The sequence below is a fragment of the Pseudomonas sp. G5(2012) genome, assembly GCF_000408945.1.
Classification (GTDB): Bacteria; Pseudomonadota; Gammaproteobacteria; order Pseudomonadales; family Pseudomonadaceae; genus Aquipseudomonas; species Aquipseudomonas umsongensis.
The window spans coordinates 1-55,168 of record NZ_APIO01000042.1 but is presented as its reverse complement, the minus strand read 5'-3'; the positions used below and the strand labels follow the sequence as shown (position 1 = coordinate 55,168).

The window sequence follows — 55,168 nt, the reverse complement described above, 5'->3', positions numbered from 1 at the left end:
CGTTGGGTCGAACTCGGCCTGACACTCTTCACCGCGCTGATCGGCGTAGTGGTGATGTTCGGCAGCGTCGAACAAGGTATCGGCTGGGGTGATGCCGGCCCCGAGCCGGGTTACTTCCCCTTCTACATCGGTTTGATGCTGAGCGCCGCGAGCGTGGCCAACGGCGTGTTGACCGTGGTGCGCTGGCAAGCGCTGAGCATCGCATTTGTCAGTCGCAGTGCATTCAGGCAAGTGCTGTCGGTATTCATCCCGATTGCGTTGTTCGTCGCTGCCATGCCACTGACCGGCATCTACGTCGCCTCGGCATGCTTCATCGCCTGGTTCATGTGGCGTGACAGGGTCCGCGCCAAGCCTTACGGAAAATGGATGATCGCCACGGTATCCCTCGGCGCGGTCCTGGCCAGCTACCTGATTTTCGCGCTGTGGTTCAAGGTCCCGCTGGATGCAGGCCCATTGGGCGACTGGATTGCCCTGGCCGGGAGAAACTTCAAATGAGCGAATTCGATTCCCTGTTGCAAGGCATGAACCTGATCCTGACCCCGGGCCACATCGGCCTGATGGTGATCGGCGTGCTGCTGGGCATCCTGGTCGGTGTGTTGCCCGGCCTCGGCGCCCCCAACGGCGTGGCACTGTTGCTGCCGCTGACGTTCACCATGTCGCCGGTGTCGGCAATCATCCTGCTGTCGTGCATGTATTGGGGCGCGCTGTTTGGCGGCTCGATCACCTCGATCCTGTTCAACATCCCCGGTGAACCCTCATCGGTGGCGACGACGTTCGACGGCTACCCGATGGCCCGCGAAGGCCGCGCCGCCGAAGCCCTGACCGCCGCGTTCAGCTCGGCGCTGATTGGTGCGCTGGCCGGGGTGTTGTTGCTGACGTTCCTGTCGACCAAAATCGCCGCCTTCGCCATGTCGTTCAGTTCGCCGGAGTTCTTTGCGGTGTACCTGTTGGCGTTCTGCACTTTCATCGGCATGAGCAAGAACCCGCCGCTGAAAACCGTGGTGGCGATGATGATCGGTTTCGCCATGGCGGCGGTCGGCATGGATACTGTGTCCGGCAACCTGCGGTTGACCTTTGACCAACCGATCCTGATGACCGGCATCAGCTTCGAAGTGGCGGTGATCGGCCTGTTCGGCATCGGCGAAATCCTCTGCACAGTGGAAGAAGGCCTGGTGTTCCGCGGCGAACATGCGCGCATTACCCCGATGGTGATCCTGCGCACCTGGGCCAAGCTGCCGCGCTACTGGTGGACCATTGTGCGCAGCACCCTGGTCGGTTGCTGGATGGGCATTACGCCGGGCGGCCCGACCGCCGCATCGTTCATGAGCTATAGCCTGGCGCGTCGCTTTTCGAAAAACCGCGACAACTTTGGCAAGGGTGAACTCGAAGGCGTGATCGCCCCGGAAACCGCCGACCACGCGGCCGGCACCAGTGCCTTGCTGCCGATGCTGACCCTGGGTATTCCCGGTTCAGCCACCGCTGCGGTGATGCTCGGCGGTTTGATGATCTGGGGCCTGCACCCTGGGCCAACGCTATTTGTCGAGCAGCATGACTTCGTCTGGGGCCTGATCGCCAGCATGTACCTGGGCAACGTGGTGAGCCTGATCGTGGTGTTGGCCACCGTGCCGCTGTTCGCCTCGATCCTGCGCATTCCGTTCTCGATCATCGCGCCGATCATCATCATGGTCTGCGCCATCGGTGCCTACTCGGTGCACAACTCGTTCTTCGACGTGGTGCTGATGCTCGGGTTCGGCGCGCTGGGATATCTGTTCAAGAAACTTGGCTACCCGATCGCGCCGCTGGTATTGGCGGCCGTGCTGGGCGACAAGGCTGAAGATGCTTTCCGTCAGTCGATGCTGTTCTCTGACGGGCACCTGGGGATTTTCTGGTCCAACCCATTGGTGGGTAGCCTGACCACGGCGGCGTTGTTGATGCTGTTCTGGCCGTTGATTTCCAAGGCGCTGCAAACCCTGATGGGCCTGCGCAAACCCCAGGTCGCCAAGGCAAAATCGGTGCTGTGACACTGCAATGCTGGCAACGCCTGACATTTGTTGTCAGGCTTGCCACAGTTTTGTTCGCGAGTACGGCCCATGTCCCGAATTCCTGATGCCAATGTAATCCACAGTCGACTGCGTCTGCGCCAGCTGCGGCTGATGCTGGCGCTGGAGGAATTCGGCTCTTTGCGCCGTGCCGCCGACCACATCGGCATGACTCAGCCAGCGGCGACCAAGATGCTGCACGAGGCTGAGGATCTGCTCGGCGTCGAACTCTTTGAACGCCTGCCTCGGGGCATGCGCTCGACCCCGTTCGGGGAAACTGTCATCTACTACGCGCGCATGGTCTTCGCCGAACTCAGCGGCATGCGCGAAGAACTGGTTGCCCTGCAATCTGGCAACCTGGGGCGAGTCGCCGTTGGCGCGATTCCGGCGCTGGCCTCGGGGCTGTTGACCCGCACCATCGCGACCTTGAAGCAAAGCCATCCACGCTTGTCCATGAGCATCCAGGTCGATACCAGCGACGTGCTGGTGCAGGCGCTGCTGCAGGATCAACTGGACATTGTCCTGGGAAGAATTCCGCCCGGAGCACGGGCCGAAGAACTGCTGTTCGACAGCCTGGGTGAAGAAGCCCTGTGTGTGATTGCCGGTGCGCAGAATCCGCTGGCGAAGGAGAAGCAACTGGGTTGGGCAGAACTGCAGAACATGACCTGGGTGCTGCAACAGCAACCCAGCCCGATGCGCGCGATCATCAACCAGGTGTTCCATAATGCGCGGGTCGATATCCCCAGCAGCATCGTCGAAACCACCTCGATCATGACCTTGCTCTCATTGATTCAGCAAACCGATATGCTCGGCGTCACGCCGGTGTCGGTGGTCGAGGATTATCCTGGTCGTAACCTGCTGGCGGTATTGCCGATCAAGTTCGAAGCACGCTTGCCACCGTACGGGCTGATTACCCGTCGCCATCGTATTCAGTCGTCGGCGATGCAGGCGTTCATGAACTCGGTGCGCGCCGAGCATGCGCTGAGCAAATGAAAAGGCCCCTACAGGGAAATGGTTTACGCGGCTTTACGGAATACAAACACCAGTCCGACGATAATCAGCACCATGCCGAGGATGCTCAACATCGCCAGTCGATTGCCGAAAATCAGGTAATCCATCACGGCCGTCACGGCGGGTACCAGATAGAACAGGCTGGTGACATTCACCAGATTGCCCCGGGCGATCAAGCGGTACAGCAACAAGGTCGCCAGCACCGACACCACCAGGCCCATCCACAACACGGGCACGATGAAACCGCTACCGTGTTCGAAATGAAAGGGCTGGAACGGCACGAAAATCCCGCAAAGCAACAGCCCCGCCAGGTACTGCACCGGCAGCGTGCCGAGCGGATTGTCGGTGATGCGTTTCTGCATGATCGAACCGAAGGTCATGCTCACCAGCGCCAGCAAGCCAAAGAGCATCCCGGCCAGCGACATGCCGGCCAGGCCGATGCCCTGATAGACCACCATGATCAAGCCGGTCAAGCCCAGCGACAGGCCGAACATTCGGCTGGCTGAGCGCTGACGCTCCATGAGCACCACCGTGAGAATCGGTTGCACGCCCATGATGGTCGCCATCACTCCGGGCGTGACCTTGAGGTCGAGCGCCAGCAGATAAAAAATCTGGTACGCCCCCAGCAACACCAAACCGGTGGCCATCGCATACCGCATCGCCTTGCCGCCCTTGGGCAACTTCAATTTGAGCAACGGCATCAACAACACCAGGCCGCACAAGGCGATGACGAAGCGAATCAACAGAAAGGCAAAGGGTGACGCATGGGCCAACCCCCACTTGGAGAAGATCGCCCCGCTGCTCCACAGCAGAACGAACAGGCTCGTGGAAGCCGCCGCGAGCGCGGACTTTTTTGAAAGGACAAACATGAAATACCACCTGTAGTCAGGCAAGAAGCCAACTCAGCCGAAGCTGAAATCCAGTAGTTTTTTTACGGGCGTATTTGCAGGCGGGCAGGGAAACAGCAGAAAACGCTGATCAGCCCGAAATGCCAACACCCGGCGGCGCTACGACTGCGCACACCGACGTGCTACTGACAGGTGGAGGGTAATGACTGATCTGCACAGGCTGCTGGTTCCCGCACGGCACGACGCCAGCGTTGACCGCTGAATCGACTACCGCGTTGATTTGGGATGCAGGCATTGGGCTGATCTTTTTCGAGGGATTAAGAAAGCAGGTCATGAGGACCTGCTTGTGTTGACTATACCCAGAGCTCGACACCCTTGGCAATGCATTGGAAGGCGTGACAGGCATCAACCCGCTTGCAAAAGACGGTTGAGGTACTGGCCGTAACCATTTTTCGCCAAGGGGGCCGCCAGTCTTTGCAACTGATCGGCATCGATCCATTTCTGCCGGAAAGCAATTTCTTCAGGGCACGCGACTTTCAGGCCCTGGCGACGTTCGAGCGTGGCAATGAACAGACTGGCATCGAGCAGTGAGTCGTGAGTCCCGGTATCCAGCCAGGCATAACCGCGCCCCATGATTTCTACCGACAGGTTGCCCTGGTCCAGGTAAAGACTGTTGATATCGGTGATTTCCAGCTCGCCACGCGCCGATGGCTTGATGCTCTTTGCCATCTCGACCACGTCCTGGTCATAGAAATACAAGCCGGTGACCGCAAAGTTCGACTTGGGCTTGAGTGGCTTTTCTTCCAGGCTGATCGCCTTGCCCTGGCCGTCGAACTCGACCACGCCGTAACGCTCCGGGTCATTGACGTGATAGGCAAAGACACTCGCCCCGGACTGGCGCGCCATGGCACTTTGCAGGATGTTGATGAAGTCGTGGCCGTGATAGATGTTGTCACCCAGGACCAGGGCGCTGGGGTCGTTGCCGATAAAGTCTTCGCCGATGATGAATGCCTGCGCCAGGCCATCGGGCGAAGGCTGCACGGCATAGGTAATGTTCAGGCCCCAACGGGCGCCATCCCCCAGCAGCTGCTCGAAACGCGGCGTGTCCTGGGGTGTGGAAATGATCAGGATATCGCGGATACCCGCCAGCATCAGGGTGCTCAGTGGGTAGTAGATCATCGGCTTGTCGTAAACCGGCAGCAGCTGCTTGGAGATGGACAGTGTCGCCGGATGCAGACGTGTACCGGAGCCGCCGGCAAGGATGATGCCTTTACGATTGAGCATATTCATTTCTCCAGTATTTCTGCGAGCATCCGTGTCACGCCGACTTTCCAGTCAGGCAAGCTCAGCGCAAAGGCCTTTTGCAATTTTCGCGTATCGAGTCGGGAGTTGCCTGGGCGTCGTGCCGGCGTCGGGTACGCCTCGGTGCCGATCGCCTCGACCATTGCCGGGGTTACCTTGAGATTCATGCCTGCGCGCTCGGCTTGTTCTAGTACAAATCGAGCATAGCGACACCAGGTGGTTTCGCCAGTGGCGGCAAGGTGATAGATCCCGCCCAATTGCGGGTCGGCCAGTACGCTGCGGATGACATGGGCGGTCACATCCGCCAGCAATTCGGCACCGGTTGGTGCGCCGAACTGGTCATCGATCACGGCCAGGCTTTCACGTTCACGGGCCAGGCGCAGCATGGTCGTGGCAAAGTTGTTGCCCCGCGCGGAATACACCCAGCTGGTTCGCAAGATCAGATGCGCACAGCCGCTGGCGGCAATCGCCTGTTCGCCGGCCAGCTTGCTGGCGCCATAGACACTCAATGGCGCTACCGGATCAGTTTCCTGCCAGGGTTGGTCGCCAAGCCCTGCGAACACATAATCGGTGGAGTAATGCACCAGCAGAGCCTTGAGCCGTAGCGCCTCTTGCGCCAGCACTGCCGGCGCATCGGCATTGATCCGATAGGCCAGCTGCGATTCGCTTTCGGCCTTGTCGACCGCAGTGTAGGCCGCGGCGTTAACGATAACGTCTGGCGCGAAGCGTTGCACGGTAGTGGCCAGCCCCGGCAAATCATTCAGGTCACCGCAGTACGCCTGGCTTGAGGAGTCCAGAGCCAACACTTCTCCAAGGGGCGCAAGGCTGCGTTGCAGCTCCCACCCCACCTGGCCGTTCTTGCCGAGCAAGAGCAGCTTCATGCGCGGCGCCCGGCATAATTTTTCTCGACCCATTCGCGGTAGGCACCGGACTGGATATTGCGCACCCAATCCTGGTTGTCCAGGTACCACTGGACGGTTTTGCGAATGCCGGTCTCAAAGGTTTCTGCCGGCTTCCAGCCCAGTTCACGTTCGAGTTTGCGGGCATCGATGGCATAACGACGGTCGTGCCCTGGCCGATCGGTCACGTAGCTGATTTGTGCATGGTAGGGTTGCCCGTCCGCGCGCGGACGTAGCTCATCAAGCAACGCGCAGACGGTGTGCACGATTTCCAGGTTGGTTTTTTCGTTCCAGCCACCGACGTTGTAGACCTCACCCACGCTGCCGGCCTCCAACACGCGGCGGATGGCGCTGCAGTGGTCCTTGACGTACAACCAGTCGCGGATTTGCTGGCCATCGCCATAGACCGGCAATGCCTCACCGGCCAGCGCGTTGACGATCATCAGCGGAATCAACTTTTCCGGGAAATGATATGGCCCATAGTTGTTCGAGCAGTTGGTGGTCAGTACGGGCAGGCCATAGGTGTGATGATAGGCGCGCACCAGGTGATCGCTGGCGGCTTTGCTCGCCGAGTAGGGACTGTTGGGTTCATACGCGTGACGTTCGGTGAACGCCGCCTCGTCCTTGGCCAGCGAACCATAGACTTCATCGGTAGACACGTGCAGGAAGCGAAAGGCCTGCAACGAATCGCTCGCCAGCCCTTTTACGTAGGCGCGTACGGCTTCCAGCAAACGAAATGTGCCAACGATGTTGGTGTCGATGAATGCCTGTGGCCCGTGGATGGAGCGGTCGACATGCGACTCGGCGGCAAAATTGAGAATGGCACGGGGCCGGTGCTCTTCGAGCAAGCGTTCGACCAAGGCGCTGTCGCCGATATCGCCTTGCACGAATACATGCTGCGTATTGCCCGTCAGGCTGCTGAGGTTATCCAGGTTGCCGGCATAGGTCAGCTTGTCCAGATTGACTACGGTTTCGTCGGAGTGAGCCAGCCAGTCCAATACGAAGTTTGCCCCAATGAAGCCTGCACCGCCAGTTACCAGGATGGTCATTGATTCAGACCTTTTTCAGTAAGGTTGCGAGGATCGGGCCCAGGTTCTCAAAGACGCATTGCCCCTTCAAAACCGGCAGGCTTGAAAACCGTGCAGCCCGGTTAAAACCCAATGGCGTTACGGCCAAGGCAATTCTGCTGTCGCAAGGGTTGAATTAGGTTTTGAACATTCAGCGCACGCCAGTTCTGCGACCGGCTCCATATACTCTCTGGGCGCCCTGACGGCATTTACGGGCGACATTTGTAATATAGCAAAGCTTCCAAAAATAAAAAAAAGATCGCCTGGTGGCGATCTTTTTTCCTGTCGTTGTGGCCAGCAGTTGTTCAGCCCAGCAGCCAATGAGCCAGCAAAGCCAGCACACCGATCGCCAATACCGGCCGCATTACCCGGTACGCCTTGGGATAACGACGTTTCCACTGCTTGATCGCCCCACTGAACCTTTCGCTGAATCGCTTGCTCCAGGCATAGGCCTGGTTAATCCCGCCTACGCGTTCATCCGCAAGGTTCTGCGGCGCGGTGGCGCGCCCCAGCAGGCCACTGATCCAGCGGTTGATTCCCGTGATCAAGCGATTGCTGAGCGGGCGCTCGATGTCGCAGAACAGGATGACCCGGGGCTTGTCGGTTTCGTTCTTGACCCAGTGCACATAGGTTTCGTCGAACATCACGTCTTCACCGTCACGCCAGGCGTAGGCCTGACCGTCGACGTAGATGCGGCAAGCGTCGCTATTGGGCGTCGCCAACCCCAGGTGATAGCGCAGGGAGCCGGCGAATGGATCGCGGTGCGGATTAAGATGGCTGCCCCCCGGCAGCAGGGCGAACATGGCCCCCTTGACGTTGGGAATCGCACTGACCAGCGCCACGGTTTTCGGGCACAGCAGTTCGGCCGAAGGCAAGGGTTTGTCGTACCACTTCAGGTAAAAACGCTTCCAGCCCTTCTTGAAAAACGAACCGAATCCGGCGTCGTTGTTTTTTTCCGCGGCGCGAATGTAACCCTCATCAAACAGGTGCATCGCTTCGTCGCGGATAATTTCCCAGTTGTCCTTTAGCACATCCAGTTCGGGAAACTTGCTGCGGTCCAGGTAGGGTTTTGAAGGCACGCCGGAGAACAGGTACATCATGGCGTTGTAGGGGGCAAACAGGGCCGAGTGGTTGACAAATTGACGCAAGACCGGCAACCGCGCCTTGCCGCGCAAATGCACATAGTAGGTACTGCCCAGAAACAGCAGCAACAACGACGCTTTTGCGGCAATCGAAACGCTCATCAACAACTCCTTGATCGATAGACATCTGCGCAACGCCATTCCTCGACGCGGCCATAGGCATGATAACCACTACCAATCACGGGGAAAACCCGCGGAACCCGAGATACAGTGTCAAGCAATGCGTAACAAATCACTTCTTAACACAGCGTGCCTGAACGCTTGCTGATCGACGTCATTCACACTCGATGAAGAAGGGATGCCCCCTCTCCACCGTTTGAAGCTTCGCTGCCCGTTACTGCTGATTCTCCTGCTCGGTGAACAGATCGCTGAACAGCATGCTCGACAAGTAACGTTCACCGGAATCCGGAAGGATCACGACAATGGTCTTGCCCTGCATTTCCGGGGTCTCCGCCAGGCGCACCGCCACTGCCATCGCGGCGCCGCAGGAAATGCCGCACAGAATGCCTTCTTCCTGCATCAAGCGCAGGGCCATGGCCTTGGACTCCTCGTCGGTGACCAGCTCCACCCGGTCGACGATCGACAGGTCGAGGTTTTTCGGCACAAAACCGGCACCGATGCCCTGGATCTTGTGCGGGCTGGGTTTGATTTCTTCACCGGCCAACGCTTGTGAAATCACCGGTGATACAGCGGGCTCCACCGCCACCGAGACGATAGGTTTGCCCTGGGTATTCTTGATATACCGCGAAACGCCGGTAATGGTTCCGCCTGTTCCGACACCCGCCACCAATACATCCACCGCACCGTCGGTATCGTTCCAGATCTCGGGCCCGGTGGTCTTTTCGTGGATGGCGGGGTTGGCCGGGTTGTCGAACTGCGCCGGCATGAAGTATTGGGCCGGATCACTGGCGACTATTTCCCCGGCCTTTTCGATCGCACCTTTCATGCCCTTGGCCGGCTCGGTCAGCACCAGTTCCGCCCCCAGCGCCTTGAGTACCTTACGGCGCTCGATGCTCATGGAGGCCGGCATGGTCAGCATCAATTTATAGCCTCGCGCGGCGGCCACGAAGGCCAGGCCGATGCCGGTGTTGCCGGAAGTCGGCTCGACAATGGTCATGCCCGGCTTGAGCCTGCCTGTGCTTTCGGCATCCCAGATCATGTTGGCACCGATCCGGCACTTGACCGAGTAACCGGGGTTGCGTCCCTCTATCTTGGCCAGGATGGTGACGCCGCGCGGCGCGATACGGTTGATCTGCACCAACGGCGTATTACCGATGGAATGGGCATTGTCAGCGTAGATACGGCTCATGGCTGGGTCCTTAACGACAGCATTGAAATAGGGCACCAAGGTAAGCCTCTTGCCCGTAGGCGTCCAGTCAGGTCGAACGTCCGGAGGTGACTGTAGTCAATGCTTTAGAACGCCAGAGAATTACCACCATGAAACGTCGATACCGCTGGCCCTTGTGGAGCTTCACCGGCCTCGTTGTGCTGCTGGTTGCCCTGCATCTCGCCCTGCCCTACCTGGTGCGCGACTACCTCAATGACAGGTTGGCGAACATGGGCGCCTACCGCGGCGAGATCGCCGACGTGGACCTGGCCCTGTGGCGCGGAGCCTACAAGATCAACGGTTTGAAAATCGTCAAGGTCGAGGGCAAGGTACCGGTGCCCTTCGTCAACGCGCCATTGATCGACCTTTCGGTCAGCTGGCATTCCCTGTGGTACGACCACGCGGTGGTCGCCGAAGTGAAGTTCGTCAAGCCTGAGGTCAACTTCGTCGATGGCGGGGCCAACAAGAAAAACTCGCAAACGGGTGAAGGCACCGACTGGCGCGCCCAACTGGGTAAATTGCTGCCAATAACCCTCAACGAAGTAAAAATCGACGATGGCAAGATCACCTTTCGCAACTTCAACTCCAAACCACCGGTGAACCTGAATGCCACCAAGGTCGACCTGAACATCTACAACCTCACCAACGTGGTCGACTCCAAAGGCAAGCGCGATGCCCGATTCGATGGCAAGGCGCTGCTGCTGGGGCATGCCCCCCTGGAAACCACCGCCACTTTCGATCCACTGAGTAACTTCGAAGACTTCGAGTTTCGCATGCGAGCCCGGGACATTCAGCTCAAACGCATGAACGACTTCGCTTCAGCCTATGGCAAGTTCGATTTCAATGCCGGCCATGGCGACGTCGTGATCGAAGCCCAAGCCAAAAAAGCCAAATTGACGGGCTATATCAAGCCGCTGCTCAGGGATGTCGACGTGTTCAACTGGCAACAGGACGTGGAAAACAAGGACAAGGGGATTTTTCGTTCCATCTGGGAGGCGCTCGTCGGCGGCACCGAAACCGTACTGAAAAACCAGGGCAAGAACCAGTTTGCGACCCGTGTCGAGCTAAGCGGAAACGTCCATCAAAAAGATATCAGCGCGTTCCAGGCGTTTTTGCAGATTTTACGCAATGGTTTCATCCAGGCATTCAATGCTCGCTACGAACAACCCAAGCCGGACGCCGGTTAACGTTGCCGCCAATACTGAGTCAAGATGTGACGCTCCATTCAGAGACTGAATAGGCCGTCTGCGTTCACAGTCGACCGGGCGTCGCGTTATAGTCGAGGCTGACCATTTATATTCCCGCCCTGCCTCGCTCAGGCCGGCGTTACCGTTCGAGGATTAGCAGATGAAGTTCGAAGGCACCCAGGCCTACGTCGCCACCGATGACCTTAAGCTGGCGGTCAACGCCGCCATCACCCTGGAGCGGCCACTGCTGGTCAAGGGCGAACCAGGCACCGGCAAGACCATGCTCGCCGAGCAACTGGCCGACTCCTTTGGCGCCAAGCTGATCACCTGGCACATCAAATCGACCACCAAGGCGCACCAGGGCCTGTACGAGTACGACGCGGTCAGCCGCCTGCGCGACTCGCAGCTGGGCACGGAAAAGGTCCACGACGTTCGCAACTACCTGAAGAAAGGCAAGCTCTGGGAAGCTTTCGAGTCCGAAGAGCGCGTGATCCTGCTGATCGACGAAATCGACAAAGCCGACATCGAGTTCCCCAACGACCTGTTGCAAGAACTCGACAAGATGGAGTTCTACGTCTACGAGATCGACGAGACCATCAAGGCCAAGAAGCGCCCGATCATCATCATCACCTCCAACAACGAGAAAGAGCTGCCGGACGCCTTCCTGCGCCGCTGCTTCTTCCACTACATCGCGTTCCCTGATCGCACCACGATGCAGCGGATCGTCGACGTGCACTACCCGGACATCAAGAAAGACCTGGTCAGCGAAGCACTGGACGTGTTCTTCGACGTGCGCAAGGTGCCGGGCCTGAAGAAGAAGCCTTCGACCTCCGAGTTGGTGGATTGGCTGAAGCTGCTGATGGCCGACAACATCGGCGAAGCGGTGCTGCGCGAACGCGACCCAACCAAGGCCATCCCCCCGCTGGCAGGTGCACTGGTGAAGAACGAACAGGACGTGCAATTGCTTGAGCGCTTGGCGTTCATGAGTCGTCGCGGTAGTCGTTGATCATCTGGGGCAAATGCCATGCTGCTCAATCTGTTCAATGAAATGCGCGCAGCCAAGGTACCGGTCTCGGTGCGCGAGCTGCTGGACCTGATCAACGCGCTGAAGCAGCGCGTTACCTTCGCTGACATGGACGAGTTCTATTACCTGTCCCGGGCGATCCTGGTGAAGGACGAAAAGCATTTCGACAAGTTCGACCGGGCCTTCGGGGCCTACTTCAATGGTCTGGAAAAGCTCGATGATCATCTTCAGGCGTTGATCCCGGAAGACTGGCTACGCAAGGAATTCGAACGCTCCCTGACCGACGAGGAACGGGCGGCGATCCAGTCCCTCGGTGGCCTCGACAAGCTGATCGAAGAATTCAAGAAACGCCTGGAAGAACAGAAGGAACGCCATGCCGGTGGCAACAAGTGGATCGGCACCGGTGGTACCAGCCCGTTCGGTTCCGGCGGTTTCAACCCGGAAGGCATTCGGGTCGGCGATGCCGGCAAGCGCCAGGGCAAGGCCGTGAAAGTCTGGGATCAGCGCGAGTACAAGAACCTCGACGATTCAGTCGAGCTGGGCACGCGCAACATCAAGGTCGCCCTGCGTCGCTTGCGCAAGTTTGCCCGCCAGGGTGCAGCCGAAGAACTCGATATCGATGGCACCATCGACCACACCGCGAAAGATGCCGGGTTGCTGAACATCCAGATGCGTCCGGAACGGCGCAACACCGTCAAGCTCTTGCTGCTGTTCGATATCGGCGGTTCGATGGACGCCCACGTGAAGATCTGCGAAGAGCTGTTCTCGGCGTGCAAGACCGAGTTCAAGCACCTGGAGTACTTCTACTTCCACAACTTCATTTATGAATCGGTGTGGAAGAACAACATGCGTCGCACCTCCGAACGCACCTCCACCATGGACTTGCTGCATAAATACGGCGCCGATTACAAAGTGATCTTCATCGGTGACGCCGCCATGGCGCCCTACGAAATCACCCAGGCCGGTGGCAGCGTCGAGCACTGGAACGAAGAAGCCGGCTACGTGTGGATGCAGCGGTTCAAGGAGAAGTACAAGAAGCTCATCTGGATCAACCCTTACCCGAAAGATACCTGGGGCTATACCTCGTCGACCAATATCGTCAGGGATTTGATTGAGGACCAGATGTATCCGTTGACGTTGCGGGGGCTTGAGGAAGGGATGCGGTTTCTTTCCAAATAATCTCGGTTGTCTGGACTGGCGTCATCGCGGGCAAGCCTTGCTCCTACAGGATTCAAGTCGTGCACAAAATTTCCGGCACACTCGAATCCTGTAGGAGCAAGGCTTGCCCGCGATGCTTTTAGCGGTTCATGAATTTCTGCAAATATTCAATCTGCTCGCGATGCGCGATATCCTGCACCACCGGCCGCAACCGCACCTGCGCCCCCGGCAAACACTGCGCCAATCGCGCCAGCGCCAACGGCGTCAATGCCCCCAACCGCGGATAACCGCCAATGGTCTGCCGATCATTGAGCAGCACGATCGGCTGGCCGTCCGGCGGCACTTGCACAGCCCCCAATGGAATGCCCTCGGAAATCATCGGTTTGCCTTGGTATTGCAACGCCGGTCCCAACAGCCGAATACCCATCCGGTCGGCACGGCTGTCGACGTTCCACACGCTGTTGAATGCATCGAACAGGCTCTGCCCGCTGAACTCACCGATCTGCGCACCGAGCACCAGATCCAACGGCGTATCAAGCTTCAGGTCCGGCCGCTGATCGGCGGTCAATTCGCGCAGCAACATCACCGAATTGCCCGAATAGCTCAAGCTCGCGCCCTTGCTCAGCGCATGGCCCATGCCATCCAGTCCGCCAAGCTCCTCACGCACCACCGTCGAGCTGCTGCCCAACACCTTCGGCGCATCAAAACCACCTGGCGCGGCCAGATAGGCCCGGGCGCCGAGCAAGGGCTGGCTGAACTGCAAACGCTGACCTTTGTTCAGCCGGAAACTGCGCCAGGGTGCCAGCGGCTCGTCGTCCACCCGCGCGCCAAGATCCGCCCCGGCCAGCGCGAGCACGCAATCGTCCTCGGCCACTACGGTGAACCCGCCCAGGGTGATTTCGATCACCGGCGCCTCCAGCCCGTTACCCAGCAACCCATTGGCCCACGACATCGAACGCCAATCAGCCGCGCCGCCCTGGGTCACGCCCAGTTGGCGCACGCCGAAACGGCCTGCGTCCTGCAACAGGCACAGCGGTGTACTCGCTTCAATCGTCAGACGGCTCATGCCTGGGCCTCCAGTGGCGTGTCGTCACCGCCCAGGTTGATGAATTCGGCATGGTCGACCGCTTCGAAACGCACGGTGTCACCCGGCTGCATCAAGCTGTAGCCGTCACGGTTGCGATCGAACAATTTGGCCGGTGTGCGGCCGATCAGGTTCCAGCCGCCGGGCGATACCACTGGATAGGCGGCCGTCTGCCTTTCGGCGATACCAACACTGCCGGCGGCGACCTTCTTGCGTGGCGTGCTCAGGCGCGGTGCGGCGAGTGCCTCGTCCACCAGGCCCATGAACGCGAACCCCGGTGCGAATCCCAGCGCGAACACCTGATACTCACGTTCGCTATGACGACGGATCACCTCCTCCATCGCCAACCCACTGCGTTGCGACAACAAGCTCAGCTCTGGACCGACGCTCAAGTCGTACCACACCGGCAGCACGTGACATTTGCCACGAGTGCGCGCATTGGGCGACAGGTCGATAAGCGCTTCGGCAATCAATTCCCGAGCCTGGGTCGGGCTCAACGCGGTCAGGTCGTAATGCACCATCAAGGTCGTGTAGGACGGCACCAGGTCGATCAGATCCTTGCCGAACGCCGCCCGCAGGCTTTCACTGGCCGCCAGCATCCATGGCATGTTGGCTTCAGCGATTTCATCGAACAGACGCACCATCAGGCAATCGAGCGCGACCACTTCTACCCGCAGTTTCATGACGCGCCCTGCTGGTTCAAGGCTTCACGAATGCGCCGCACGGCCGCCACCGAACTGGCATTGTCGCCGTGCACGCACAGGGTGTTGGCCTGCAAGTGCAAGGCGCTGCCGTCGCTGGCGGTGAGGTGATCGCCACGGGCGATGATCAACGCCTGCTCGATGATTTTCTCCGGTTCGTGATGCACCGCTCCCGGCAGTTGCCGCGAAACCAGCCTGCCGGCGCTGTCGTAGGCGCGGTCGGCGAAAGCTTCGAACCACAGGGTCAAGCCATATTCTTCGCCCAATTGCTGCGCGGCGCTGTTGTCGCGGGTGGCCATCAGCATCAACGGCAGGCTGCGATCGTAGGACGCCACCGCTTGCAGCACGGCGCGCAATTGCGCGGGGTTGGCCATCATGTCGTTGTACATCGCACCGTGGGGTTTGACGTAGCTGACCCGACCGCCCTGGGCGCGGCAGATGCCGTCGAGGGCGCCGATTTGGTAATGCAGGATGTCCTGCAGTTCCTGGGCACCATAGGCCATGGAACGACGGCCAAAACCGACCAGATCCTGGTAAGCCGGATGCGCGCCGATCTGTACACCGTGGCTGAGGGCCAGGCTGACGGTCTTGCGCATGATGCTCGGGTCGCCGGCATGGAAACCACAGGCGATGTTGGCGCAATCGATGAAGGGCATGACTTCCGCGTCCAGACCCATGGTCCAGTTACCGAAACTCTCGCCGATGTCGCAGTTCAATAGCAGGCGGCTCACGCTGAACACTCCTGTAGGCTTTATTCTTCTTAACTGTGGGACATATCCGTATGACACGCCCGCAGATTATCAGTTACTGGGCGTCGAGTTGCTTGCCACGGGTTTCCGGCAAGCTCAGGGCTGCCAGAATCACCACGCCGTAGGACACCGCCGCAAAGGCACCGATGCCAACGCTCAATGGCACCGTCTGGCTGAGCAGGCCGATCAGCAGTGGGAACAATGCCGCCAGCGCGCGGCCGATGTTGTAGCAAAAGCCCTGGCCTGAGCCGCGAATGCGGGTCGGGAACAATTCGGTCAGGAACGCGCCCATGCCGCTGAATATCCCCGAGGCAAAGAAGCCCAGCGGAAAGCCCAGCCACAGCATCACACCGTTGCTGACCGGCATTTGCGTGTACAGCAGCACAATGGTGAACGAGCCGACGGCGAACAGGATGAAGTTCTTTTTGCGACCGAGGATATCGGTCAAATAGGCGCTGATGACGTAACCGACGTACGAGCCAACGATCACCATCGCCAGGTATCCGCCGGTGCCGAGTACGCTCAAACCACGCTCGTTTTTCAGGAACGTCGGCAGCCAGGAAGTAATCGCGTAGTAACCGCCCAGCGCACCGGTGGTCAGCAGTGAAGCGCGAATCGTGGTGAAGAGCATGCCGGGGGCAAAGATCTCGTAGAACTTCGACGGATTGCTCGGCGCCTCCTTGGCTTTGGCTTCGCGGTAGATTTCCGGGTCCTTGACCAGGCGGCGAACGAAGATCACGAAAATCGCCGGCACGATGCCGAGGATAAACAGCGCGCGCCAGGCGTCTTCCGGCGGCATGATCGAGAACAGCAGCGCATACAGGATCGCGGTCAGGCCCCAGCCCAGCGCCCACCCCGATTGCACCATGCCCACGGCCTTGCCGCGGTCCTGGGCGCGGATGACTTCGCCGATCAACACCGCGCCGGCGGTCCACTCGCCGCCAAAACCGAAGCCCATCAAGGTCCGCGCAATCAGCAGCTGTTCGTAACTCTGGGCGAAACCGCAAAGGAAGGTGAAGAAGGCAAACCACAGCACGGTCAGTTGCAGGGTGCGCACGCGACCGATGCGGTCGGAGAGAATGCCCGCCACCCAGCCACCAATGGCCGAAGCGATCAGCGTGCTGGTGTGGATCAGCCCGGCCTGGCCGGTGGTGATGCCCCACATGGCAATCAGGGTCGGCACCACGAAGCTGAGCATCTGGGTGTCCATGCCATCCAGGCCATAACCGATCTTGCAGCTCCAGAAGGTGCGGCGTTCCTGCTGATTGATGTTGCGATACCAGTCGAAAGGTCCCGGGCGAGCCGTGGCTTTCGAAATGACGGTGGTGTCGGGCGCACTCATGGCAAATCTCCGCGCTGGTTTTATTGGTATTGTTCTGAGCCCCGACGACGCCTATCGTGGGAACCGGATGTGTCGATTCTTGGACGCGCCAGCCCTCTGCGTCCAACTAATAAAAACCCGCCCTAGCCATAAGAAAAACTTGATCACATGAACCTGAAGTTTCTCGAAACCTTCGTCTGGGTCGCCCGGCTCAAGAGTTTCCGCCTCACCGCCGACAAGCTCTTCACCACCCAGGCGTCGATTTCCAGCCGCATCGCCGTGCTCGAAGGCGAGCTTGGGGTGAAGCTGTTCCTGCGCGACTCGCGCGGTGTGAGCCTGACACCGGAAGGCTTGAAAGTGCTCGAGTACGCCGAGCAGATGATGGACACCATGCAGGCGCTCAAGCATTCGATCGAGACCCGTTCAAGCAAGGCCGGCCGCGTGCGCATCGGTGTCATGGACACGGTGATCCACACCTGGCTAAGCCCGCTGGTGGCGCAGATGACCGATCACTACCCCCTGGTGGAAATCGAACTGGTGGCCGATACATCGCTCAACCTCTGCGATCAGCTGCAAAAAGGCTTTCTCGATGTGATCCTGCAAACCGACCTGCTGCGCCAGGAAAGCGTGCGCAGCCTGGAACTGGCCAGCCACCCCATGGGCTGGATCGTCGCCAGCAATTCGCTCTACAACCGCGACTACTCAGGCATCGCGGACCTGGCGAACGAGCGGATCATTACCTACTCGAAAAACTCCCACCCCCATCAGGAAGTGCTCGCACTGATGCAGGCCAACGGCGTCATGGCGCCACGGTTGAACTGCGTGAACTCGGTCTCGGCGATCACCCGGTTACTGCGCGACGGTTTTGGCATCGGTGCATTGCCGCCGGTGTTGGTGGCGGAGGAACTGGCACGGGGTGAGTTGACCTTGCTGGACATCGACCAGAGACCACCAGACCTGCAAGTGGTGGTGTCGTGGCGGGTGGGCGTGGAATGGGTCGAGGAGATTGTGACGTTGTGCCAGCAAGTACTTAAGGATTATGCGCGGCGGGTGGGTGAAAACTACATTACCTTGGCTGACTGATGATCGTTCCCACGCTCTGCGTGGGAACGATCATCACTTACAACCCGCGCAGATCCCGCTCTTCGATCGGCCGGCTCTGGCGCAGGCGCTTGCCGCCCAACACCACCCAATCGATCAGGCGGAACAGGCACTCGATCCCGAACGACAGCAGCAACGCGCCGCTCATGCCCCAGATCATCGCCTCCGGGGTCAGCAGGATCTGGTAGCTGTAGCCATTCCAGGTTTCCTTGCGAATGTCCGGATCCGCGGCCAACACTACTTGCAGGAAGCGGATATACCACGGCCCTTGCATCGCCTGGAATTGCTTGTCCAACGCCACCTGGCGAGTCAGCAGGTTACCCAGGCTGTCGGCGTCGCTGCGAAAGATCGGATCTTCACTGGCGCGATAGTGAGCGACCAGGGCCTGCATGTCGCCCTTGAAGAATTGATTGGCGGTGTTCTGAAACCCGCTCAGCCCGGCCTGCGCTTCAATCAGGTGCGCTTCGACCCGCTTGGCGTAATCATTGATGAACCCCGGCACCTGGACACCGATCAACAGGCCCGCGGCAAACAACACCAGCCGCAAATAACTGAGCAACATGGGGGATGATCCTTATTCGGTCCGGCCCTGGCTGACGCATTCACCGCGTCGCCACAGGCTCCATTGGCCTGGCTCGTAGCGGGTCCAGGTTTCATTTTCGGTCAAGGGCTCGGTGGCGATCACGGTGACCACATCGTTGGGCGTGGTTTCGGCCTGGAAGTCGACGATCACATCGACATCCTTCAGGCGCGCCGGGCCGAACGGGGCGCGACGGGTGATCTGCGCCAGTTTGGTCGAGCAATAACAGAACAGCCAGTCGCCATCGCTGAGCAGGCAGTTGAACACGCCCTTGCTGCGGTATTCGGCGCAGGCGGCGACCAGGTCCGGCAGCAGTTCTTCGACCTCCACGGGCTCGGGAAACGCGGCCCGCACACGGTTGAGCAAGTCACAGAACGCCGCTTCGCTGTCGGTATCGCCAACCGGGCGGTAGAAGCTGGCCGTCGGTTGCAGGTCTGCCAACTGGCCATTATGCGCGAAGCACCAGTTACGCCCCCACAACTCGCGTACGAACGGATGGGTGTTGGAAAGGCAGACCTTGCCGACGTTGGCCTGGCGGATATGCCCGATCACCACTTCGCTCTTGATCGGGTAGCGTTGCACCAGGTTCGCGACTTCCGACTCACAGCTCGCCGCCGGGTCCTGGAACAAGCGCAAACCCCGACCTTCGTAGAAAGCGATGCCCCAACCGTCCCGATGTGGACCGGTACGCCCACCGCGCTGCATCAGCCCGGTGAAGCTGAACACGATATCGGTCGGGACATTGGCGCTCATGCCCAATAACTCACACATGCTCGAACTCTCGCTTTATGGCAGGGGCACGGTTACAGACGGGGTTCGACGCGCATCCGCTGGGGATTGCTCGGCACCGGCGGTCGACCGTAGCGATCATCGCCGGCACCGCCGAAGGGGTGATCCTCTTCCGGCTCGTCGGCACGGATCGCGGCCTGGACGGCGGCGGCCTGTTCCTTGCGGGCCCTGGCACCACGCTCGAGGACGAAACGGATCGCCACGAACACCAGGTAGATGCCGAAAGCGATCATGCCGTACATCAGCAGGTCGGAAATCGCCCGCCACGCGTTGTTGCCGACCTTGAACAACAGGTCGAGCGCCGTGATGGCAATGGCCGGGGCCACTTTTTCCTTCACCGGGTCAATGATGGTCGGGCTGAAAAGCAGCACCGCCACCAGCAAGCGCAGGGGTTCGCGCAGCCAGCGCCACATCCAGCGGGTGATGCGCATCCACACCAGCAGGCAGCCCAAAGCGGCAAAGGCGTAGAGGCCCCAAGCGATCAGATAGTCGTTCTCGGTCATGGTGTCCATGGCAAGGCAGGCAAAGAGGCGCTTATGATAACGGCTTTTCGTCCATCAGGCTCCTTCATGTAGGAGCTGCCGCAGGCTGCGATCTTTTGATCTTAAAAAATCAAGATCAAAAGATCGCAGCCTGCAGCAGCTCCTACAGGTTGCCAGTCCCTATTCAGTACATTGTTCGAGAGCCCCTCATGCCCCTACCCGCCAACGTTTCCGATGCCCCGATTGCCCGCAAGGCCGAAGGATCCGACCCGTACGCCTGGCTGCAGGAGCGCGACAGCGCTGCGGTGCTCGACTACCTGAAGGCCGAAAACCGTTATCAGGAGGCGCAAACCGCTGATCAGGCCGGGTTGCGCGAAACCCTGTTCGAGGAGATCAAGAACCGGATTCTCGAAACCGACCTGTCCCTGCCCTCGCCATGGGGCCCCTACCTGTACTACACGCGCACCACGGCGGGTGACGAATACGCCCGTCACTACCGCTGCCCGCGCCCGGCCGACGACAGCCTGGTCCTCGACGAAAGCCAGGAACAACTGCTGCTGGACCCTAACGAGCTGGCCAAAGGCGGCTTCTTTTCCCTCGGTGCGTTCAGCATCAGCCCCGATCACCAGCGCCTGGCCTACAGCATCGATTCCACGGGCGACGAAATCTACACGCTGTTCGTCAAGGAGTTGTCCGACGGTCGCGTCAGTGAACTGGAGTTCCAGGACTGCGACGGCAGCATGACCTGGGCCAACGACAGCCTGACCCTGTTTTTCGGCGAGCTGGATGACACCCATCGTCCGCACAAGCTGTTGCGCTATCGCCTCGATGGCACGGCGGCCGAAGAAGTGTTCCATGAAACGGACGGCCGCTTCTTCATGCACTGCTACCGTTCGAGCTCCGAACAACAATTGCTGCTGTCGGTGGGCAGCAAGACCACCAGCGAAGTCTGGGTGCTCGACGCCAACCTCCCACAACTGCCCTTTACCTGCGTAGCGCCACGGGTGGAAAACCATGAGTACGACGTTGACCACGGCACGCTCGATGGCCAATGGACCTGGTTCATCCGCACCAACCGCGACGGCATCAACTTTGCCCTGTACACCGCCGTCGATAACGGCGTGGCGCCAGCCGAGGCCGACTGGCGGAACCTGATTCCCCACAGCGACACAGTAATGATCGATGGCATGAGCCTGAATGCCGGCGCCATGACCCTGAGCCTGCGGGTCGGCGGCTTGCCGGTGATCGAAGTTCACCCGCAGGACCTGCCGAGCTATCGGGTTCAATTGCCAGACGCGGCCTATAGCCTGCACGTGCAGAACAGCCTGGAATTCGTCAGCGAGCGAATTCGCCTGCGTTACGAAGCGTTGAACCGCCCTGCGCAAATCCGCCAGCTGGAACTGGTCAGCGGCGAGCAGAAAGTGCTCAAGCAAACCCCGGTGCTTGGCACGTTCGACGCCGACGCCTATGTCAGTCAGCGCCTGTGGGCCACGGCGCCCGATGGCACACAAGTGCCGATCAGCCTGGTGGTCAAGCGCGAAGCGCTCGGCAAGCCGGTTCCGCTCTACCTGTACGGCTATGGCGCTTATGGCGAAAGCCTCGACCCGTGGTTCTCCCACGCCCGCCTGAGTTTGCTCGATCGCGGCATGGCGTTCGCCATCGCCCATGTGCGCGGCGGCGGTGAACTGGGTGAAGCCTGGTATCGCGCCGGCAAGCAGGAGCACAAGCAGAACACCTTCAGCGACTTCATCGCCTGCGCCGAACACCTGATCGCCAAAGGCCTGACCACCGCGCCACAACTGGCGATCAGCGGCGGCAGTGCCGGCGGCCTGCTGATCGGGGCGGTGCTCAACCAGCGCCCGGCGCTGTTTGGCGCGGCGATTGCCGAAGTGCCGTTCGTCGATGTGCTCAACACCATGCTCGACCCGGAGCTGCCATTGACCGTCACTGAATACGACGAGTGGGGCAACCCTCAAGAGCCTGACGTTTATGAGCGGATCAAGGCCTACGCGCCTTACGAAAACGTCACCGCGCAAGCCTATCCGCCGATGCTGGTGATCGCCGGCTACAACGACAGCCGCGTGCAGTATTGGGAAGCGGCCAAATGGGTGGCGAAATTGCGCGTCACCAAAACCGACAGTAATCCGCTGTTGCTCAAGACCGAACTGGGCGCCGGGCATGGGGGGATGAGCGGTCGATACCAGGGATTGCGTGACGTAGCGCTCGAATACGCATTTTTGTTCAAGGTGCTGGGTGTTGCCTGAGGAACTTGGGCCGATGAACCGGTCTTAATTGCAGGCGCCTCGGGCCGATACAATTCCGATCCCCCTGTAGGAGCTGCCGAAGGCTGCGATCTTTTGACTTTGTTTTTTTAAGATCAAAAGATCGCAGCCTGCGGCAGCTCCGACAGGAATTCGTGGTGACAGAACCAGACAACAATAAAGACCGCACGACATGTCAGAACCCACTTTACTGAACAACGAAATTCGCAACTGGCTGATGGACTGCGGCCTGTTCAACCAGCTGCTACCGGCGGAATTCGCCGCTGCCTCGGGCTATTTCAACCTCAGCACCATTGCCCAGGGAGAGGAAATTTTCCACGAGGGCGATGCCGGCAGCTTCATGTGCATCATCCATACCGGCCAGGTGGCCGTGCAGAAGACCGCCAGCGATGGCCAGCAGGTGACCATTGCGACGCTGCGCAGCGGCCGCTCGTTCGGTGAAATGGCCGTACTCGACGGCGAACGGCGCTCGGCCAGTTGCGTGGCCGCGAGTCACTGCCAGTTGCTCAACCTGGGCAAGGATTCGCTGGAAAAGATGCTCAATGACGCGCCGAAAGTCGCGGCAAAGATCATCCGCGCCCTCGCCGTCTCACTGTCCCGGCGCTTGCGCATGGTCGATGGACAGTTGCTCTCGCAGCAGGTTTAACCGCCGGGTGACTTGACCTTCGGTGGGTTCGGCTCGATCCCCGGCACCGGCTGGTCCTTGATCGGCGGGCTTGGCATCTCGATCGGCACCAACGGTGGGCCGCTACTGCCCGGCCCCACTTTTGGCAGCGGTGCCGGGCTGATCTGCGGGTACGGTGTGGGCGTTGCGGTGCCCGGCGAGCCAGGCATTGGCGCGGGACTGATCGGCGTCGTCTGTAGCTGCTGGCCCTGCACTGCAGTTATCGAGAGCGCGGCCAGGGCAATGGCCGTTAGAATGGTGCGCTTCATCAATGGCTCCGTTGGCCTTGTGGTCACTTGCAGGCTACTCCCAACTGCGTCCGTTTGCCTTCCCTGTGCCGCCATTTTTCCTCAAGTGAGCCCCATGAAACGTTTTGTTCTGCTCGATACCGCCCCTATTCCCGAGAACGGCGGTGCCCTGTGCCTGTTCGAGTACGGCGAAGATTTCGTCATCAAGATCCAGGGCGGCGACGGTGGACAATTGATGAATACGCGCATGCATGGCTCCGAGGATGCCCTGGCCGAAATCCCCTGCCGCAAGGTCGCGGGAAGACCCGACTCACGGGTTTTGATCGGGGGCCTGGGCATGGGTTTCACCCTCGCCTCGGCGCTCAAGCACCTGGGCAAGTCCGCTGAAGTGGTGGTCGCCGAACTGGTGCCAGGCGTGGTGGAGTGGAACCGCGGACCGCTGGGCGAAAAATCCGGAAACCCGCTGCAAGACCCGCGCACGGTGATCCGCCTGGAAGACGTGGCCAAGGTCCTGCAAGCAGAGCCGCAGGGTTTTGACGCAATCATGCTCGACGTCGACAACGGCCCCGAAGGCCTGACCCAGAGGGCCAACAGCTGGCTTTACTCCGCCGGGGGCCTGAGCGCCTGCGCCAAGGCCCTGCGCCCCAAGGGCGTGCTGGCGGTCTGGTCGGCCAGCGCAGACCGACAGTTTTCCGACAAACTGAAGAAAGCCGGTTTCAAGGCCGAGGAAGTACAGGTCTTCGCCCACGGCAACAAGGGCACCCGCCACACCATCTGGATTGCCGAGAAGCTCAAGGGCTGAGCTAAACTGCGTTTATACCGTCATTAGTCATTCAACAAAGGTGAACCCATGAGTTCGTCCACCCCGACCAACACCTCGAAGCTGGACCGCATCCTCGCCGACAACCAGCGCGACAAGGAAATGGGCTACCGCGACAAGGCCCTGAAGATGTACCCGCACGTGTGCGGCCGCTGCGCCCGTGAATTCTCCGGCAAGCGCCTGAGCGAACTGACCGTGCACCATCGCGACCACAACCACGACAACAACCCCCAGGACGGTTCGAACTGGGAACTGTTGTGCCTGTACTGCCACGACAACGAACACTCGCGTTATACCGACCAGCAATATTTCGGCGAGGGCTCGCTGAGCACGCCAAAAATCGCCAAGGCAACGCATAACCCGTTTGCGGCGTTGGCAGGGTTGATGAAGAAAGAAGACTGAAGATCTTCAGCGCCCGAGCCGGCCCCTTCGCGAGCAGGCTCGCTCCCACACTGGATCTCCGATGCAGCGAAAAAACCCTGTGGGAGCGAGCCTGCTCGCGAAGGCGATTGCTCAATCTCCAAACTGCCCGCTGCCGCCCAATCCCCGTATAATCGCGCTTTTTTCCCAAAGGCACCCCGCTCGTGGCAGACAAACGGTACAGCTGCATTGGTTTGTATAACCCCAAGTCACCGGAGAACGTCGGTTCGGTGATGCGCGCCGCAGGCTGTTATGGCGTGGCGTCGGTGTTCTACACCGGCAAGCGCTATGAGCGCGCCGCCGACTTCGTCACCGACACCAAGCGCGTTCATTACGATATCCCGCTGATCGGCATCGACGACCTGAAGAAAATCCTGCCCCTCAACTGCGTACCCGTTGCCGTGGAACTTGTCGAAGGCGCCCGCCCATTGCCGGAGTACACCCATCCGGACCGCGCGTTGTATATCTTCGGCCCGGAAGACGGCTCGCTGGACAAAGAGATCCGTGACTGGTGCGAAGACGTGGTCTATATCCCGACCACCGGCTGCATGAACCTCGCCGCCACGGTCAACGTCGTGCTCTACGACCGCATGGCCAAGGGCCTCAACACCCGTTCGGGGCCGAAATTCCGCTGAATCGCCATACATCCGATGGAACAAGTGGCCAGTCGAGGCAGTCAGCTTATCTATCCACTACTCAAGCCTGGAGTCAGATCATGAGCGAACTCAAACGCGTAGAGCGCATCGAATCCACCCCGTTCCAGACCTCTTCCGAGCAGAATGTCCAGGGCTGGGAACGCATCGGCTCACTGGCTGGCGGTGTAGTGATGGTCGGCAAGGGCTTGCGTCGTGGCGGCCTGCTTGGCCTGATCCAGGTGGCCATCGGCGGTGTGGCCCTGGCCCGTGGCATCACCGGTCACAGCTCGGCCAAAAGCCTGCTGGAAAAAAGCCGTCAGGACATGAATAACGTGCGGGCGAAGATCGAGCGTGCGGGGGAAGAGTTGAGGACGCTGAAGGCCAATGCCGAAGCGGCGACCAAAACCGCCACCGTGACCGGCAATGATTCTTTGAAGTCGCCGAAACCTTAAAGCAAAAGATCGCAGCCTGCGGCAGCTCCTACAGGGTGTACGCCCCCCCAATGTAGGAGCTGCCTCCGTCTGCGATCTTTTGATCTTTATTGAAGTAACCCGGTATCAAGGACTTTGGACGGCTCTCCAATAACACTCTCACTGAGCTGCACGAACGCCTTGGTATCCACGCTCCCCAGACGCATCGCCCCGCGCATCACATCATCGAGCGAGCGCTTGTTGCGGGTTTTCAGGCGAATCTCGCCGTCCAGTTCCTGCAGCAACAGCACCGCTTTGGCCAACTGCGCAGCGTTGATCTGCTCGCCGCGCAGACTGGTGACTTTCTGGCTGTCCTTGACCAGCTTCCTGTGCAGCCCCTCATACCGCTCATCACTCATACCGCCGGCCCGGCGCACCAGTTCGATGGCGTAGTACTCGGCAAACCCCTCGCTGATCCAATCGCTACGCTGCTGATCGTTGATCCGTCCGAACACTTGGGCCAACTCGCGCACCAACGCACTCGTACCGTTTTCACTGACCAGCGGCAGGCGGGCGTTCAGGTAAATTGACTCATGCGCCGAGAGACTGCCACGCCACATCGGGTCATTGGCGCCGACAATCAACAACTTGGTCGGGTGACGAGGAAACACGGCTTGCACCTGTGGCCAGACAAACGTCAGCAGCGTCAGCACGTCCATGCGCCGCATGCCCTGGCCTCGCGGTGAGGTGACGGTGACTTCGGTTTCACCCAATCGGGTACGCCGGCTACCGAGGTGACCCGCCAGCATCCAGCCCGTGGGCCGATCGAACAATCGGGAAACATTTTCGATGCGAAACTTGTTCTTGCCGATGCGCGGCCAGGCGGTCTCGACGCTTTGCCAGCCATTGGGCAGCTCGAATTCCAGGCGTGACACCAACTCGATACCGTCCTGCTGATCGATTTTGGCGGGTGGCACCAGATCGTCACCGCGCATCAGCGCCCAGGCCGGGGTGATGCGCGTGTCGAAGCTGCCACTCTTGCGGCCATGGCTGATACGAACTCGGTAAGTCAGGCTGGCCTTGTCCCCGGCAGGGAGCCATACACCACGGGTGAGTTTGCCCGGTGTCTGCTGCCATTGGCCATCAGCCTTGAAATCACTGTAGTGGCTGCCGTCGCCGAGGTTGAAATCCAGGCTGCGTACCGCCGAGCCCTGGGCCAGGGTAAGGCGCACTTCAGCCTGGTCGCTTTGCGGCAACAGGCGCACGTGGTAATCCAGATCGACCTTCTTCGTCGCCGCCCACGCGGGAGCGCTCAGGGACAATAACCCAACGGCCAGCGCCCGCTGCCATCCCACAGCCATACACACTCCTTTGTAAAACCTTAACCTGCGCGGAAGATCAGATGGTCTTCCCAATCCTCTTCGGCCACGCTGCCTTCGGCAAGCATGCGCCCGGACTGGGAAATACGTTCGTGGTGCACCGCGTCGCGATCACCGCACACCAGGTGATGCCACAACGGCAGATCCTTGCCCTCGCTGACCAGGCGATAGCCGCAGGTCGGTGGCAGCCATTTGAACTCGTCGGCCTTGCCCGGTGTGAGCTGGATGCAGTCTGGCACCGAGGCGCGACGGTTGGGGTAATCGCTGCACTGGCAGGTTTTCAAGTCCAGCAGTTTGCAGGCGATACGCGTGTAATAGACGCTGTTGTCGTCTTCATCTTCGAGCTTTTGCAGGCAGCACAGGCCACAGCCATCGCACAGCGATTCCCATTCCTGCTGATCGAGTTGATCGAGGGTTTTGCGTATCCAGAACGGTTCTACTTTGGCGGCCATGGTTCGAGCATCGACATCAGGTGGTGAAAAGGCCGCCAGTCTAGTGCCCGCAGCCCCGCGGGCCAAGCATTGGCGACTGTCGGTACAACACGCTTGTCAGTTATTGCGCCGCCAAGTAGGGTTTTGCGTCGCTCCCACTTTCAAACGTAGCAAGGAATCTCTTGATGAGTGCAAATCCACGCATTGCCGATTACGCCATCCATCCGCAGTTTACCGATCGCTGGTCGCCCCGGGCCTTCACGGGCGAAACCATTCCTGAGGAAACCCTGCTGAGCTTCTTTGAAGCGGCACGCTGGGCACCGTCGGCGTACAACTCGCAGCCTTGGCGGTTTCTTTATGCGCGTCGCGATACGCCGAACTGGGAGCGTTACCTGGGCCTGCTGAACGAATTCAACCGCAGCTGGGCGCAACACGCCTCGGCTTTGGTGATCGTGATCTCGAAAACCACCTTCACCGCGCCTGGCGCCACCGAAGAAACCCCGGCGCTGTGGCACACGTTCGACACCGGTTCCGCCTGGGGCCACCTGGCGCTGCAAGCCAGCATCAGTGGCTGGCATACCCACGGCATGGCGGGTTTCGACCAGGAATTGACCCGCAAGGAGCTGAACATTCCTGAAGGCTACGCCCTGCATGCCGCCGTGGCAGTCGGGAAGCTGGGGGATAAAGCGACACTGGCGGAGTACCTGCAAGCACGCGAAGAGCCAAGCCCGCGGCGGCCGTTGAACGAACTCGCTGCTGAAGGCGACTTCACCCTCTAAGCCGATCGTTCCCACGCTCTGCGTGGGAATGCAGCCCGGCACGCTCCGCGTCCCAACGGCGTGACGCAGAGCGTCACAAGAGGCATTCCCACGCAGAGCGTGGGAACGATCAGGGTCGGCAGCTCAGTACCCGCGATTGAAATCCACTTCCCCGCGCAACGCTTCACCCGCCTGATACGCCCGCAGGTTTTCGACGAACAGATTCACCATCAGCGATGGCGAAGTCGGTGCCGAGCTATGGCCCGTCAGTAGCAGGCCGAAGGCCGTCCAGAACGGATGGCGTTGCGGCAGCGGCTCCTGGCGACAGACGTCAATCACGGCGCCCACCAGGTGCCCTTCTTTCAAGGCCTCCACCAGATCCGCATCCACCACCGCTACACCGCGCCCGACATTGATGAACAAACCACTTGGCTTGAACTGCTTGAACAGCGCTGCATCGTATATATCGTGGGTGTTCGGGGTATTTGGCAGCAGATTGACCACATAATCCACTTCACCGACCAACCGAGGCAGGTCCGCCAGCGAACCGACTTCGATAAAGGGTGCCTGCTCACGGGCTTCGCTGGCGATGCCATACAGCTGTACACCAAAGGGTACGAGAAATTGCGCCACGGTCTGCCCGATATCACCAGTACCGACGATCAACACCTTGCGCCCCACCAGGCTCTGGCCGTGACGGCTGTCCCATTTGCGCTCGACCTGGCTGACCAACCGTGCCAACACTTCACGTTCGTGGCCGAGCATGTAGGTGAGCACGTATTCGGCCATGACCTGACCGAAAATCCCCACCGCGCGAGTCAGGCGATAGTGCCGAGGCAAGCCATCGGCCAGCAGCGGCGTGATCCCGGCCCAGGTCGATTGCAACCATTGAGGCTGATGCCCCTGGCGCAACAGGGTCGCCAGCAAGTCGGGTTGGCCGAGCCAGACCGGGCAATCGGCAGCCAGACGCGCCAATTCAGCGGAATCGCCGCTAGTCAGTACTTCCACCTCGGGCACCGCCTCTTGCAACAATCGGGCGTAGACCGGGTGATCGTGTTCAGCAATCAGGACGCGCATGCTTCAAACCTTTCGAAAAACAGTGCATACGGCCGCCGACAGAGTCCTGCTCCGTCCATGCGGCCCTTGCCAAAATCATTCCAGTGTCGATCACATGGGGTCGTTGCGTCGCAGCAATTCTTCCGGCAAGTGCTCGATGTATTCGTCTTCCGCTGGCGGCATTTGCAGGTGATAGCCCTGCTTTTCGAGGTTTTCCAGCACGACGGTGATGTCCTCGCGCGACAGTTTGCGCTCGGGGCTCAATACCAGGTCAAACGCGTGGATAGCTTTGCCGAAGGCAGCCATCAAGGGCTCTGGCACACGCTCCAGAGCATCGCTCTTGAGCACATAGAGGTACATCTCGTTTCTTTTCGAACTGCGGTAGATGGAGCAAATACGTTTCAAGGCTGTTCTCCGGGGGTGGCCAGGCTGTCGAGCAGCGCCTGGCCCATCAACTCGCGGCGCCAGCCACGCAGCGAATCAGGCAATTGATAGGGACCATTGGGGAAGCCACTCTTGAGCAAGGCTTCCAGGGTTTTCTTGCGCAACATCAGCTCAGGCGCGATGTTCAAGCGTTCGGCTTCGGCCTGGCCGATGGCTTTGAGTCGCTTGAGCAGCGCGGCGGCGTCCACCGGCAACGGCTCAGGCACGGCGGGTGGCCATTGCTCGGGCGACACACTGGCAGAGCGCTTGATCAGATCAAGCAAAAATTCGCCGTCCTGACGCACGGTACGCGGGTGCATGTCTTCGATTTTCGCCAATGCGCCGAGGTTGTCCGGTTGCGTGCGCGCCAGCGGCCACAGCGAATGCTCGCGGATGATGCGGTTGCGCGGCAGGTCACGGGCACGCGCCTCCTGCTCGCGCCAGGCGCAGAGCTCACGCAACACAGCGAGCTGCGCGCGGGACAATTTCCAGGCCAGCTTGGCGTCGCGATAGACCTCGAACGGATCGATTTCACGACGCAGGTTAGCCACCAGCTCCGCACCGTCCTCCAGGACCCAGGCGTATTTGTCATCGGAGAGTTGCGGGCGCAATTTCACGAAAACTTCCGCCAGGTGCACGGCATCTTCGGCGGCGTAGCTGATCTGGGTCTCGGAAAGCGGGCGTTGCAGCCAGTCGGAACGGGTTTCGCCCTTGGGCAGGTCGATCCCCAATACTTCCTGTACCAGCCGCGAATAACCCATGGAAAAACCCAGGTTCAGGTAAGCGGCGGCCAGCTGCGTATCGAACAGCGGTGCCGGCAGGCTGCCGGTCAGGCGCAGCAGGACTTCGAGGTCTTCGCTACACGCATGGACAACCTTGACCACCGCTGGATTTTCCAGCAAGGCGGCCAGGGGCTGCCAGTTATCGATGGTCAACGGATCGATCAGGTAGGCACGTTCGCCATCGCCGACCTGCAGCAGGCCTGCGATCGGGTAGAAGGTGTCGACCCGCATGAATTCGGTGTCGAGGGCAACGAACGGCAGCTGCTGCCACTCGGTGCAAAACCGACCGAGGCTATCGTTGTCGCGAATCCAGTGAATATCGATGGCCACACGGCTCTCCCTTGAAGAATGGCGCGCAGTATATATCGCCCCCGACGATTTCCGCGCATCCACTGAACAAGAGCTTTAGCGAAAATGCCTGCCTGACTGCAAGAATAGCCTGACAAACCTGGCCTAACCGACCTTACCCAGCACGTAAACCCGCCTCGTTGCGAGGCCGGGCAGAAAATCCTGATGGCTGAGCACGCGCAAACCTGCCAGCTTGAATTGCGTCTCAAGCTCGGTCTTACTGACCAGTGACCCTGCTGCGGCCCCCTGCCCGTCGGTGTGCCATCCCTTGAAACGGCCAGCCACACGCGCCGCCACAATCACCGTATCGCGGCTGACCCGGTAAAATTCGCCCAACATCGCCAAACGGAGTTCGGGGCAGGCAATGTGCTGAAACAGCTGCATGCAAAAAATGCTGTCAACGGCATTTTCCGACAAGCCAATGTTGAAGGCGGAGCTTTGAAAAGTCCGGACTCGCTTCATCAGGCTCTGCGGATGGTGGGTACGGGCATGCTCGAGAATAGCCTGGGACTGATCCGTCGCGAGAATCACCCGGTTCGCATGCTCACCCAGCACTGGCCAGAAGCGCCCGACACCGCAAGCCACATCAAGAATCAGGCCCGGTTCGCCGGCGACCTTGAGCGCCCGGCGCACCATTTGCTCGTCACGCCAGAACGCCAGGCGCTCGCCCAGGCCTTGCGCTCGCGGCTGCAGGCAGACGCGGGCGTGCTCCTGGTCATAATGCCGGGCGAACTCGAGCTCGATGGCGGAAGGTGACTGAGCAGGCATTTGCAGGGGTCTCGAGCGTAGATGTGCCGGCCACAGGCCGTCGTATGAAATAGAGAACGCAGCACTCAATCTTTGGCCAGTACGCCATCGATCGCCGCCCTGCGGCACCCGGAAAACATATCCAGGTCCTGGTTATAAACCTTGCTGTTGACCTCCAGCAGCCCCAGCATCGAATGGAACAGGTTGTCCTGGCTCAAGGGCTTTTCACGGCTCATTTGCAGGCAATGGGTGTCCACCGAGAACGACTTCTGATAGCTGTCGGAGAACCAGGCCAGCATCGCCACATGTTTCTGTTGTTCCGGTGCCAGCATGTAAGGCGTGCCATGGAGGAACAAGTTGTATTCGCCCAGGGATTCGCCGTGGTCCGACAGATACAGCATCGCGGTATCAACTTTGTCCTGGTTGCTGCGCAACAGATCGATCAGGGTCGACAGCACATGGTCGGTGTACACCAGCGTATTGTCATAACCATTGATGATGCTTTCGCGGCTGCAGTTGTTCAGTGCATTACTTTGACAGACCGGGGTAAAGTGCTCGAATTCCTTCGGATAGCGTTTGTAATACTCCGGACCGTGACTGCCCATCTGGTGCAATACCAGTACTGTGTCTTTGTCCAGGGTATCGATGAAATGTTGCAAACCTTGCAGCAGGATTTCATCGCGGCATTCACTGTTGGCGCACAGCACCGGGTCCTTCAAATTGCTGACGTCGTCGAGGGTGACGCGATCGCAGGTGCCTTTGCAGCCAGACTGGTTGTCACGCCAGATCACATCGAGGCCCGCATGCTTGAGTACATCCAGCAGGCCTTCTTCGTTCTTGGCCTTGCTCGCGTTGTAACCCTTGCGCCCCATATTGGAGAACATGCAAGGCACCGACACCGCCGTTTCAGTACCGCAAGACTTCACGTCGGTAAACGCGATCAACCCGGCTTCCTTATCCAGTTTCGGCGTGGTGTCGCGGTTATAGCCGAGGATGCCGAAGTTCTCGGCGCGGGCACTCTCACCGACCACCAGAACCGTCAGGGACTTGCGATCATGGTTTTGCAGGGCAGGGTTGCGTTGCGCGTCTTCACCGATCTTGACGAAGGGCTGGCGCGCTGATGCGACCTGCTCGCGCAAGTAACCGGAAAAGGCACCAATGTAGTTGCTGGGTACCACCATCAGGCGAAGCTCATGGTGATTGCGAAACAGTGAAGAAAGCCCCTGATAGTTAATCAGCGCGACACCACCAATGACCGCCGCCGAGGCAAAAGTCACGAGTATCTTGCTCAATAACTCGCGATGCCAGCGGCGATAACTAACCGGCGTCTTCCACAACAACCAGGAGGGCAACACACCGAGAAAAACGATATACGCAAGCAATTTGAATGATAGTAAGTCGCGGACTTCCGTTGCATTGGTTTGAGCGAAGTTGCGCAACATGCCGATGTCGATCAAGACGCCGTATTGGCCCATGAAATATGCGACGCCCGCACTGATCATGAACAGCAGGGTCAGCACGGGCTTGAGCACCGGCCGGAACGCCAGCAGGGTCAGGATAATGTTGAAAGCCGCAAGGATCATCGCACCGAACGCCACACGCATGACGATGCCTTTACCGTCCGCGATGGTGATTTCGAAAAGGTGCTGCCACAATACAAAATTGAAGGCAGTCAATAAAAAGGCGCTGGCAATCAGTGTCACCCACTCCGGGCGCACGGCTTTAATCTTCAACATGGTGATCGACTGTTCCTGAAAAGAAGTGCCTTCGATAAATGTGAAAATTTCATTTATCGCGACAACACTAACTTTAGGCATCCGACTATCAATTTTTCGTGAAAAAGAAGCCAACGATTGGTTGCCAACCTAATGCACGATGAAACTTTCTACTTATTTGAGAATCGTTCAGGTCTTGTTCAGCAAGCTCGAACTTCTGAGCATCTGAAGGCTGCAAGTCATGCTGATGACCGCCGTATTTAATTTCCCGATAATGCGCAAGACTTTCTGATTTGCCGCCTGCCAACCATTCGCGCCTAATCGGCTCCTGATTCATCAAGGTCCGACTATGGAAAACATTCGCGAAACCTCCCGCCCCGCCCTGTGGATAATGTTCAGCATCATTTTGGTCGCCCTCAACCTGCGCCCCTCCATGGCCGCCGTCGGACCTTTACTGTCGGCGATTCGCGGCGATATCCCGCTGAGTTTCAGTCTCGCGTCGCTGCTGACCCTGCTGCCGGTCATGACCATGGGGCTGGCGATGTTCTTTGGACTGGCAGTCAGCCAACGCCTCGGTGAGCACCGCACGGTCGTACTGTCGCTGGTGGTCATCGGCCTGGCCACGGCTGCGCGATTGTTCCTCGATACTGCGTTGGAACTGATCCTCAGCGCCGTGCTCGCCGGCATCGGCATCGCCCTGATCCAGGCACTGATGCCGACGCTGATCAAATCCCGATTCAGCGACAACGTGGCCCTGTGCATGGGGCTCTACGTCACGTCGATCATGGGCGGTGCCGCCATTGCGGCCGCCTTCGCCCCGCTGGTGATGGTCCGTACAGGCAGTTGGCGCATCGGCCTGGCGATCTGGGCGGTGCTGGCCGTGATCGCACTGCTGTTCTGGTGCAGCCATCGAGCGGGGGCGCCGATGCCGGCTTCCACGAGCAACCGCTCGTTCTTCAGCCATCCACGCGCCTGGTTGCTCGCGGCTTTTTTCGGGCTGGGCACCGCGTCCTACACCTGCATACTGGCTTGGCTGGCACCGTATTACGTAGAAAAAGGCTGGAGTGAAGAAAACGCCGGGTTGCTGTTGGGCTTCCTGACCGCCATGGAGGTGTTGTCCGGCCTGCTGACTCCGGCCATCGCCAACCGTAGCCGTGATCGACGCCTGGTGCTGGTGGTGCTGTTGGCGCTGATCATGGCTGGCTTTTGCGGGTTGATCCTGAGCCCCGAACATCTCGGCCTTCTGTGGCCATGCCTGCTGGGGCTGGGAATAGGCGGACTGTTCCCGATGAGCCTGATTGTCTCGCTGGATCATCTGGACGATCCCCGGCGCGCGGGTGGGCTCACGGCGTTCGTGCAAGGCATCGGCTATCTGATCGCCGGCCTCTCGCCGCTGGTTGCCGGGATGATCCGCGATCAGTTCGGCACTTTCGAATGGGCCTGGTGGTCACTCACCGGGGCCATGGCACTGATGATCATGATGGCGTTGCGCTTCGATCCACGGCACTACGCCAGGCACATGCACTGACTCGCAGCGCGCTTCGCATGCCTGCGAAAGATTCTCCTGCTGCCCTCATTGCTTTAGGATCGTTCGCACAAGTTTGCGCATGAGCCGGAAAGGATGCTGAACAGTAACGTGCTACGAAAGCTCGACATGCAGGATTTGATGGTATTCGTCGCCGTGTATGAGCAAAACAGCGTCTCCGGCGTTTCCGAAGCGCTGTGTGTCAGCCAGTCCACCGTGAGTTACTGCCTGAAAAAACTGCGCGCCGGGTTTGAAGACGAATTGTTCATCAATACCCGCACCGGGATGCGCCCCACCTATAAGGCCGACAGCATGTACCCCCACGTGCTGAAGATCCTCGACAGCATCAACCTGTGCCATGCCAGTGCGTCAGCGTTCGATCCGTCCATGCAGCCGACGGTTTTCAATCTCTGTGCACCGGAATACTTCGAGCAACTGGTTCTACCCCACCTGTTGAAACGCTTCGCGCGCTTCGAGCATGCAGTGACGGTCAATGTCCACAGGCTCGAAACCGACATCCCGGCCCAGGCACTGCGCGATGGTAGCCTCGATCTGGCAATCGGTTTCGGCCCGGACTTCCATCGAAGGCACGCTGACTTCAATGTGCACACGTTGCTGCAAGATGACTTCGTCTGCGTCTTCGACCGTCGTGCGGCCCCGTCGCAACCACGCCTGGGCCTGCAAACCTTCATCGAGCGCCGGCATGTGTTTCCGACACCCTGGACATCCACCAGCAACATGGTTGACGGCTGGTTGGCCCAGCAAGCCCTGCAACGCCAGATAGTCGCGCGAGCCAACAGCTACGGCGCGGCCCTGAAGATGATCAGCGGCACCGACTTTCTCCTCACCCTGCCCCGACGCATCCAGCAATTGCTGGCCGATGAGAACGCCTTCGAACGCTGTGAAGCGCCCGATGGCTTGCCCGGATTCACCCTCGACATGCAGTGGCGCCAAGGCACCGATCAGGACAGCGCCAACACCTGGTTACGTGAGCAAGTGATCGCGGCCTGTGCGCAAGCGTAAAAGCACCGGCGCACCCAGCAACGCTCAATTACTGGAGCGTTCTCTCTATAAACGGCGACACAGATAAGCTTGGGTTTGATACGGAAACTCAATAGTTTCATGCCCGCAAAGGGACGGGTGAGTCTGGATCAGCTTCTGCAACTGTGCGGATACTTTCGCCTTTTCGGCAGGTGGAAGAGCGGCGATAAAACTCACCGACAGAATTCGGTCGATGATGACTTCGTTGACGCCACCTGAATGTGTGTACGGGAAACAGGTAAGTTCGGGTTCAGAAAAGTAACGCCCCGTGAATGGCAACTTCCAGTCACCGGTATGAAAGCGTGGAGTATCGCCTTCGTACGGCGTAATGATCTCGGTAATGGCTGCAACCCAGTCCACCGACTCATCACGCACGTTCCAGATCAAGCCCAGCCGACCGTTTGGCTTAAGCACTCGGTGTATCTCGGCAAGGGCCGTTTCATCTGCAAACCAGTGGAAGGCTTGGGCGCATACCAGTGCTTGCGCTGCTCCGGAGTTGAGCGGAATAGATTCGGCTGTTCCTTCCAGGATCGTGATGTGCGGTAGATTCCTGGCAAACTCGGATCGCATCGCTTCTATGGGCTCGACCGCTACGACATCGATGTCCATTGATCCCAACAACTGGGTGAATTTACCGGTGCCGGCGCCTAAATCAACAACCGTCGATCCCGGATGAATCTCAAGTGCCTCTCTAAGCCAGCTAACCAGCTCACCTGGATAGCTCGGGCGCCCCCTGGCATAGGTTCCAGCTTGCGATGAGTAGCCCAGCTGAGCAACTTTCCGAATACCGGCCATGAGTCGTGATCCGCTTTTGGTTTAGAGACACCTGGTCAACCTGACCAATGACGCGATACGGCTCAGTGACCAACAGATGTCTTCGAATATGATTCCCGATCGATATCGAGAATCTCCACGCACAGCTGCACCTCTACCCCTGCCGGCCATTCACACAGATCCCTGACCACTGCCAGCAGACTTTCAGACAGCTGCTTCTTGATCTGCTCCGAGCGACCGCTCAGTATCGCAAGCTTCACATGCACGAACGCCCGCTCGGCCAATGCCGTGCCGACCCTGAACGTCTCGAGCTTCACCGCGCGACTCTTGATGTCGAATTCGGCACCGAACTGCCCGGACCCCACCAGCGTATTGTTCAGGCGCATCAACGCAACATCGGCGTTCAGCTCAGGCAGGTTGGCGGTGTATTCAAGGTGCAGGTGAGGCATGACATCACTCCTATGGGTTGGGGCAAATTCTTACATATAGCACAGCGCCACCTTGTTCACTGGGGCAGCGACAACAGATTGCGCTCGCCCATGAAGGCTTCAAGTCGTGAGCGCAACCAGCGCTCGGCAGGGTCGCTGTCGACGTGGCTGAGCCAGACCATGGACAACTCCAGGGTCGGCGTCTTGAACGGAAACGGCTCCTTGAACAACTGACCGGACGCCGCCATGGCCTCTGCCGTGTAATCCGGCAGGCTGGCCAGCAGATCGGTACCGGCGAGCAAGGCCGGCAATGAACTGTATTGCGGCACCGAGAGCACCACCTGGCGCGAGCGACCGATTGCAGATAACCACTCGTCAGCGAAGCCACTGACGTTGGCAATATGGGACACCAGCACATGAGGGCGCGAACAGTATTCATCGACCGTCAGCGGTGTATCGCTGGCATCGGCTCGTAACACGCTGGGCTGGATATGCCGCAACAATTTGCGCTTGGCGTTGGCTGGAAGACCGCGGGTCTGGCTGACGCCGACCGTTATATCACCAGACGCCAGCAAGTCGGGAATACGCCAGTAATCGACATTCTGCACCACGAACACCACCTTCGGCGCTTCCTGGCGCAATGCCCGCAGCAACGGCGGCAACAGGCCGTACTCGACATCGTCGGACATCCCGATACGAAAAGTCATGGTGCTGCTGCTCGGGTCGAAATCATGGGTCAGGCTCAACGCCACCGACAACGAATCCAGCGCCGGCGACAAATGCCGAAAGATCTCCTCAGCCCGCGCCGTGGGCTCCATGCGATGGCCGACACGTATGAACAACGGATCGTTGAACATGGTACGCAAGCGGTTGAGCGCCGAACTGATGGTCGGCTGACCGAGGAACAACTTCTTAGCCACCTTGGTGACGTTGCGTTCCAGCATCAGCGCTTCAAACACCACCATCAGGTTGATGTCAGCCTTGCGTAGCTCGTTGCGATTCATCCATTGACCCCGCTCAAAAACAATCGACAGTTTAGGGAGGTGTAACAAGCGGTGTCTACGCGACTGAACGAATGCCTCAAGCGATTTGCGTTTAATGCCAACAGGCTCACGCGCCGGGTCCTACAGCCCCTTCCTGATTTCATCGCGCCTCTGGCGGGACAGCTACATCCCCCTAAGCTCAGGAGGCTTCGGGCAAAAACGGTCCGGACGACAACCTTCAAACACAAAAGGAGCATTTCAATGGCTAGAGACAAAGCGAAAGACGACAGGTACTTCAACTGCACCGAAACGCATGAAGCCGATTACGTCGTCGGTCTTTATCCTCACGCCAAGGACGAAGTGAGAAATTTCCTGGCATCGGCCTGCAAAGAAAAATCCCTGCACAATTCCACACACAAGGACGTATATGACCTGATCAAAAAAGAACTGGGCCATTCGCAACCGTAAGGCGGGCCGGTTAGAACGAAGCTGCTCTGCTGAGCAGCTTCCTGATAGGAAGGCAGGCTGTGAACCCAATTCAGGACGAGACAACAAAAACAAAAAAGCCCCGCAGCTTTTCAGCTACGGGGCTTTTTCTAAGTAATGGCGGAGAGATAGGGATTCGAACCCTAGGTACCGGTGAAGGTACAACGGATTTCGAATCCGTCCCATTCGGCCACTCTGGCATCTCTCCAACGGCGCGCATCATAACAACACTTTTGCCGAAAGCAAACCCTCTTTCGTAATTTTTTCTGTGCTATCAGATGCTTGCGTCGATTAAAGCGGTACGCCCAGACGGTTGGCGACTTCTTCGTAGGCTTCGATGACGTCACCGAGGCCCTGGCGGAAGCGGTCCTTGTCCATCTTCTTCATGGTGGCCTTATCCCACAGGCGGCAGCCGTCCGGGCTGAATTCGTCGCCCAGGACGATGGAGCCGTCGTGGAACACGCCGAATTCCAGTTTAAAGTCGACCAACAGCAGGCCGGCGTCGTCAAACAGTTTGGTCAGCACTTCGTTGACCTTGAGCGACAGCTCCTTCATGCGCGCCAGTTGCTCGGCAGTGCCCCAACCGAACGCCACGACGTGGGATTCGTTGATGAACGGGTCGCCCTTGGCGTCGTCCTTCAGGAACAGTTCGAAGGTGTAAGGGTTGAGCTTCATGCCCTCTTCAACACCCAGGCGCTTGACCAGGCTGCCGGCGGCGTAGTTACGCACGACGCACTCAACCGGGATCATGTCGAGTTTCTTCACCAGGCATTCGTTGTCGCCCAGCAGCTTGTCGAATTGAGTCGGCACGCCGGCGGCTTCGAGTTTCTGCATGATGAAGGCATTGAACTTGTTGTTCACCATGCCTTTGCGGTCGAGCTGTTCGATGCGCTTGCCGTCGAACGCCGAAGTGTCGTTGCGAAACAGCAGGATCAAGCGGTTAGCGTCGTCGGTCTTGTAAACCGATTTGGCTTTGCCGCGGTACAGTTCTTCACGTTTTTCCATGATGGGCTCCGCTTGCTAAGTAGGTGGGCTAGGCGATGTGTCGCCAGTCGAGCCCTGAATCTTGATCGGCCAGTTGCAGCCAGTCCGGGTCGCACCCGAGGGTGTCGACAAAACATTGCCGGGCCAGCCGCGGCAGGTTGTTCTTGCTGCTCAGATGGGCCAGGACCAGGTGTTGCAGGTCTTTCCAGCCCAACTCGGACACCAGGAATGCCGCCTGATGGTTGTTCAAATGTCCCAGCTCACCGCCCACCCGCTGCTTGAGAAAGTACGGATAATGACCGCGAGCCAGCATGTCCCGGCAATGGTTGGCCTCGATCATCAATGCATCGAGGTCGCGATAGCCGTATAGCACCTTGTCGCAATACGAGCCCAGGTCGGTCAGCAGGCCGAAGCGCCGCTCACCGTCACTGAAAACGTATTGTGTCGGCTCCTGCGCATCGTGGGCCACGGCAATGACCTCGATGCTCAAGTCGCCGATCTGCAGTTGTTCGCCCCCGGCCAGCAAGCCCGCGGGCTCGACCGGCTTGCGCATCCCGCGCAGGGTCCCGCGACTGAGGTAGACAGGCAGATTGTAACGCCGAGACAGCAAACCCACGCCATGCACGTGGTCGGCATGTTCGTGGGTCACGAGTATCGCGCTTAGCTGCGCAGGATCTACACCCAGGCGCAGCAAGCGTTTTTCGGTTTCCCGCAGGGAGAAACCACAATCCACCAGCACATACGTATCAGCGCTGGCTATCAGCGTGCCATTCCCTTGGCTACCGCTGCCGAGAACGGCAAAACGCATGTGATCAGCCCAGGTTGTCCTGAATGACGCTCAACACTTTGCGCGCCACGTCAGCCGGCGCCACGGTATTGATGTTTTTCTCGACGGTGACCTGGACGCTGTCGCCCACCTTGCTCAGGCGAACCTGGTAGCGCTCGGCACGGGACTCGACTTCTTCCTTGCTCGGCGCACTGCCGAACAGGCCGCTGAAGAACCCGGGCTTGTCGTCCTTCTTCTCGGCTTTTTCAGCGAGGTTGATGTAGTACAGGCCCAGGCTGCGGTTGATGTCTTCAACGCGCCACTCGCCCTGCTCCAGCGCACGACCGACGCTCGACCAGGCACGATCCAGGTCGGTACCGACGTTCAGCACCGGGTTGCCGCTGCCGTCTTCGCTGAGGCTGACGCGACTTGGCGCGTCGGAATCGCGAGAGGCCAGCATGGAGACCGAACCACCCTTCTCGGAAATGCGGCTCATGCTTGCCAGCATGTCGTCGACCAGTGCCGCGTCAAGGCCGGTGTTGACCGAACGGTTGGTGAAGGCGACATCGGCAGTGCTGCCGGCAGGACGCTCGGCGCTGACCACGTAGATTTCACTGGTATTGCGCTGTACGCCCGGCTCGATGCGCACCCGTACGCGGGTTTCGCTGTCGGTGCCGACACCGGCCGCGCTCAGGCGCTTGGCCATGGCAGCCGACAGTTCGTCGGAACGCTGCCAGGTCGTGGTGAATTCACCGGTTTGCGGGCGCTGTTCGTCCAGGCGGAAACCGTTGTCCTGGAAGAACTGTACGGCCACGGGCCAGGCTTCCGCCGGCGGGTTCTGCGCCAGGATCGAGCGCGAATCGCCGCTCTTTTGCAGGGAGTAGGCACTGGCGTCGGCCGCGGCCGACAACGGCTGCGGACGAGGCACGATGTATTCGCCCTTGGCGGTGTCATCGGCGACGTTGCGCGGAATCGGCAGCAGCGGATCCAGACGCTTGGCGGTGGTGACATCCGGCGGCAATTGCATGGGTGCAGTCTGTTGCGCTTCCAGGTAATCGCTACCACGGTCACGGAAATAACCTTCCGGGCCCCAGACCCATCCACAGCCACTGGTGCTGGAGATGATCAGGGCAAGTGCGGAAAGTCCGGCCATTCGCTTCATGCGTTGTACTTCCTCAATTAAACCAGGACGCCGGACTGGCGCATGGCCTGCCGCAGCGGTTCGTGACATTCAGCGCTGAGCCAGGTGAGCGGCAGACGGATTCCGTCCGGCATCAGGCCCATCTCATGCAGCGCCCATTTCACGGGAATTGGATTGGACTCGATAAACAGGGTTTTATTGAGTGGCATCAGCTTTTGGTGAATGGCGCGCGCCTTCTCGGCTTCGCCGTTCAGCGCGGCGATGCACATGTCGGCCATGTCACGCGGGGCGACGTTGGCCGTCACCGAAATGTTGCCCTTGCCGCCCAGCAGGATCAGCTCGACCGCGGTGGCATCGTCACCGGAGAGCACCAGGAAGTTGCTGTCGACGCCATCGATGATGGCCTTGGCGCGCTGCAGGTCGCCGGTGGCTTCCTTGATACCGATGATGTTCTTGACGCTCGACAGGCGAATCACGGTCTCGGCCAGCATGTCGCAGGCGGTGCGGCCTGGCACGTTATAGAGGATCTGCGGGATGTCGACGGCTTCGGCGATCGCCTTGAAGTGCTGGTACAGGCCTTCCTGGGTCGGCTTGTTGTAGTAAGGCGTGACCAGCAGGCAGGCATCGGCGCCCGCGGTCTTTGCATTGGTGGTCAACTCGATCGCCTCGCGGGTCGAGTTGGCGCCGGTGCCGGCGATGACCGGAATGCGACCGTTGACCTGCTTGACTACGCGACGGATCACTTCGATGTGTTCGCTCACATCAAGGGTGGCCGATTCACCTGTGGTGCCGACCGCCACGATGGCGTGGGTGCCGTTTTGCAGGTGAAAGTCCACCAGTTTGCTCAAGCTGTCCCAGTCGAGACGACCTTGTGCATCCATGGGTGTGACCAGTGCCACCATACTGCCCGCAATCATGCAACCGCTCCTGCCGGAAAAAGAGAGCCGTAATGGTACTGGCGCCAAGATGCTTGCACAAGCGAAGTACTGCGCTGCCGCCATTCCCCTTGGCGCTGCTTTTCGCTACCCTTCAGACTTTGATCGATACTGCTAAGCTCGTATTTCGGGTTCGCGCCTCCATTTTCGACATCTCAAGCCCCCGATCCAGCGTTGCCACCCCCGCTCCTGCCACTCTGGAGCCACGTTGTGACCTTGTGCCCGGGGCTTTGATGATTCGCATGCGCAGGCTCGCTCCCGGCAAAACCAGCCGATAGAAGTACCGACCGCTCATCGCTTTAGGAATGCTGCATGTCCACCCCCACAGTTCGCGAACAATTCCTTGTCATCAGTGCCCTCGGCGCCAACCCCATGGAGCTGACTAACGTCCTGTGCCGCGCCAGCCATGAAAATCGCTGCGCCGTGGTCACCTCCCGCCTGACGCGTCATGGCGAGTGCAGTGCGCTGGTCCTCGAAATCTCCGGCACCTGGGACGCCCTGGCTCGCCTGGAGGGCAGCCTGCCGACCTTGGCAAAACGGCACGCCTTTACCGTCAACGTGGTGCGCAGCGCTGCCCTGGAGAACCGTCCCCAGGCCCTGCCCTACGTGGCGTATGTCAGCTCTGCCTACCGCTCGGACATCATCAACGAGCTGTGCCAGTTCTTCATGGACCACAACGTCGAACTGGAAAACCTGACCTGTGACACCTACCAGGCACCCCAGACCGGCGGCACCATGCTCAATGCCACGTTTACCGTGACCTTGCCGGCCGGCGTGCAAATCAGCTGGTTGCGCGACCAGTTCCTGGACTTTGCCGACGCGCTGAACCTCGATGCCCTGATCGAACCGTGGCGCCCACAGAACCCAATGTAAGGAAACATCATGGCCGTTGCACTCGACCAACCGGTTGCCGATTTCGAAGCACCCGCCACCAGCGGGCAAACCGTTCGTCTCGCAGATCTAAAGGGCAAGCAGGTAGTGATCTACTTCTACCCCAAGGACAGCACACCGGGCTGCACCACCCAAGGCCAGGGCTTTCGCGACCAGCTGGACGCCTTCAAGGCCGCCAACACCGAGGTGTTCGGCGTGTCCCGCGATAGCCTCAAGTCCCACGAGAACTTCAAGGCCAAGCAGGCATTCACTTTCGAACTGATCAGCGACAAGGAAGAAGCGCTGTGCCAGCTGTTTGATGTGATCAAGCTGAAAAAGCTTTATGGCAAGGAATACATGGGCGTGGATCGCAGCACGTTCCTGATCGACAAAGATGGTGTGTTGCGCCAGGAATGGCGTGGCGTGAAGGTACCGGGGCATGTGGATGCGGTTCTCGCGGCGGCCCAGGCATTGAACAAGGCCTGATTTCTTCGATGCCTGTCTTGACGCTTTCGCGAGCAGGCTCGCTCCCACAGTTAAGCGGATCAACTGTGGGACCGAGCCTGCTCGGGAAGAGGCCATCAGCCCCACGAAATGATCGGGGATGATCGTTAAAGCAGCGGCGCCACGATCGGCTCCTTGCGCGGCCACGCATCCAATACGGCCTTGAACAGCGTCGCCAGGGGAATCGCGAAGAACACGCCCCAGAACCCCCACAGCCCGCCAAACAACAACACCGCGCAGATGATCGCCACTGGATGCAGGTTTACCGCTTCCGAGAACAACAGTGGCACCAGCACGTTGCCGTCCAGCGTCTGGATAATCCCGTAGACCGCCATCAAATAGATGAACTGATCGCTCCAGCCCCACTGGAACAGCGCAATCAGGAACACCGGCACGGTCACCACCACCGCCCCGACGTAGGGCACGACCACCGAGATGCCCACCAACAAGGCCAGCAGGGCCGCGTAGTTGAGTTCGAGGACGACAAAGGCGATGTAGGTCACCCCGCCGCAAATGAAAATCTCGATGACCTTGCCACGAATGTAGTTGGCGATCTGCCGGTTCATCTCGCGGCCGACGCGGGTGATCAGCGCGCGCTCACGGGGCAGGTAGCCGCGCACCCACTGGCCGATCATTTGCCGGTCCTTGAGAAAGAAGAACACCAGGATCGGCACCAGCACCAGGTAGATCATGATGTTGACCAGCAACGGCAGGCTCGACAGCGAAAACGTCAGCGCCCATTGGCCAAACTTGCCGATCTCGCCCCGCGCCGCTTCAATGGCCCGTAGCACCTGCTCATCGGACACCAGATGCGGATAGCGCTCAGGTAGTAGCAGCAACAGGGTTTGCCACTTGGCGAGCATGCCGGGCAATTCGTTGAACAACGTGATCAGTTGATGCCAGAGCAACGGCACCACGACCACGAGGAACACCAGCAGCAATCCCATGAACAGGGCGAAGACCAGCCCCACCGCGACCCCGCCCGGCACGCGCACTCGTTCCAGGCTCACCACCAGGCCCTGCATCAGGTAAGCCAGCACCATCCCCGCCAGCACTGGCGCCAGCATGCCGCCCAGGGTCAGCACGGCGGTAAATGCCAGGAACAACAGGACTGCCAGAACCACGGCTTCTTCGTCTGAGAAATAGCGCTGAATCCAGTCGCGCAACACTTTGAACATCAATAATCCTTAAGATCGAACGCAGCAGGTTTCAGGCTTTTTTCAACCAGTAACGGTAAATGCCCGCTTCATCTTCTTCACGAAGCAGCGTATGACCTGCCAATCGGGCAAAGGTGCGGAAATCACGCTGCGAGCCTGCATCGGTGGCAATGACCTTGAGCACCGCGCCACTGGCCATCCGGTTGAGCTCCATCTTGGCCTTGAGCAACGGCAGCGGGCAATTGAGGCCACTGGCGTCGAGTTCAACGTCATGGGCTACAGCGTCGATCATTGCATCACTCCGGTTCAGGTGGTTGAGCTGCCTAGAATATCTGGTCGCAAGGCTGGTGTCCGGCTACAGTAAGCTCTTTGTCGACTAAGGCCTTGTGCATGACTTTTTTGCGCCCCACCCTGCTGACGCTCGCTTGCCTGCTCGCCTCACCGGGCTTCGCCGACGACCTGCCGTCACTCGGTGACGCCAGTTCTGCCATCGTCTCGCCGCAACAGGAGTATCAGTTGGGCCGCGCCTGGCTTGCCCTGTTGCGCAGCCAGGTAGCACAGCTCAACGACCCGCAGCTCAAGGATTACGTTGAATCCAGCGTCTACCGCCTGGTGGAGACCAGCCAGGTCAATGACCGGCGCCTGGAGTTCATCCTGATCAACAGCCCACAGCTCAACGCGTTCGCGGCCCCAGGCGGGATCGTCGGGGTCAACGGCGGCCTGTTCCTCAATGCGCAGACCGAAGGCGAATATGCCTCGGTACTGGCTCACGAATTGGCTCACTTGTCGCAGCGCCACTTTGCCCGCGGTGTCGAGGCCCAGCAGCGCATGCAGGTACCGATGATGGCCGCGTTGCTGGCCGGCATCGTGATTGCCGCGGCCGGCGCCGGCGATGCCGGTATTGCGGCGATTGCAGGCACGCAGGCGGCGGCCATCCAGGAACAGCGGCGATTCTCTCGCCAGAACGAACAGGAAGCCGACCGCATCGGCATCCTCAACCTGGAAAAGGCCGGCTACGACCCCCGCTCCATGCCAACCATGTTCGAACGCCTGGGGCGCCAATACCGCTTCGACGCCAAGCCACCGGAATTTTTGCTGACTCACCCGGTGACCGAATCGCGAATCGCCGACACCCGTAACCGTGCCGAGCAGGCCCCCCAGGGCGGCATCGAAGACACCCTGCGTTATCAGTTGATTCGTACGCGGGTTCAGTTGATCTACGAAGAAACCCCAGGCCTGGGCGCCAAGCGTTTCCGCGCCCTGCTGGAGGAAAATCCGAAAAACGATGCGGCGCGCTACGGTCTTGCGATTGCGCAGATCAAAGGCGGTCAACTGAACGAAGCACGGGAAAACCTCAAACCGCTGCTGGCCAAGGCGCCGAACGAGATTATCTACAACCTCGCCCAGGTCGATTTGGACATCACCAACAATCGCCTGCCGGATGCACAGTCCAGGGTTGACCGGATGCTGACGCAATACCCCGGCAATTATCCACTGAACCAGGTACGCGTTGACCTGCTGCTGAAACAGAACCGCGCCGCCGATGCCGAGAAAGCACTCGAAGGCCTGCTCAAGTCGCGCCCGGACGATCCGGACGTGTGGTATCAGGTTGCCGAAACCCGCGGACTGTCAGGCAACATCATCGGCCTGCACCAGGCGCGAGCCGAGTATTTTGCGCTGGTGGGCGACTATCGCCAGGCCATCCAGCAACTCGATTTTGCCAAGCGCAAGGCCGGCAACAATTTCCCGCTGGCCTCGCGAATCGATGCCCGCCAGCGAGAGCTGATGGAGCAGGAACGCATGATCAAGGACATGATGGGCTGACGCTTCAACAAAACCCGGATAACACACAACCTGTAGGAGCTGCCGCAGGCTGCGATCTTTTGATTTTAATAAAGCAAGATCAAGAGATCGCAGCCTGCGGCAGCTCCTACAGGGAATGGCGTGAGACAGGTGAAAGCCCCCCCCAAAAAAAACCGCCTCTTTCGAGGCGGTTTTTCATTTAGCGAACCAGCTGTTTATTCAGCCAGCTTGAAGGTGATGAAGCTCGCACGGTTCTGGCGCAGCACGCGCATTGACACCGAGCGGTTCTTCGGCAACGCCTTGGCGATGTCCGTGAACTCCTTGGCCGAACCGATCGCCTGATTGTTCAGGTGAGTGATGATATCGCCTGGCTGCAGGCCGATCATCGATGCCGGGCCGTCCTGGACTTCCTTGATCACCACACCGCCCTTGAGGTCGTAGGTTTTCTTCTGTTCGTCCGTCAGCTCCGCCACGGAGACGCCCAGGCGGTTGCTGCTGCGCTCGATGCTCGACAGCGGCAGGTCGTCCAGCTCCTTACCTTCTTCCGGGATAGCGCCAACCGTCAGCTCGACATTCTTGCGCTTGCCTTCGCGAATCACTTCCAGATTAGCCTTGGAACCCGCCTTCAAGGCGCCAACCAGGTGCGGCAGATCGGCGGACATGATGATCGGCTGGCCATTCATGCTCAGGATCACATCGCCGACTTGCAGTCCACCCTTGGCAGCCGGGCCGTCATCCTGGATCTGCGCAACGAGCGCACCGGCCGGCTTGTCCAGGCCGAACGATTCGGCCAGGTCCTTGCTCACTTCCTGGATCACCACACCCAACCATCCACGACTGACCTTGCCACCGCTTTTGAGCTGGTTGGAAACGTCCATCGCCACGTCGATAGGGATCGCGAACGATACGCCCATGAAGCCGCCGGAACGGGTATAGATCTGAGAGTTGATGCCGACCACCTCACCGTTGAGGTTGAACAACGGCCCACCCGAGTTACCCGGGTTGATCGCCACGTCGGTCTGGATGAACGGCACATAGTTTTCATTCGGCAGACTGCGGCCGACGGCACTGACGATGCCCTGGGTCACGGTGTGGTCGAAACCGAATGGCGAGCCGATGGCTACAACCCATTGCCCGGCTTTCAGATCCTGGGATTTGCCCAGCTTCAGGACCGGAAGATCCTTGCCTTCGACTTTTAGCAACGCCACATCGGATCGAGGATCGGTGCCGATGAGCTTGGCCTTCATTTCACTGCGGTCGGACAGACGCACGAGGATTTCGTCGGCATCGGCGATCACATGGTTATTGGTCAAGATGTAGCCGTCAGGCGAAATGATGAAACCTGAACCCAACGATTGCGCTTCGCGCTGACGATCGCCACGGGGGTACCGAGGCTGCGGCGGCATGCCACGCTCGAAAAACTCGCGCAGCATCGGCGGCAAGCCTTCGAGGTCAGGCATCTGCTGGTTCACTTTGCGGTCAGGCAGCTTTTGCGTGGTACTGATATTCACCACCGCAGGCGAAGCCTGTTCGACCAGTTGCGTGAAGTCAGGCAATTCGACCGCTTGAACGGCGACCGCCTGACCGAGCACCAGCACGGTGGCAAAAATGGAGAGGTAAGACTTCAAGCGTGGTATCGACATACGGCTCCCGTTACGACGAGCATGGTTAAGCGATATGGAGCAAGGAACACCGAGAAAGATACGCCGGTATTTTTGTTCCGGGAACAACAAACAAGGCCAGAGCCGAGGGGCTCTGACCTATAAAAAATATTGGAGGGATTTGCAAATTGAAATGCTCACGAAACATTTCGATTTCACGTCACTGCTGGGTTGCAGTAGCGTCGGTGCGCATGGATAACGCAATCCGTTCTGCAGTGCCTATGGGGATCTCGCCCACCACTGTCACAACCATCTCGCCTTGAGGCGTACTCAAACGCCGGGAAACGGCAACGGTTGGCCCCAGTTGAGTGCGTGTATCGGCAGCCCCGGACCCACTCAAAGGCTCAAGGAACACTGAAAACCGCGCCAGACCATCGTCATACATCAAGCTGCTGACCTGAGCCTTGGTCTCGGGATCCTTGCGGACCGTACTGCTGGTCAGCTCAAAACCAGGCGGCAACCAGTCCGAATGCCAGACCCGTGCCTCCTTGACCGCCGAAGCCTTGTCGCTAACGAGCTTCACCGCCTTGCAATCCGCGCCTGGCTGCAGGTCACTGTCGGTCGGGACCGCGACGGGATCGAGTCGAGTAAACTGGAAGCGCTCCAGCAGCCGTCCCTTGTCATCGAGCAACAATGACTTGAGAGGCAGGCCGGTTTGTTGATCAAGATGCAGTTCAAAACCGTAGCGGTGCTGGTCACGCGGCGTCAGCGAAACAATCACTGCCGGGCGACCGGCCACGCGCGACTTGCCGATGACAGCAAGGTCATACCAATTCTTGAGCTTCTGTGGATCGAGTGCACGAGCAGCGGAGCTGGAAGTATCTCCCAGCCCTGCCATCAGGTTGCCGCTGACGCATTGAGTCTTTCCATCAACGCGCACGACTTCCTGGGCGGACCCGTCGAGCTGGACCAAACGCTCGCGGACCTGGCCATCCTGGACACGGTGCCAGATATTGTGGGTAGAGAAACTACCGTTACGCTCGTAGACGAAAGTACCTTGAAAGCTTTGCTTCTGCTCGGCCTGGCCCAGACGGGTCAACCAGTCTTGAGCCTGATCGGCGTGGGCTGGAACAACGAACCAGCCACTGAGCAATAGCGTAAGTAGAGGTATGGCGCGCATGATCCTCCTTATCGGTTTTCCAGGCTTGCTGCACGAGCGTAAGGCAGAGCGCTCTCAGTACCTTTCAGTGCAGCCTGTTGAGCATGTTGGCGCAAGTAGCCTGGCAGACGCTGATCGTTCAAGCCTGGTTGACCTTGCAATACGCCATTGGCCATGGGGCCAGTGGCTTCCGAATTCTCATTGTAGCCTGCCAGAACAGCCGGGCCCTTGACTTGTGGAACAGCCAGGCCAGGTTGAGTGGATTGCTGCGCCAGTTCAACGCCAGCGATCTCGTCCTGATTGTACAGACGAACACCTGCCAGTACCGCCAGTGTCACCGAAGCGGCAACGGCCAGGCGACCCAGGCTGCGCCATGGACCACGAGTGGCTTTTGCCGGTACGGCTTCATCAGCCAATGCAGCAGAAACAGCCGCGGCAATATCCAGGCGTGGCAGCAGGAGTTCCTTGTGCATCACCGCCCGAGCGATCTGATAACGAGCCCAGGTTTCACGGGTTTCAACATCGTCGCAGGCATTCAATACCCGACGCAATTCCAATTCGTCCGCTTCGTTATCCATCACTGCGGACAGCGATTCCTGCAGGGCTTCACGACTCATGGCGTTCCTCTCTTGGCTGTCGCCGCTGTCTTTAGTTTTCCTGCAACAACGGCTGCAGGGCTTTATCGATGGCCTCCCGGGCGCGGAAAATCCGGGAGCGCACGGTACCCACCGGACACTGCATGACACTCGCAATGTCCTCGTAACTCAGACCATCGAATTCGCGTAAAGTTAACGCCGTACGCAAATCTTCTGGCAGTTGCTGAATGGTTCGATGGACAGTGCCTTCGATCTCATCCCGCAGCAAAGCCCGTTCTGGCGACTCGAGATCCTTCAGGCCATGATCGCCATCGTAGAACTCTGCATCCTCGGAACTGACATCGCTATCCGGCGGCCGACGGCCGCGTGAAACCAGATAGTTCTTCGCCGTGTTGATGGCGATGCGGTAAAGCCACGTATAAAACGCGCTGTCTCCGCGAAAATTACCAAGTGCGCGATAGGCCTTGATAAAGGCTTCCTGCGCTACATCCTGGGCTTCATGGGTGTCGTGCACGAAACGCACGATCAACCCGAGAATTTTGTGCTGGTATTTCAGCACTAGCAGATCGAATGCGCGCTTGTCGCCGCGTTGAACGCGTTCGACCAGCTGCTGATCCTCTTCCTGGGTTAGCATGAACACTCCTCGATAAGCTCGGAGGAGGCTTGCATTACTAAACGACCGGGCTTGCAAACATAGACTCGGGCTTTTCGCAAAAGTTCTCCCCCTCCAGGCAAGTTTCCTGCGGGCTCTGATTCGGCACGCACGAAAAGCGCAGCGCGAGATTCCCCGGCTGCGCGAATAATCTTGTCATCGGCTTGACCGGCAAGGACCCAACCGCGATCCAGCGATGAAACCGACACTGTCCCTTGATTCAGGCAACCGACTATTGATCTTGGGCCTTTGGCAAAAGTTCAAATATTTATAGCTTGGCAGAACCGACATTGTGCAACCCTGGAGCGAAAAAGAGTGTTAAATCCACGATACAGTTCGCTTGTAGCCGAACCGGTGGAAAAAACATCCGACGAAGCGTCACCAGTTTACCGTCACAGTAGTTTCACAATGCCATATCGGCTCGGCTATTGTGCCGCTCCCCCCCTCTATATACTAGTGGGCTGTGCGGCTGCCGGGCATGCCTGTCTAGATGTCTGGCGCCTACCCCGACCCGGGTCGCTTTGAGCGGAATCCTGAAATGAGCCAACAGTTTCAACACGATGTCCTGGTAATTGGCAGCGGTGCTGCCGGCTTGAGCCTTGCGCTGACCTTGCCGGGTCATTTGCGCATCGCCGTATTGAGCAAAGGCGACCTCGCCAATGGCTCGACGTTCTGGGCCCAGGGAGGGGTCGCCGCCGTCCTGGATGACACCGACACCGTCGAATCCCACGTCGATGACACCCTTAACGCCGGCGGCGGGTTGTGTCATGAAGACGCCGTGCGCTTCACCGTCGAGCACAGCAGAGAGGCCATTCAATGGCTGATCGACCAGGGCGTACCGTTCACCCGCGACGAACAGTCCGGCACTGAAGACGGTGGATTCGAGTTCCACCTGACCCGTGAAGGCGGTCATAGCCATCGCCGCATCATCCATGCAGCCGACGCCACCGGCGCAGCGATTTTTCGAACGCTGCTCACCCAAGCCCAACAACGGCCCAACATCGAGTTGCTGGAGCAACGAGTCGCGGTCGACCTGATTACCGAAAAGCGCCTGGGCCTGGAAGGTGATCGTTGCCTGGGAGCCTACGTGCTCAATCGCGGCACGGGGGAAGTCGACACCTACGGCGCCCGCTTCGTGATCCTTGCCACCGGCGGCGCAGCCAAGGTCTACCTTTATACCAGCAACCCCGATGGTGCCTGCGGTGATGGCATCGCCATGGCCTGGCGTTCGGGCTGCCGGGTGGCGAACCTGGAATTCAACCAGTTCCACCCTACCTGCCTGTATCACCCGCAAGCCAAGAGTTTCCTGATCACCGAAGCCTTGCGCGGAGAAGGTGCACACCTGAAGCTGCCCAATGGCGAACGCTTCATGCAGCGCTTCGACCCCCGAGCCGAACTGGCGCCGCGGGACATCGTCGCCCGGGCCATCGACCATGAGATGAAGCGACTGGGTATCGACTGCGTGTACCTGGACATCAGCCACAAGTCCGAAGCGTTCATCAAGTCGCACTTCCCGACGATGTACGAACGCTGCCTCGAATTTTCCATCGACATCACCAAACAGCCGATTCCGGTGGTTCCGGCGGCGCACTATACCTGTGGTGGCGTCATGGTCGATCAACACGGCCGCACCGATGTGCCAGGGCTGTACGCGATTGGCGAAACCAGCTTCACCGGCCTGCACGGTGCCAACCGCATGGCCAGCAACTCCTTGCTGGAGTGCTTCGTCTACGCCCGCTCGGCAGCGACTGACATCCTGGAACAGTTGCCGCAGGTGTCGGCTCCCGCTGCCCTGCCGGTCTGGGACGCGAGCCAGGTGACCGATTCCGATGAAGACGTGATCATTGCGCACAACTGGGATGAGTTGCGGCGATTCATGTGGGACTACGTCGGCATCGTGCGCACCAACAAGCGCCTGCAACGGGCCCAGCACCGCGTGCGCTTGCTGCTTGACGAAATCGATGAGTTCTACAGCAACTACAAGGTCAGCCGGGACTTGATCGAGTTGCGCAACCTGGCCCAGGTGGCCGAGTTGATGATTCGCTCAGCGATGGAGCGCAAGGAGAGTCGCGGCCTGCATTACACCCTCGATTATCCGAAGATGCTGCCGGTTGCCCTGGACACTATCCTGGTGCCGTCCACCTACGCCGAGTGAACTTGAGCCGCACCCGCAGGCGTCGGTGCACATCCGCCGCCTGCGAATCCCGGGGCACGCAAACAGTCCTGGTGCGCCGCTCACCCCGCAGGCGAAAACGCAGCACCACCGCCAATGGCAATGCCAGGCTGTCCGGGCGCAATTGCACCGACTGCCATCCCCGCGCCTGATTCCATAACTGCCATCCATCGCCATCGCGCCGCAAACCGCAAAATGCTTGCGGGCGCGTCAACAGGATCTGACGCGGCAATACCCAAAAACCATGCAGCAGGCAGCAAAAAACGCCGGGCAGAGTGGCCCAGAGTGGCATGGCGAGAAGAAACAGCGAACCCAACGCGAACAGCTGGGCCACAAGATACGCCGCCAGCAACTGCCGCGAGGCGTGCCAGCGGCATTCGAACCCGTTACTTGGGCTGGACACGGTCCAGGATCATGCGAACCATGCGCTGAAGCTCCGGATCTTCCGATTCGGCGCGTTCCATGAACCAGCCAAACATGTCCTGATCTTCGCATTCGAGCAGCCTGACGTAGCAGGCGCGATCAACATCGTTGAGGTGCGGATAAACCTCTTTCACAAATGGCACCAGCAGCACGTCAAGCTCAAGCATGCCGCGGCGGCTGTGCCAGTAGAGGCGATTCAGTTCAACATCTTCGACCATGGAGCGCTCCTCAAATAGGCCGCAAGTATACAGCGCCGCGCCTCATCGAACAGTCGGCTTTGGTCGGGCACGGACGATCCTTTGTGAACTACCCATTTCAAGGGCAGCCCCTTATCATGTCCGCCAGACTCTTTACCCTGCGATGACCCATGGCCGATTCTGCTTTTTTCTGCACGCTGTCTCATGAAGGTGTCCTGGCGGTCCGCGGCGCGGACGCCGGCAAGTTCCTGCAAGGCCAACTGACCTGCAACCTCAATTACCTGAGCGACACCCGAGCCAGCCTTGGCGCGCGTTGCACGCAGAAAGGCCGGATGCAGTCGAGCTTCCGCATCCTGCTTGAAGGGGACGGCGTACTCCTGGCGATGGCCAGCGGATTACTCGAACCGCAATTGGCGGACCTGAAAAAATACGCGGTGTTTTCCAAGTCCAAGTTGACCGATGAAAGCGCTGCCTGGGTTCGCTTCGGCGTCGAGCTAGGCGATGAGGCCTTGAAAAGCCTCGGCCTTGAACTGCCGGAAGACACCGACAGCGTCGTGCGTAATGACCGCTTGATCGCCATTCGCGTCTCGCCCGAACGCGCCGAGCTGTGGGTGGCGGCCGATCAAGCCGATGACATCAAGGGCAAACTGTCCGCCCAACTTAGCGAAGGGGAGCTCAATCAATGGCTTCTGGGCCAGGTTCGGGCCGGGATCGGCCAAGTGATGCCAAGCACCCGTGAGCTGTTCATTCCGCAGATGCTCAATCTGCAAGCCGTCGGCGGCGTGAGTTTCAAGAAAGGCTGCTATACCGGCCAGGAAATCGTCGCGCGCATGCAATACCTGGGCAAACTCAAGCGCCGCCTGTATCGCCTGCAACTGGTTGCCGACGAACTACCGGAGCCCGGCACCCAACTGTTTGCCCCCAGTCACGGCAGCTCGATCGGTGAAGTGGTGCTGGCCGCCAATGCTGCCGGTCACATCGAACTGCTGGCCGTGTTGCAAGCGGAAGCAGCCGAAGGCGGCGACATTCATCTGGGCGCCCTCGACGGCCCGGCCCTGCACTTGCTCGACCTGCCGTACGAACTGGACCGCGATCGCGAAATCCAGCGTTAAGCGCAGTACTTTTTTGCAACACCTAGAGAAGCGTAATGAGTGAGCTGGCGGAAAAGGTCCAACAGGATTTGGTTGAGGCCATCGATAACGATGACCTGGTTCTGCCAACGTTACCGGAAGTGGCCATGCAGATTCGCAAGGCCGCCGAAGATCCGGAAATCAGTATCAGTAGCCTGAGCAAAGTGATTGGCCGCGATGCCGCGCTGTCGGCACGCCTGATCAAGGTGGTCAATAGCCCACTGCTGCGCGCGGCGCAGGAAGTCACCGATTTGCACACGGCGATTACGCGCCTGGGCATCAACTACAGCAGCAACCTGGCCATCGGCCTGGTCATGGAACAGATTTTCCATGCCCGCTCCGAGGTAGTGGAACAGAAAATGCGCGATGTCTGGCGCAAAAGCCTGGAAATCGCCGGCGTCAGCTACGCGCTGTGCCGCCACTACACCCAGCTCAAGCCCGACAAGGCGGCCCTTGGCGGGCTGGTGCACCAGATCGGTATCTTGCCGATCCTGACGTATGCCGAAGATCACTATGAACTGCTGTCCGATCCGGTCAGCCTCAATCATGTGATTGACCGCATACACCCATTGCTCGGCGACAAGCTGCTGCGCGTTTGGGAGTTTCCGGAACCACTGGTGCAGGTGCCGCAGCTTTACCTGGACTTCAAGCGACAGTCCGCGCAGATCGATTATGTCGACCTGGTTCAGGTGGCCAGCCTGTACTGCTTCAAAGACACCGAGCATCCGATCTCGCGAATCGACCCCTTCAGCGTACCGGCCTTCGTCAAGCTGGGGATCGATCCGGACGACAAGGCGATGTGCGCCGATCTGGAAGAAACGCGGTTGATGTTTTATTGATCGAACACCGCCCGCTCCTACAGGGTTCTCAAATAACCTTGTAGGAGCAAGCATGCTCCGGGCGGCGTTCCG

60 protein-coding genes and 1 tRNA gene (1 of these 61 cut by a window edge) are annotated in these 55,168 nt (G+C 59.4%); 23 read left to right on the top strand and 38 right to left on the bottom strand.

The window, feature by feature from the left end; translation table 11 throughout:
* The 3 genes from PG5_RS14355 to PG5_RS14345 form a co-directional block, all read left to right on the top strand.
* On the top strand, positions 1-495 hold the 3' portion of the coding sequence (locus PG5_RS14355) for a tripartite tricarboxylate transporter TctB family protein (protein WP_020797846.1). 39 nt of this gene lie to the left of the window's left edge; the window shows 495 of its 534 coding nt (coding positions 40-534); its start codon lies beyond the left edge, outside the window; it ends in the stop codon at positions 493-495.
* Positions 492-2,021, top strand: coding sequence for a tripartite tricarboxylate transporter permease (locus tag PG5_RS14350; RefSeq protein ID WP_020797845.1), 1,530 nt, complete (start codon positions 492-494; stop codon positions 2,019-2,021). Before PG5_RS14355 ends, PG5_RS14350 begins: the two co-directional genes overlap by 4 nt.
* 69 nt (positions 2,022-2,090) lie before the next feature.
* Positions 2,091-3,032: a LysR family transcriptional regulator gene (locus PG5_RS14345; protein ID WP_020797844.1), complete on the top strand. Its 942-nt coding sequence runs from the start codon at positions 2,091-2,093 to the stop codon at positions 3,030-3,032.
* A gap of 23 nt (positions 3,033-3,055) precedes the next feature.
* Here PG5_RS14345 and PG5_RS14340 read toward each other — a convergent pair whose 3' ends face one another.
* From PG5_RS14340 to cysK, 6 genes are all read right to left on the bottom strand, one after another.
* Positions 3,056-3,919, bottom strand: coding sequence for a DMT family transporter (locus PG5_RS14340; protein ID WP_020797843.1), 864 nt, complete (start codon positions 3,917-3,919; stop codon positions 3,056-3,058).
* 384 nt (positions 3,920-4,303) lie between these two features.
* Positions 4,304-5,182: a glucose-1-phosphate thymidylyltransferase RfbA gene (rfbA, locus tag PG5_RS14335; protein ID WP_020797842.1), complete on the bottom strand. Its 879-nt coding sequence runs from the start codon at positions 5,180-5,182 to the stop codon at positions 4,304-4,306.
* Positions 5,183-5,184: 2 nt separating this feature from the next.
* Positions 5,185-6,081, bottom strand: coding sequence for a dTDP-4-dehydrorhamnose reductase (gene rfbD, locus PG5_RS14330; protein WP_020797841.1), 897 nt, complete (start codon positions 6,079-6,081; stop codon positions 5,185-5,187).
* A complete protein-coding gene (rfbB, locus tag PG5_RS14325; RefSeq protein ID WP_020797840.1) occupies positions 6,078-7,148 on the bottom strand; it encodes a dTDP-glucose 4,6-dehydratase in 1,071 nt (356 codons plus the stop codon). The genes rfbD and rfbB overlap by 4 nt, the downstream gene beginning before the upstream one ends.
* Before the next feature lie 323 nt (positions 7,149-7,471).
* A complete protein-coding gene (locus PG5_RS14320; RefSeq protein ID WP_020797839.1) occupies positions 7,472-8,410 on the bottom strand; it encodes an aspartyl/asparaginyl beta-hydroxylase domain-containing protein in 939 nt (312 codons plus the stop codon).
* A gap of 232 nt (positions 8,411-8,642) precedes the next feature.
* Positions 8,643-9,617 carry a cysteine synthase A gene (gene cysK / locus PG5_RS14315; RefSeq protein WP_020797838.1) on the bottom strand — a complete coding sequence of 325 codons (975 nt, stop codon included), beginning with the start codon at positions 9,615-9,617 and terminating at the stop codon, positions 8,643-8,645.
* Between the two features lie 128 nt (positions 9,618-9,745).
* On the opposite strand from cysK, the gene PG5_RS14310 reads away from it, so the two are divergent.
* The 3 genes from PG5_RS14310 (at position 9,746) to PG5_RS14300 (ending at position 13,025) form a co-directional block, all read left to right on the top strand.
* Positions 9,746-10,822, top strand: coding sequence for a DUF748 domain-containing protein (locus PG5_RS14310; protein ID WP_020797837.1), 1,077 nt, complete (start codon positions 9,746-9,748; stop codon positions 10,820-10,822).
* A gap of 160 nt (positions 10,823-10,982) precedes the next feature.
* Positions 10,983-11,828, top strand: coding sequence for a MoxR family ATPase (locus tag PG5_RS14305; protein ID WP_008055443.1), 846 nt, complete (start codon positions 10,983-10,985; stop codon positions 11,826-11,828).
* Positions 11,829-11,846: 18 nt separating this feature from the next.
* Positions 11,847-13,025 (top strand): VWA domain-containing protein, encoded by a 1,179-nt coding sequence (locus PG5_RS14300; RefSeq protein WP_008055445.1) that lies wholly within the window; start codon positions 11,847-11,849, stop codon positions 13,023-13,025.
* 118 nt (positions 13,026-13,143) lie between these two features.
* Here the strand turns inward: PG5_RS14300 and PG5_RS14295 are convergent, their stop codons facing one another.
* The 4 genes from PG5_RS14295 to PG5_RS14280 all read right to left on the bottom strand — a co-directional run bounded on the left by PG5_RS14295 (position 13,144) and on the right by PG5_RS14280 (position 16,880).
* Positions 13,144-14,070 carry a biotin-dependent carboxyltransferase family protein gene (locus PG5_RS14295; protein ID WP_020797836.1) on the bottom strand — a complete coding sequence of 309 codons (927 nt, stop codon included), beginning with the start codon at positions 14,068-14,070 and terminating at the stop codon, positions 13,144-13,146.
* Positions 14,067-14,771: a 5-oxoprolinase subunit PxpB gene (gene pxpB / locus PG5_RS14290; RefSeq protein ID WP_020797835.1), complete on the bottom strand. Its 705-nt coding sequence runs from the start codon at positions 14,769-14,771 to the stop codon at positions 14,067-14,069. Before pxpB ends, PG5_RS14295 begins: the two co-directional genes overlap by 4 nt.
* The gene (locus PG5_RS14285; RefSeq protein ID WP_020797834.1) at positions 14,768-15,520 is read right to left on the bottom strand and encodes a 5-oxoprolinase subunit PxpA; all 753 of its coding nucleotides are present in this window, start codon (positions 15,518-15,520) and stop codon (positions 14,768-14,770) included. The genes pxpB and PG5_RS14285 overlap by 4 nt, the downstream gene beginning before the upstream one ends.
* Before the next feature lie 73 nt (positions 15,521-15,593).
* Positions 15,594-16,880: an MFS transporter gene (locus tag PG5_RS14280; RefSeq protein WP_020797833.1), complete on the bottom strand. Its 1,287-nt coding sequence runs from the start codon at positions 16,878-16,880 to the stop codon at positions 15,594-15,596.
* A gap of 147 nt (positions 16,881-17,027) precedes the next feature.
* Here PG5_RS14280 and PG5_RS14275 point away from each other — a divergent pair, with 147 nt between their 5' ends.
* Positions 17,028-17,942, top strand: coding sequence for a LysR family transcriptional regulator (locus PG5_RS14275; RefSeq protein WP_020797832.1), 915 nt, complete (start codon positions 17,028-17,030; stop codon positions 17,940-17,942).
* Between the two features lie 37 nt (positions 17,943-17,979).
* On the opposite strand, the gene PG5_RS14270 is transcribed toward PG5_RS14275, so the two are convergent.
* From PG5_RS14270 to PG5_RS14260, 3 genes are read right to left on the bottom strand one after another with little or no spacing between them, the layout of a single operon-like run.
* Complete coding sequence (locus tag PG5_RS14270; protein WP_020797831.1) at positions 17,980-18,522, bottom strand: DUF2937 family protein; 543 nt, start codon at positions 18,520-18,522, stop codon at positions 17,980-17,982.
* Positions 18,523-18,534: 12 nt separating this feature from the next.
* Positions 18,535-19,311: a class II glutamine amidotransferase gene (locus tag PG5_RS14265; RefSeq protein ID WP_008056134.1), complete on the bottom strand. Its 777-nt coding sequence runs from the start codon at positions 19,309-19,311 to the stop codon at positions 18,535-18,537.
* Positions 19,312-19,343: 32 nt separating this feature from the next.
* Positions 19,344-19,841 (bottom strand): hypothetical protein, encoded by a 498-nt coding sequence (locus PG5_RS14260; protein ID WP_020797830.1) that lies wholly within the window; start codon positions 19,839-19,841, stop codon positions 19,344-19,346.
* Positions 19,842-20,020: 179 nt separating this feature from the next.
* Here PG5_RS14260 and PG5_RS14255 point away from each other — a divergent pair, with 179 nt between their 5' ends.
* Both PG5_RS14255 and PG5_RS14250 read left to right on the top strand, forming a co-directional pair.
* Entirely contained in the window at positions 20,021-22,075 is a 2,055-nt protein-coding gene (locus PG5_RS14255; RefSeq protein WP_020797829.1) for a S9 family peptidase, read from the top strand.
* 190 nt (positions 22,076-22,265) lie between these two features.
* Positions 22,266-22,739: a cyclic nucleotide-binding domain-containing protein gene (locus PG5_RS14250; RefSeq protein WP_020797828.1), complete on the top strand. Its 474-nt coding sequence runs from the start codon at positions 22,266-22,268 to the stop codon at positions 22,737-22,739.
* On the opposite strand, the gene PG5_RS14245 is transcribed toward PG5_RS14250, so the two are convergent.
* A complete protein-coding gene (locus PG5_RS14245; protein WP_020797827.1) occupies positions 22,736-23,026 on the bottom strand; it encodes a hypothetical protein in 291 nt (96 codons plus the stop codon). The genes PG5_RS14250 and PG5_RS14245 overlap by 4 nt on opposite strands.
* 94 nt (positions 23,027-23,120) lie before the next feature.
* On the opposite strand from PG5_RS14245, the gene PG5_RS14240 reads away from it, so the two are divergent.
* From PG5_RS14240 to PG5_RS14225, 4 genes are all read left to right on the top strand, one after another.
* Positions 23,121-23,807, top strand: coding sequence for a spermidine synthase (locus PG5_RS14240; RefSeq protein ID WP_020797826.1), 687 nt, complete (start codon positions 23,121-23,123; stop codon positions 23,805-23,807).
* Between the two features lie 48 nt (positions 23,808-23,855).
* On the top strand, positions 23,856-24,227 hold the full coding sequence (locus PG5_RS14235; protein ID WP_007944009.1) for a YajD family HNH nuclease: 372 nt from the start codon (positions 23,856-23,858) through the stop codon (positions 24,225-24,227).
* Positions 24,228-24,409: 182 nt separating this feature from the next.
* Positions 24,410-24,880, top strand: a complete 471-nt coding sequence (locus PG5_RS14230) for an RNA methyltransferase (RefSeq protein ID WP_007911337.1) — start codon at positions 24,410-24,412, stop codon at positions 24,878-24,880.
* Positions 24,881-24,960: 80 nt separating this feature from the next.
* On the top strand, positions 24,961-25,332 hold the full coding sequence (locus PG5_RS14225; RefSeq protein WP_020797825.1) for a DUF2892 domain-containing protein: 372 nt from the start codon (positions 24,961-24,963) through the stop codon (positions 25,330-25,332).
* Between the two features lie 86 nt (positions 25,333-25,418).
* On the opposite strand, the gene PG5_RS14220 is transcribed toward PG5_RS14225, so the two are convergent.
* Both PG5_RS14220 and PG5_RS14215 read right to left on the bottom strand, forming a co-directional pair.
* Positions 25,419-26,651: a hypothetical protein gene (locus PG5_RS14220; RefSeq protein ID WP_020797824.1), complete on the bottom strand. Its 1,233-nt coding sequence runs from the start codon at positions 26,649-26,651 to the stop codon at positions 25,419-25,421.
* 20 nt (positions 26,652-26,671) lie between these two features.
* Positions 26,672-27,121 carry a YcgN family cysteine cluster protein gene (locus PG5_RS14215; RefSeq protein ID WP_020797823.1) on the bottom strand — a complete coding sequence of 150 codons (450 nt, stop codon included), beginning with the start codon at positions 27,119-27,121 and terminating at the stop codon, positions 26,672-26,674.
* Between the two features lie 164 nt (positions 27,122-27,285).
* Here PG5_RS14215 and PG5_RS14210 point away from each other — a divergent pair, with 164 nt between their 5' ends.
* The gene (locus PG5_RS14210) at positions 27,286-27,879 is read left to right on the top strand and encodes a nitroreductase family protein (protein WP_020797822.1); all 594 of its coding nucleotides are present in this window, start codon (positions 27,286-27,288) and stop codon (positions 27,877-27,879) included.
* A gap of 123 nt (positions 27,880-28,002) precedes the next feature.
* Here PG5_RS14210 and PG5_RS14205 read toward each other — a convergent pair whose 3' ends face one another.
* The 6 genes from PG5_RS14205 to PG5_RS34195 form a co-directional block, all read right to left on the bottom strand.
* Positions 28,003-28,935, bottom strand: coding sequence for a D-2-hydroxyacid dehydrogenase (locus PG5_RS14205; RefSeq protein WP_020797821.1), 933 nt, complete (start codon positions 28,933-28,935; stop codon positions 28,003-28,005).
* 90 nt (positions 28,936-29,025) lie between these two features.
* Entirely contained in the window at positions 29,026-29,319 is a 294-nt protein-coding gene (locus PG5_RS14200; RefSeq protein ID WP_033041871.1) for a YcgL domain-containing protein, read from the bottom strand.
* Positions 29,316-30,449: a ribonuclease D gene (gene rnd, locus PG5_RS14195; protein ID WP_020797819.1), complete on the bottom strand. Its 1,134-nt coding sequence runs from the start codon at positions 30,447-30,449 to the stop codon at positions 29,316-29,318. The genes PG5_RS14200 and rnd overlap by 4 nt, the downstream gene beginning before the upstream one ends.
* Before the next feature lie 123 nt (positions 30,450-30,572).
* Positions 30,573-31,235, bottom strand: a complete 663-nt coding sequence (locus PG5_RS14190; protein ID WP_020797818.1) for a class I SAM-dependent methyltransferase — start codon at positions 31,233-31,235, stop codon at positions 30,573-30,575.
* Between the two features lie 65 nt (positions 31,236-31,300).
* Positions 31,301-32,950, bottom strand: coding sequence for a phosphoethanolamine transferase (locus tag PG5_RS14185; RefSeq protein ID WP_042955420.1), 1,650 nt, complete (start codon positions 32,948-32,950; stop codon positions 31,301-31,303).
* Between the two features lie 88 nt (positions 32,951-33,038).
* Entirely contained in the window at positions 33,039-33,266 is a 228-nt protein-coding gene (locus PG5_RS34195) for a hypothetical protein (RefSeq protein WP_020797816.1), read from the bottom strand.
* Positions 33,267-33,278: 12 nt separating this feature from the next.
* On the opposite strand from PG5_RS34195, the gene PG5_RS14180 reads away from it, so the two are divergent.
* Complete coding sequence (locus PG5_RS14180) at positions 33,279-34,457, top strand: cyanate transporter (RefSeq protein ID WP_020797815.1); 1,179 nt, start codon at positions 33,279-33,281, stop codon at positions 34,455-34,457.
* Positions 34,458-34,550: 93 nt separating this feature from the next.
* Complete coding sequence (locus PG5_RS14175; protein ID WP_020797814.1) at positions 34,551-35,477, top strand: LysR family transcriptional regulator; 927 nt, start codon at positions 34,551-34,553, stop codon at positions 35,475-35,477.
* Positions 35,478-35,522: 45 nt separating this feature from the next.
* Here PG5_RS14175 and PG5_RS14170 read toward each other — a convergent pair whose 3' ends face one another.
* From PG5_RS14170 to PG5_RS14160, 3 genes are all read right to left on the bottom strand, one after another.
* Complete coding sequence (locus tag PG5_RS14170) at positions 35,523-36,290, bottom strand: class I SAM-dependent methyltransferase (RefSeq protein WP_020797813.1); 768 nt, start codon at positions 36,288-36,290, stop codon at positions 35,523-35,525.
* Positions 36,291-36,352: 62 nt separating this feature from the next.
* Positions 36,353-36,718, bottom strand: a complete 366-nt coding sequence (locus PG5_RS14165) for a 5-carboxymethyl-2-hydroxymuconate Delta-isomerase (RefSeq protein ID WP_020797812.1) — start codon at positions 36,716-36,718, stop codon at positions 36,353-36,355.
* Between the two features lie 56 nt (positions 36,719-36,774).
* Positions 36,775-37,701 (bottom strand): LysR family transcriptional regulator, encoded by a 927-nt coding sequence (locus PG5_RS14160; protein WP_020797811.1) that lies wholly within the window; start codon positions 37,699-37,701, stop codon positions 36,775-36,777.
* Between the two features lie 240 nt (positions 37,702-37,941).
* Here PG5_RS14160 and PG5_RS14155 point away from each other — a divergent pair, with 240 nt between their 5' ends.
* Positions 37,942-38,148: a hypothetical protein gene (locus PG5_RS14155; RefSeq protein WP_020797810.1), complete on the top strand. Its 207-nt coding sequence runs from the start codon at positions 37,942-37,944 to the stop codon at positions 38,146-38,148.
* A 136-nt stretch (positions 38,149-38,284) separates the two neighbouring features.
* On the opposite strand, the gene PG5_RS14150 is transcribed toward PG5_RS14155, so the two are convergent.
* The 5 genes from PG5_RS14150 to dapA form a co-directional block, all read right to left on the bottom strand.
* Positions 38,285-38,374, bottom strand: a tRNA-Ser gene (locus tag PG5_RS14150).
* Positions 38,375-38,457: 83 nt separating this feature from the next.
* Positions 38,458-39,171 (bottom strand): phosphoribosylaminoimidazolesuccinocarboxamide synthase, encoded by a 714-nt coding sequence (gene purC, locus PG5_RS14145; RefSeq protein WP_020797809.1) that lies wholly within the window; start codon positions 39,169-39,171, stop codon positions 38,458-38,460.
* A 28-nt stretch (positions 39,172-39,199) separates the two neighbouring features.
* Positions 39,200-39,958, bottom strand: a complete 759-nt coding sequence (locus PG5_RS14140) for an MBL fold metallo-hydrolase (RefSeq protein WP_020797808.1) — start codon at positions 39,956-39,958, stop codon at positions 39,200-39,202.
* Between the two features lie 4 nt (positions 39,959-39,962).
* Positions 39,963-41,078 carry an outer membrane protein assembly factor BamC gene (gene bamC, locus PG5_RS14135; RefSeq protein ID WP_020797807.1) on the bottom strand — a complete coding sequence of 372 codons (1,116 nt, stop codon included), beginning with the start codon at positions 41,076-41,078 and terminating at the stop codon, positions 39,963-39,965.
* 17 nt (positions 41,079-41,095) lie between these two features.
* The gene (dapA, locus tag PG5_RS14130; RefSeq protein WP_020797806.1) at positions 41,096-41,974 is read right to left on the bottom strand and encodes a 4-hydroxy-tetrahydrodipicolinate synthase; all 879 of its coding nucleotides are present in this window, start codon (positions 41,972-41,974) and stop codon (positions 41,096-41,098) included.
* Positions 41,975-42,304: 330 nt separating this feature from the next.
* Between dapA and PG5_RS14125 the strand changes: the two genes are divergently transcribed.
* Both PG5_RS14125 and PG5_RS14120 read left to right on the top strand, forming a co-directional pair.
* Complete coding sequence (locus tag PG5_RS14125; RefSeq protein ID WP_020797805.1) at positions 42,305-42,865, top strand: glycine cleavage system protein R; 561 nt, start codon at positions 42,305-42,307, stop codon at positions 42,863-42,865.
* Positions 42,866-42,874: 9 nt separating this feature from the next.
* Positions 42,875-43,348: a peroxiredoxin gene (locus PG5_RS14120; protein ID WP_008055978.1), complete on the top strand. Its 474-nt coding sequence runs from the start codon at positions 42,875-42,877 to the stop codon at positions 43,346-43,348.
* 125 nt (positions 43,349-43,473) lie between these two features.
* Here PG5_RS14120 and PG5_RS14115 read toward each other — a convergent pair whose 3' ends face one another.
* Positions 43,474-44,544: an AI-2E family transporter gene (locus PG5_RS14115; protein WP_020797804.1), complete on the bottom strand. Its 1,071-nt coding sequence runs from the start codon at positions 44,542-44,544 to the stop codon at positions 43,474-43,476.
* A gap of 31 nt (positions 44,545-44,575) precedes the next feature.
* Entirely contained in the window at positions 44,576-44,815 is a 240-nt protein-coding gene (locus tag PG5_RS14110; RefSeq protein ID WP_020797803.1) for a sulfurtransferase TusA family protein, read from the bottom strand.
* 98 nt (positions 44,816-44,913) lie between these two features.
* Between PG5_RS14110 and PG5_RS14105 the strand changes: the two genes are divergently transcribed.
* Complete coding sequence (locus tag PG5_RS14105) at positions 44,914-46,347, top strand: M48 family metalloprotease (protein WP_020797802.1); 1,434 nt, start codon at positions 44,914-44,916, stop codon at positions 46,345-46,347.
* 194 nt (positions 46,348-46,541) lie between these two features.
* Here PG5_RS14105 and PG5_RS14100 read toward each other — a convergent pair whose 3' ends face one another.
* From PG5_RS14100 to rpoE, 4 genes are all read right to left on the bottom strand, one after another.
* Complete coding sequence (locus tag PG5_RS14100; protein ID WP_020797801.1) at positions 46,542-47,969, bottom strand: DegQ family serine endoprotease; 1,428 nt, start codon at positions 47,967-47,969, stop codon at positions 46,542-46,544.
* A 178-nt stretch (positions 47,970-48,147) separates the two neighbouring features.
* On the bottom strand, positions 48,148-49,107 hold the full coding sequence (locus PG5_RS14095; RefSeq protein WP_020797800.1) for a MucB/RseB C-terminal domain-containing protein: 960 nt from the start codon (positions 49,105-49,107) through the stop codon (positions 48,148-48,150).
* Between the two features lie 8 nt (positions 49,108-49,115).
* Positions 49,116-49,703: a sigma-E factor negative regulatory protein gene (locus PG5_RS14090; protein WP_020797799.1), complete on the bottom strand. Its 588-nt coding sequence runs from the start codon at positions 49,701-49,703 to the stop codon at positions 49,116-49,118.
* A 31-nt stretch (positions 49,704-49,734) separates the two neighbouring features.
* A complete protein-coding gene (rpoE, locus tag PG5_RS14085) occupies positions 49,735-50,316 on the bottom strand; it encodes an RNA polymerase sigma factor RpoE (protein WP_003172477.1) in 582 nt (193 codons plus the stop codon).
* A 556-nt stretch (positions 50,317-50,872) separates the two neighbouring features.
* Between rpoE and nadB the strand changes: the two genes are divergently transcribed.
* On the top strand, positions 50,873-52,489 hold the full coding sequence (nadB, locus tag PG5_RS14080) for an L-aspartate oxidase (RefSeq protein WP_020797798.1): 1,617 nt from the start codon (positions 50,873-50,875) through the stop codon (positions 52,487-52,489).
* On the opposite strand, the gene PG5_RS14075 is transcribed toward nadB, so the two are convergent.
* Complete coding sequence (locus tag PG5_RS14075; RefSeq protein ID WP_042955419.1) at positions 52,458-52,910, bottom strand: protein YgfX; 453 nt, start codon at positions 52,908-52,910, stop codon at positions 52,458-52,460. The genes nadB and PG5_RS14075 overlap by 32 nt on opposite strands.
* Complete coding sequence (locus PG5_RS14070; RefSeq protein WP_020797795.1) at positions 52,894-53,148, bottom strand: succinate dehydrogenase assembly factor 2; 255 nt, start codon at positions 53,146-53,148, stop codon at positions 52,894-52,896. The genes PG5_RS14075 and PG5_RS14070 overlap by 17 nt, the downstream gene beginning before the upstream one ends.
* A gap of 149 nt (positions 53,149-53,297) precedes the next feature.
* Between PG5_RS14070 and PG5_RS14065 the strand changes: the two genes are divergently transcribed.
* On the top strand, positions 53,298-54,239 hold the full coding sequence (locus tag PG5_RS14065; RefSeq protein WP_020797794.1) for a folate-binding protein YgfZ: 942 nt from the start codon (positions 53,298-53,300) through the stop codon (positions 54,237-54,239).
* Positions 54,240-54,274: 35 nt separating this feature from the next.
* Positions 54,275-55,096, top strand: coding sequence for an HDOD domain-containing protein (locus PG5_RS14060; RefSeq protein WP_020797793.1), 822 nt, complete (start codon positions 54,275-54,277; stop codon positions 55,094-55,096).
* The last annotated feature ends 72 nt before the right edge of the window (positions 55,097-55,168 follow it).

Excerpts from the sequence above, each read along its gene's own strand:
- PG5_RS14350 (WP_020797845.1), top strand. The coding sequence starts at position 492 with ATGAGCGAATTCGATTCCCTGTTGCAAGGCATGAACCTGATCCTGACC.
- PG5_RS14345 (WP_020797844.1), top strand. The coding sequence starts at position 2,091 with ATGTCCCGAATTCCTGATGCCAATGTAATCCACAGTCGACTGCGTCTG.
- PG5_RS14340 (WP_020797843.1), bottom strand. The coding sequence starts at position 3,919 with ATGTTTGTCCTTTCAAAAAAGTCCGCGCTCGCGGCGGCTTCCACGAGC.
- rfbA (WP_020797842.1), bottom strand. The coding sequence starts at position 5,182 with ATGCTCAATCGTAAAGGCATCATCCTTGCCGGCGGCTCCGGTACACGT.
- rfbD (WP_020797841.1), bottom strand. The coding sequence starts at position 6,081 with ATGAAGCTGCTCTTGCTCGGCAAGAACGGCCAGGTGGGGTGGGAGCTG.
- rfbB (WP_020797840.1), bottom strand. The coding sequence starts at position 7,148 with ATGACCATCCTGGTAACTGGCGGTGCAGGCTTCATTGGGGCAAACTTC.
- PG5_RS14320 (WP_020797839.1), bottom strand. The coding sequence starts at position 8,410 with ATGAGCGTTTCGATTGCCGCAAAAGCGTCGTTGTTGCTGCTGTTTCTG.
- cysK (WP_020797838.1), bottom strand. The coding sequence starts at position 9,617 with ATGAGCCGTATCTACGCTGACAATGCCCATTCCATCGGTAATACGCCG.
- PG5_RS14310 (WP_020797837.1), top strand. The coding sequence starts at position 9,746 with ATGAAACGTCGATACCGCTGGCCCTTGTGGAGCTTCACCGGCCTCGTT.
- PG5_RS14305 (WP_008055443.1), top strand. The coding sequence starts at position 10,983 with ATGAAGTTCGAAGGCACCCAGGCCTACGTCGCCACCGATGACCTTAAG.
- PG5_RS14300 (WP_008055445.1), top strand. The coding sequence starts at position 11,847 with ATGCTGCTCAATCTGTTCAATGAAATGCGCGCAGCCAAGGTACCGGTC.
- PG5_RS14295 (WP_020797836.1), bottom strand. The coding sequence starts at position 14,070 with ATGAGCCGTCTGACGATTGAAGCGAGTACACCGCTGTGCCTGTTGCAG.
- pxpB (WP_020797835.1), bottom strand. The coding sequence starts at position 14,771 with ATGAAACTGCGGGTAGAAGTGGTCGCGCTCGATTGCCTGATGGTGCGT.
- PG5_RS14280 (WP_020797833.1), bottom strand. The coding sequence starts at position 16,880 with ATGAGTGCGCCCGACACCACCGTCATTTCGAAAGCCACGGCTCGCCCG.
- PG5_RS14275 (WP_020797832.1), top strand. The coding sequence starts at position 17,028 with ATGAACCTGAAGTTTCTCGAAACCTTCGTCTGGGTCGCCCGGCTCAAG.
- PG5_RS14270 (WP_020797831.1), bottom strand. The coding sequence starts at position 18,522 with ATGTTGCTCAGTTATTTGCGGCTGGTGTTGTTTGCCGCGGGCCTGTTG.
- PG5_RS14265 (WP_008056134.1), bottom strand. The coding sequence starts at position 19,311 with ATGTGTGAGTTATTGGGCATGAGCGCCAATGTCCCGACCGATATCGTG.
- PG5_RS14260 (WP_020797830.1), bottom strand. The coding sequence starts at position 19,841 with ATGGACACCATGACCGAGAACGACTATCTGATCGCTTGGGGCCTCTAC.
- PG5_RS14255 (WP_020797829.1), top strand. The coding sequence starts at position 20,021 with ATGCCCCTACCCGCCAACGTTTCCGATGCCCCGATTGCCCGCAAGGCC.
- PG5_RS14250 (WP_020797828.1), top strand. The coding sequence starts at position 22,266 with ATGTCAGAACCCACTTTACTGAACAACGAAATTCGCAACTGGCTGATG.
- PG5_RS14245 (WP_020797827.1), bottom strand. The coding sequence starts at position 23,026 with ATGAAGCGCACCATTCTAACGGCCATTGCCCTGGCCGCGCTCTCGATA.
- PG5_RS14240 (WP_020797826.1), top strand. The coding sequence starts at position 23,121 with ATGAAACGTTTTGTTCTGCTCGATACCGCCCCTATTCCCGAGAACGGC.
- PG5_RS14235 (WP_007944009.1), top strand. The coding sequence starts at position 23,856 with ATGAGTTCGTCCACCCCGACCAACACCTCGAAGCTGGACCGCATCCTC.
- PG5_RS14225 (WP_020797825.1), top strand. The coding sequence starts at position 24,961 with ATGAGCGAACTCAAACGCGTAGAGCGCATCGAATCCACCCCGTTCCAG.
- PG5_RS14220 (WP_020797824.1), bottom strand. The coding sequence starts at position 26,651 with ATGGCTGTGGGATGGCAGCGGGCGCTGGCCGTTGGGTTATTGTCCCTG.
- PG5_RS14215 (WP_020797823.1), bottom strand. The coding sequence starts at position 27,121 with ATGGCCGCCAAAGTAGAACCGTTCTGGATACGCAAAACCCTCGATCAA.
- PG5_RS14210 (WP_020797822.1), top strand. The coding sequence starts at position 27,286 with ATGAGTGCAAATCCACGCATTGCCGATTACGCCATCCATCCGCAGTTT.
- PG5_RS14205 (WP_020797821.1), bottom strand. The coding sequence starts at position 28,935 with ATGCGCGTCCTGATTGCTGAACACGATCACCCGGTCTACGCCCGATTG.
- PG5_RS14190 (WP_020797818.1), bottom strand. The coding sequence starts at position 31,235 with ATGCCTGCTCAGTCACCTTCCGCCATCGAGCTCGAGTTCGCCCGGCAT.
- PG5_RS14185 (WP_042955420.1), bottom strand. The coding sequence starts at position 32,950 with ATGTTGAAGATTAAAGCCGTGCGCCCGGAGTGGGTGACACTGATTGCC.
- PG5_RS34195 (WP_020797816.1), bottom strand. The coding sequence starts at position 33,266 with ATGAATCAGGAGCCGATTAGGCGCGAATGGTTGGCAGGCGGCAAATCA.
- PG5_RS14180 (WP_020797815.1), top strand. The coding sequence starts at position 33,279 with ATGGAAAACATTCGCGAAACCTCCCGCCCCGCCCTGTGGATAATGTTC.
- PG5_RS14175 (WP_020797814.1), top strand. The coding sequence starts at position 34,551 with ATGCTGAACAGTAACGTGCTACGAAAGCTCGACATGCAGGATTTGATG.
- PG5_RS14170 (WP_020797813.1), bottom strand. The coding sequence starts at position 36,290 with ATGGCCGGTATTCGGAAAGTTGCTCAGCTGGGCTACTCATCGCAAGCT.
- PG5_RS14165 (WP_020797812.1), bottom strand. The coding sequence starts at position 36,718 with ATGCCTCACCTGCACCTTGAATACACCGCCAACCTGCCTGAGCTGAAC.
- PG5_RS14160 (WP_020797811.1), bottom strand. The coding sequence starts at position 37,701 with ATGAATCGCAACGAGCTACGCAAGGCTGACATCAACCTGATGGTGGTG.
- PG5_RS14155 (WP_020797810.1), top strand. The coding sequence starts at position 37,942 with ATGGCTAGAGACAAAGCGAAAGACGACAGGTACTTCAACTGCACCGAA.
- purC (WP_020797809.1), bottom strand. The coding sequence starts at position 39,171 with ATGGAAAAACGTGAAGAACTGTACCGCGGCAAAGCCAAATCGGTTTAC.
- PG5_RS14140 (WP_020797808.1), bottom strand. The coding sequence starts at position 39,958 with ATGCGTTTTGCCGTTCTCGGCAGCGGTAGCCAAGGGAATGGCACGCTG.
- bamC (WP_020797807.1), bottom strand. The coding sequence starts at position 41,078 with ATGAAGCGAATGGCCGGACTTTCCGCACTTGCCCTGATCATCTCCAGC.
- dapA (WP_020797806.1), bottom strand. The coding sequence starts at position 41,974 with ATGATTGCGGGCAGTATGGTGGCACTGGTCACACCCATGGATGCACAA.
- PG5_RS14125 (WP_020797805.1), top strand. The coding sequence starts at position 42,305 with ATGTCCACCCCCACAGTTCGCGAACAATTCCTTGTCATCAGTGCCCTC.
- PG5_RS14120 (WP_008055978.1), top strand. The coding sequence starts at position 42,875 with ATGGCCGTTGCACTCGACCAACCGGTTGCCGATTTCGAAGCACCCGCC.
- PG5_RS14115 (WP_020797804.1), bottom strand. The coding sequence starts at position 44,544 with ATGTTCAAAGTGTTGCGCGACTGGATTCAGCGCTATTTCTCAGACGAA.
- PG5_RS14110 (WP_020797803.1), bottom strand. The coding sequence starts at position 44,815 with ATGATCGACGCTGTAGCCCATGACGTTGAACTCGACGCCAGTGGCCTC.
- PG5_RS14105 (WP_020797802.1), top strand. The coding sequence starts at position 44,914 with ATGACTTTTTTGCGCCCCACCCTGCTGACGCTCGCTTGCCTGCTCGCC.
- PG5_RS14100 (WP_020797801.1), bottom strand. The coding sequence starts at position 47,969 with ATGTCGATACCACGCTTGAAGTCTTACCTCTCCATTTTTGCCACCGTG.
- PG5_RS14095 (WP_020797800.1), bottom strand. The coding sequence starts at position 49,107 with ATGCGCGCCATACCTCTACTTACGCTATTGCTCAGTGGCTGGTTCGTT.
- PG5_RS14090 (WP_020797799.1), bottom strand. The coding sequence starts at position 49,703 with ATGAGTCGTGAAGCCCTGCAGGAATCGCTGTCCGCAGTGATGGATAAC.
- rpoE (WP_003172477.1), bottom strand. The coding sequence starts at position 50,316 with ATGCTAACCCAGGAAGAGGATCAGCAGCTGGTCGAACGCGTTCAACGC.
- nadB (WP_020797798.1), top strand. The coding sequence starts at position 50,873 with ATGAGCCAACAGTTTCAACACGATGTCCTGGTAATTGGCAGCGGTGCT.
- PG5_RS14070 (WP_020797795.1), bottom strand. The coding sequence starts at position 53,148 with ATGGTCGAAGATGTTGAACTGAATCGCCTCTACTGGCACAGCCGCCGC.
- PG5_RS14065 (WP_020797794.1), top strand. The coding sequence starts at position 53,298 with ATGGCCGATTCTGCTTTTTTCTGCACGCTGTCTCATGAAGGTGTCCTG.
- PG5_RS14060 (WP_020797793.1), top strand. The coding sequence starts at position 54,275 with ATGAGTGAGCTGGCGGAAAAGGTCCAACAGGATTTGGTTGAGGCCATC.